We start from the raw sequence: 55,066 nt of genomic DNA on the forward strand, positions 1-55,066 counted from the left end.
GCAATCCTTGCAGGAGTCGTAAATTTTTTACCCCACCCCAACCCTCCCCTTATCAAGGGGAGGGAGTAAGAAATTCATAAATGACTTAGGATGGCTATAGCAATCCTTGCAGGAGTCGTAAATTTTTTACCCCACCCCAACCCTCCCCTTATCAAGGGGAGGGAGTAAGAAATTCACAAATGATGCGAGGATTGCTATATGCAATTCAAGTCTAATGAGTCAGCAGTCATTACTCATTCGTCATTAAGTAGGTCATCCCAAAAAAACAATACCTCAGAAACCCGGTTTCTGCGTATATTTATCGTGAGTCGTCGCAAAATCTTCTAGAAACCGGGTTTCTCGCCCCCTGCGTAAGCCACGATCGAGAGATTTTTAAAGCGGATTGGGTAACACTTAACAATTAAAGTCCTTACTGCCAAAAAAACAGCAAGGACTTTAATGATTTATTCCTGAGTTTTAAGGACGAACATCCTTAACTACACACGTTAAATACTTGCCATCACTTCACGCGCTGCAGCCAAAGTTCGATCGATATCTTCGTCAGTATGAGCCAAAGAAGTAAATCCCGCCTCAAACTGCGAAGGAGCAAGATAAATCCCGTGCTCCAACATTCCCCGGTGAAAGCGGCTGAACTTCGTCAAATCCGACTTCTTCGCATCCTCATAATTGTGAACCGGGCCAGCCGCAAAAAACAAGCCAAACATCCCGCTAATTTGCCCGCCCCAAACCGCGTGTCCCGCTTCCTTAGCAATTTTTAGCAATCCGTCAGACAGTTTTTTAGTAATCTTATCCAACTGTTCGTAAGTGCCGGGTTTTTGTAGCAATTCCAAAGTCTTAATCCCAGCAGTCATCGCCAAAGGATTTCCCGAAAGCGTACCCGCTTGATACATCGGCCCAGCAGGAGCCACCATCCCCATAATATCCCGCCTTCCCCCGTAAGCACCCACCGGCAAACCGCCACCGATAACTTTACCCAAAGTAGTCAAATCCGGCGTGACACCGAATCTTTCCTGAGCTCCGCCGTAGGCGATGCGGAAACCAGTCATTACTTCATCAAAAACCAACAAAGCACCGTTATCTTTAGTAATTTCCCGCAAACCTTCGAGAAAACCTGCATCCGGGGTAATAAAACCGGCATTCCCCACCACTGGTTCCAGAATTACGCCTGCTATCTCGCCGGGATTTTCGGCAAATAAAGCTTTGACTGCTTCTAAGTCATTGTAGGGAGCGTTGAGGGTATTGGCAGTAGTGGATTTCGGGACGCCCGGAGAGTCGGGAAGGCCCAGAGTTGCGACGCCGGAACCGGCTTTTACCAAAAACATATCGGCGTGCCCGTGATAGCAGCCTTCAAATTTAATCAGTTTATCGCGTCCGGTGAAAGCTCGCATCAGCCGCAAAACGGCCATACAGGCTTCGGTACCAGAGTTGACAAATCGCACCATTTCAATGCTGGGAACGGCATCGATGACCATTTCGGCGAGTACGTTTTCCAACAGGGATGGTGCGCCGAAACTCGTACCTTTTTCTAAAGATTCGTGGAGGGCTTTGATGACTTCCGGGTGGGCGTGGCCACAGATGGCTGGGCCCCAAGTGCCTACATAGTCAATGTATTGGTTTTCGTCAACATCCCAAATGTAGGCTCCTTTCACCCTGTCAAAGACGATGGGCTGTCCGCCTACGGATTTGAAGGCGCGGACGGGGGAACTGACGCCACCGGGCATCAACTTCTGGGCTGCAGCGAAAATTTCTTCTGATTTGGTCGTTTTCAAGGTTGTGGAAACCAATGTTTTCTCCTTAGTGAACGTCTGTTGTTGGTAGAATAATTTTAGAGCCAGTTCAGCATAAAGGTTATGTCTATTCAAGGAAACTATTCTAGTAGATTTTAGGGTACAAACCAATGAGTAGCAATACTAGCTTAGGTTTTTTAGGCTTTGTCGCACTAGCCCCGTGAAGCGAAGCTATCCCGTAGGGAATCGCCCTAAAATGTAATTTTTTGTAAAATAGTTCTTGACAATTTACCCATCCCTTGCTCAATCTTCTCTCTTCCTCTGCGTCCTCTGCGTTCTCTGCGGTTAATAAAAAAAACAATCTCCCACAGGAAAGCGTTAATCTATATTACAAAGTTGAAATAAAATTATGTCTACTACTGATTTATCGAGTTTGAGCCGATCGATCCCAATTGAAAAGATTCGTTACGACGATCGCGGTTTAGTGCCTGCGATCGTCCAAGATTATTTGGACGGTACGGTGTTAATGATGGCCTGGATGAATCGGGAGTCGCTGCAAAAAACGCTCTCTACCGGGCAAACTTGGTTCTGGAGTCGTTCTCGTTCCGAATTGTGGCCCAAAGGCGCGACTTCGGGACACGTTCAAAATGTCAAAGGGCTGCGTTACGACTGCGATAGCGATGCTTTGCTGGTGACAGTCGAACAAGTCGGAGATATTGCTTGTCACACCGGAGAAAGAAGTTGTTTTCACCAAGTTGACGGGGAAATTTCACCGCCGCCAGGGGATATGTTATCTCAATTATTTGCGGTAATTTGCGATCGGCGCGACAATCCTAACGAAAGTTCTTATACTTGCAAATTGTTCGAGGGCGGCGACAACAAGATTCTCAAAAAAATTGGCGAAGAGTCGGCGGAAGTTGTGATGGCTTGCAAAGATGACGATAAAGAGGGGATTGCTGGGGAAGTTGCGGATTTATTTTATCACGCTTTGGTTGCTTTGGCTCACCATCAAGTTGATTTGAGAGCAGTGTACCGCAAATTGGGCGATCGACGAAAATAATCGGTAATTAGGAATAGGGAATTGGTATAGCCTTTTTCACAAAGATGAGGTAAGCTGTTGTGCATTTAAATAGAATGTCAAAAAACACTCTAATTCTTGTGGGGTGGGCGTCTCGCCCGCCCTGAATATGCAATTTAAATGCGTGACAGCTTATTCACGAATTAATTAACACTTCCTCAATCCCCCAATCTCTACTTGTACCTCATATTTTCTCAAACTTCTCTAGGTAAGGGCGGGTTCACCAACAATATTTGCCACTCACAGACAAGAGAAATAAACCCGCCCCGCCCCATGCAGAGGCTATATTTTTCCGACTCTAGAAAGTAAAAGTTGTGCGGAGGACTCCCACTCCTACTGTGTCATTATCCTTAGTTCCTTCAGGATTGAACAGCACAAAAGCACCCGGTGTAATGCTGATATTGTCGTTAACTTTGAAACGATAATAAGCTTCCAAATGATAAGGAGTTGCCTTATTTGCCTGAAAACGAGCACCGCCACTTACTGAATCGCGATCCAAAGGCTGTCCAAACAGAATACCTGCATTATTGCCCTGTGCGAACAAATCTCGGAAATGGAAACCTACCATCCAACTGTTGAAAGTTGTAGAAGCATTGCTTCTTTCAGCATCAGCAATTATCCAACCTCCATAGGTAGAAACAGCAATTTTCGGAGAAAGCCGCCAAGTTGCAGTACCGCCAAACGAATTCATCCTCACGCCACCGCTAACAGGTTCTCTATCTCTTCCCAAAATTGAACCCAAATCTGCATCAGACAATCCTGTGGCAAGAATATTCAATTGGTGGCGGCTGTAAGCGTAATTCAAACCAATGTCAATACTGCTGGTTGGTTTAATAGTTAACTGCGCCGCAGCAACGGTACTACCATTAAATAAACCCGCCCCCAACGGAGTAGCTGGAAAGCCTAAATCGTTGGGCAAAGCAGCATTTACACTGCCGTACAACGCAGTGAGATTTACTTTTTTGGAAACGTTCCAAATAAACCCACCTGCCGATGCCAAGCCACTGCCTGAAGTGCCGCCGGATACGCGCACTACAGGGTTGTAACCTCCAAACCTAGAAATAGATTCTTGCCCTTCTCCCGCAAATGGAGTAATTGCTTGAAAAGCGTCGGAAGTTTCGGCTTTCGGGCCGGCAAATAAAGTGATGCTGTTAGAAACTGGAAAGACGTAAAGCAGCTTGTAAAGTTCAACAGCATTGGCGTCTATGCTAGATAGAGTCTGAGGGTTAATTCCGGGAAATTGCGGTTCAAAACTCAGTTTTGCTTGACTGTCGGACAAACCGCTAAATGCCCCTGTTGACAAACCTAGATTAGGCCCGAAGCTGCGAATGTTGTAAGCTTGCAAGCCAGTTATCAGCGTATCTTTGCCTGTAAAACTGGTCAGCAGATTCAATCGCAGTCGGTAGTTTAAGACTGTTTCAGTCTCCCTGCGATTGTTTTTGGTAGTGTCGGCAACGCTAAAAATCGCTTCGCCGCTGAGTTTAGTTGTTGTCGAAAATTGATTGGCTTCTAGTTCGGAGGTACGGGCTTCCAAAGCATCGACTCGGCCGCGCAAAGTGGCTAATTCTGCTGCAAATTCTTCTTGCAATCTTTGCAGTTTGCTTAAGTCTTCCTTGGTTGCTAAGTTGGTTGTACCTGATTTAATTAGCTCAGTAACTTTATCCAAGCAAGCGTTTAAACCGGCGGCAAATTCGTAGCGAGTCATTGCCCGATTGCCTCGGAATGTGCCGTCAGGATATCCCGCTATGCAGCCGTATCTTTCTACTAGAGATTGCAGGGCTTGAAAGGCCCAGTCCGTCGGGCGCACGTCGGAGAGTTGAGATACAGATGTTACTTGTTGTAGTTCGCTGGATTCTGAAGTTTCGCTGTTGGTTGCTGCGGGTTCTAAGGAACTGCTGTTTTCGATTTCAGCTAACTTTTCGGAAGTAGAAGTTTCTGTTGGTACTGGCGCAGATATGCCTGTTTGGGCAATAGCTGGTGCGGCTGGGTTTTGGGCAGGAATAGCAGATGTTTCTGCTGTAAGTGTTTCTGGTTCTGGGTTTGCTGGTTTTTCAGCTAAATTTAAGGAGTTTTCCTGCGGATTTTCTGCGATCGATGCTGCTGTTTGCGATCGATCGCCTTTAGCGCTGTCTTCGGGGATATTCGCGAGTTCGTTGGCTGTTGAGACTGGGCGATCGCCCCTGTTTTCAACTTCCACCGCATCGGCGGGTTTTATTTCATCTATTCCCGGAATTTTGACCGGATTGTCAACACTACTTGTATTCAGGCTGATTTCTGTCTCTAATTCTTTCAATCCTTCAGTACCTAATGTCTGTTTCTCAGGGACGAGAGGCATCGCTGCCAATGGTAGAGAACCGACAAGTAGATACAATAAACCTATTCCGCCAGCACTAAATAGTAGATGTGGTTTCATTACAACTCCTCAAAAAATATATTGTAAAATTGCTCTTACGTTTCGAGAATTATAAATCTATTTGGCATCCACAACCACAAAGTTTTTAATTAATAATTATTATATCTTTTATAAAAAAAAGTAGAATTATATATCACAAAACAAGTATTTAGGCAACTATTTTTTTAACATTCGATCGAGCCTCAGTAAAAAAAGAATAATATATTATTACATAACAGGTATTTAGGCAACTATTTTTTTAACATTCGATCGAGCTTTTGCAAAATAAAAATAGCCGCACCCACACTCAAAGCCAAACCCAACCAAAAATTATCCGCCGCCCATTTACCTCTATCCAAAGCCAAACCGCCCAGCGGCGGCCCGATTAAATAGCCGATCGCCCAACACTGAGAACTAACCGCCAAATACACGCCCCGCAAAGACTCCGGCGCTAAGTCCACCACCAAAGCAGAAGCAAAAGGCGTATAAGCAACAGTCGCCACCGACAAAAAGCTCAAGCCTAAAACAGCTAAAAATAGATTGCCAGTGGCAGCCATTCCCGTCAAGCCGATCGCGATAAATCCCATTCCCCACAGCAGCGCAGAAATCATCAAAGCTTTTGGATGGGAAAACGGCCTCAAAGCTTTAACAACCGGCAGTTGCAAAGCCACAGTTAAAAACGTGCTAAAAGCAAACAAAACGGTAATTGTACCTGTTGAAAAGCCTGTTCTCGTCCCCACAGCGACAAACTTGCTAAAGTACAGCGGCATTGTGGTTTGGATTTGGGAAATATATAATGTGAACAGGGTATTTACTAAAGCATAAACTAGAAGACTGCGATCGCTCAGCGCCACCATCCAGCCATTTTCCCGATTTTTTTTGCCTCTATCCGCTGAATTAACTGGTTTGTAGGTTTCGGCGATCGCGATCGCAACTACTGCAAACAGCACTAAAAACGAGATACCATCAATAATAAAGAGCGATCGATAATTCCCCGTTACTGCAATCAACAAACCGCCCAAAATAATCCCAACTTGCAAACCCAAATTATCAGCCAGCCGCGTCAAAGCAAAAGCCTCCTGTCGCTGTTCGCCCTCAGTTAAATCCGCCACCATCGTCTCCGTTGGAGGCCAATACAAACCCACACCCAAACCCATCAGTAAATTGCCCGCAATTAAGCCAGCGAAATCATTAGTCGCCGCCAGTACAAAAGAAGCCGCCGCCGCTATTATTGTCGCCAGCAATAAAGTTCGGCGCCTTCCCCAAAATTTGGAATCGCAAAAAGAACCGCCCAAAATTCTGCCGAATATTCCCGAAACTGAACCGCTACCCAAACCAATCCCAACAGCAGTAGCAGATAAACCCACGCGATCGACAAAAAATATCGGCGCGTAAAATAAAGTAAAACCGGTGCCGCTTTGGGAGAGGAATCTGCCAGCGGCAAGAATCCAGACTTGAGGGGGGAGACGGGGCAACCAAGAGGATAATTGAAATTTAGGCATATATTATTTATAATAGTCGGCGGTTGAAACCGCGTCTAAACTAATGAACAGTCGGCGGTTGAAACCGCCTCTACACAAACGAAGTCCGCCTTCGCGGACTCAAGAATTAAGCAGGTATTAAAGCAGGATTTGGTATTATGGAGTCAAACCCAAACTTAACCTTACTTGTTCGCGAACTTCGCGACAAAAATTTAATGCTTCGCGCGCTGTATCTTTATCAGCCGAAGCCCCCGGATAGCGATAGGCAACGGAGAAAGCAGTTAACGCTAAAAGTTTTGTGCGAAGCTTATCCCACCCAGGCTCAACGGGCAACAGCAAATCTAACCAAACAGTCAAATTATGCGTTCTGCTGAAAGCAATTACTGCTTCCTGCAAACGCGCTTTTAGATATTTCTCGGCACACTGTTGAGCGTGACAACACGCCGCATCATAATTCGGAGATTTTCGCGCTCGCAATTCCCGCAAAGCTGTAGTAAAATCGCCCTCAGCTTTATCAACCCATTCAAGTGTGAGCGGATTCATAAATCACCTTTCCTTTCTCGATGATTTCCCGCAAAAATAAATCATTCCAAGCTAGACGTTGTTCAATTTCCGAAGGAGTTCGCACTAACAAATCTACAGCAAAGTTTGGCTGAGTTTGATTTAATATTTCCCAAGTTTTACGAAGATTATTACCATCCGAAGATAAAACTACCAACATATCAACGTCCGAATCTTCTGTGGGATTTCCATAGGCGTAAGAGCCGAACAAAATTATTTTTTGCGGTTTGAATTTATTGGCTATTGCCCGACTCAATTCCATGATTGTGTTCATTTCAATCATTTGCTAACATTTTTAATATTTTTCAATTCAACTGTAATAATAACACATGAAATTTCTGGAGTCTCTCCCTCCAATGAGTAATTATCAAGAGATTTTTGACGATCGCCATAAATTTTAAACTGTTGCTGTTGGCTCGCCCGTTGGCGTTAGCGAAGCGATCCGAAAAAAAGCCATCGAAGACGAACACCCGCAAGCTTAACAATTCTTCTCAGTTAGTTACACAAAAGTTACCATTAATTTAAAAATACTTAACACGCTTTTAGGAAAAAGTTAGTTAAACTCTAGAAAAGGCAGAAGAAAATTTTAGAGGGTCTAATTATATGACAGCTATTACAACATCAAGAGTGGAATCAATCAAACCGCGCTGGCAAGCAATTGTCATGGTTGCCCTAATTTTCTGGCTCAGCGTTAGCCTGATTTTGGATCTAGTAATTATGCCCAGTCTCTACGTATCTGGCATGACGACATCTCCCGAGTTTGCAACGGCCGGGAATTTAATGTTCTGGGGATTCAACCGCGTGGAGTTAATCTGTTCCGGCGTGGTGGCAACGGGTTTGATGGTTTTGAGCAATTTAGTCGGTGACTTCGGCAAGCGCAGCCGCACAGCAATCTTATTATCATTGGTACTTCTGGCGATCGCCCTGATTGACACCTACGCCCTGACACCACAAATGAGCGCCTTGGGAATGCACCTAAATCTGTTCGATTCCGCAGCAGAAGTACCCGCCGGCATGAATCTACTGCACCAAGGCTATTTTGCATTGGAAGCGCTGAAGTTGGCTGTCGCCGGTACACTGCTGGGCTGGTGCTACCAAAACCAAGTTTAATCGACAGAAGGCTAAGAGGTTGAGTTGAGAAAAAAAACTCAACCACCAGCGGCGGGGGGCGTGAATTCACGCCCCCCGCTAATTTTTTAAATTTTAACGCGATCGTAAACTAGGCTTGAAATGCACCTGCGTTGTATCTGCGGTTTCCCTATCAATCAAACATTTATCCAATAATATCAAATCTGTTAGCATCGGAATTGTAAAATCCAGTCAACAGTCAAAAATCACTAACGGTGCAACCGGAATTAATAGAATTCATCTCCGTTAATCTGTGTTTATCTGCCCTCATCTGCGGTTAAAAAAAGAAAATTTCTTCACTGCAGATGACAATGGATTGACGCTGATTCACGCAGAGGTCGAGAAGAGAGATATGGAATGATAATTAAATAACTTACAATGCGTGAGGGTTCTTGTGGGATGGGCGTCCCGCCCGTCCAGAAAGGGCGGGCTAAGAGTGCCCAACCCCTACTCCCCACTTTCAAGAGTGTAAATTATTTAATTCGCAATCCTATGAATAATTCCGATGCTAACAAATTTGAGATAACTATATTTGCAAGTTTTCTCACCAGCCCAAAAACGGATACTTGCGAACGACTCCTGTTGTGGAGAGAGCAAAATTTTAGACTCTTGTTCAAACTCCCAGATTCATCTGTAGAGTAAATCTAAAATCTAAAATCTAAAATCTAAAATCGACTGACTGCCCGCCCTACTCGGAGGCTTCCGGTAAATCTGCTTTTGGCCACAGCAAGCGCAAGCCCATCACTGCAAATCCGATCGCCGCTAGCCCCTTTACCAGTCGTTCCGGCAACACCTCTGCCGTGCCCAAGCCAATACCCACGCCGATTAAACTCGCCAGCAGCAGCGCCGACGCCGTACCGAAAAATACAGCCCGCGGCGAGTTACAACTACTGCCCAGGGCGATCGCAGCTAATTGACTTTTGTCTCCCAATTCTGACAAAAACACTGTAATAAAACTGATGCCCAAAAGTTGCCAGTCCATGTTTTTTTAGTTTTTAGTTAGGTATTGTAGAAATCTAGCACTTACCAACAAGGCAGACAGTTAACCCAGCACTTCCCACAGCAGAACCGCCGAAATCGCCAGTAAAATCACTCCGGCTGCTCTCTCCAAAGTTCTCGGAGCAATCCGACTAGCCAGCCACCTTCCCAGCAACACCCCCAGCAAACTGGTTGCTATCAAAGCCGAACCCGCACCCGCAAACACGATCCAAGGATTTCGAGATTCAGCCGTCATCAGCAAAATCGCGAGCTGAGTTTTGTCTCCAATTTCAGCTAAAAAAATAGTTGCAAAAGTCGAAGCAAAAATAGCCCAGTGCTTTGGCTTCAGTTTCTTTTGTTCCTGACAAATATCGGGATTTACAGTCACTGAGAGTTCAGCGGGCTCCGGGGTTAAAGCAGCACAAATCTCAGTAACCTCTTTTATTTGTAGTTGTACCTGTTGTGGCAAATCATAATTGAGGTTTACTGAGTCAGAAGCAGACAAGCTTGGCGGAACAGAATCAAGTTTCACGGGCAATGAGTGCTAAACGCTATTTATTTTTGAATTGTACTTTTGATTCTAACTTTCTCTGTGCCTGCTTTTACCAAACCAGGGTCAATCGATTTTAGATTTTAGATTTTAGATTTTAGATTAAAGAATTGAAGCATTGACTTGCGCGAGATAAATACGTTCGGCAAGTTTTATCGGATACAGGTTTTTTATTTCTCCAGGGATGAATCACGTGGCGGGTATCCTAGATGCTTTCGGTCATCTTTTTCCCCGGAGATTTCAGCCACTGATTCCTGGAACCACTCACCGCACCCAAAAAGGGATACAAGCCCCCAGATTTATCTGTCGAGTCAATCTAAAATCTAAAATCTAAAATCTAAAATCTAAAATTGATTGACTGACGCCTACCAGCCCCCAGATTTATCTGTCGAGTCAATCTAAAATCTAAAATCTAAAATCTAAAATTGATTGACTGACTGGTTCATGTGCCGTAAGTTCGATCGCCCGCATCTCCCAAACCAGGTACAATAAAGCCCTGTTCGTTGACTATTTCGTCGATCGTGGCCGTATAAATAGTCAAACTTGGGTACTCTGTACTCAGCCTCTTCAAAGCCGGAGGAGCAGCCACCACAGAGATAATCCGAATCAAGCTCGGATCAATTCCCCGTGCAGTCAATTCCTGCATAGTCGCTATAATCGTCCCGCCAGTCGCCAGCATCGGCTCGCTAATTATCACCCGCGTTTCCGGGTTAAACTGCGCCGGCAATTTGTTCAAATAACAAGTTGGTTGTAGCGTCTCCTCATTTCTTGCCATGCCGAGGTGGTAAACCGACGCCAGCGGTACAACCGTCTGAATTCCTTCAAGCAGTGCCAAACCCGCCCGCAAAATCGGTACCACAACTAACGGAGCTTCCGGGTTGATAAAAGTCGCCGGACATTCCGCCAAAGGCGTCTGCACTGTGGTTTCCACTGTCGGCAGCCATTCTCGAATCGCCTCGTAAGCCAGCCACCTTCCCAATTCTGTCATCGCAGAACGAAAAAGTACCGAGGGGGTGGCGGCGTCGCGGGCAACAGCCAGCCAGTGTTTAATTAATGGATGCGGAGGAACGTAAACGCGCAGTTGCAGGGACATTAGGAAATTGGGGAGATTGCTAGGTTTGAGGGATTTTATGCGGTGCGATCGATCTTCTTCGAGGGCTTCGCCAACCGGCGATCGATCGCTCTGTGCAACTTATCACATCCTTGAGGGCGCATACAAGCCAGAGATTGAGTTAGAACCCATTCGCCGATCGACCTCCATCAGCTTATTGAAATATTTTTCCAATAGTATTGACATTAATTAGCAACAAGGCTATAGTAATTTTTAGTGTTCTCCTCTCAAAGGATCGGCAGACGGGGGCAGTCGGCAATGGTAGACTGTTCCCGCATTTTTTTGGGAAGCAGGGGCATTGAGCGTTGGGCATCGGCCAAACAGGGCATCGGCCAAACAGGGCATCGGCCAAACAGGGCATCGGGCATTGCCGAACTTCAGTCTTCTTGACATCCGTTACATCCGCTACATAATCCGTTGCCGAACTTCTTGCTTCTGGAGCGATCGACTGTAAAATCATAGAAATATTAAGATTTTTAACCGAATGTCAGCTCCTACCCAATCCCAGTTATTTTCTCCCAACTCCCGCCCTACAGAGCAAGAGTTTGATGTGATTGTCATCGGTTCCGGCATTGGCGGACTCGTGACTGCCACCCAGCTAGTCGCTAAGAAAGCCAAAGTTTTAGTGCTCGAAAGCTATACAATTCCGGGGGGTAGTGCTGGATATTTCGATCGAGAAGGCTACAGATTCGATGTCGGCGCCTCCATGATATTTGGTTTCGGACAGCGTGGCACCACCAACCTCCTCACCCGCGCCCTGAAAGCAGTCAACGTCACCTTAGAAACCATTCCCGACCCCGTACAGCTTCACTATCACTTACCCAGCGGCTTGGAACTTGAAGTTCCCCAAGCTTATGACAAATACTTGCAAGAATTAACTGACAGGTTCCCTCACGAACGCGAAGGAATCCACAAATTTTACGGCGAATGCTGGAGCGTCTTCAACTGCCTCAACGGGATGGAATTGCTATCCCTAGAAGAACCCGGATATCTCGTCCGAGTCTTTTTTCAGAATCCTTTAGCCTGTTTGGGATTAGTAAAATATCTGCCTCAAAATACTGGCGACATTGCGCGGCGCTACATAAAAGACCCTACTTTGCTGAAATTTATCGACATGGAATGCTACTACTGGTCTGTAGTACCCGCAGACTTGACGCCGATGATTAATGCCGGAATGGTATTTTCCGACAGACATTACGGTGGCATCAATTATCCCAAAGGCGGAGTCGGTCAAATCGCCCAAAAATTAGTCGAAGGATTAGAAAAATGCGGCGGAAAAATTCAATACAAAGCTAAGGCGAAAAAAATTATAACAGAAAACGGCCGCGCTGTCGGAGTCGAGCTAGCAACCGGCGAAGTTTACCGCGCCAAGCGCATAGTTTCTAACGCCACGCGGTGGGATACTTTTGAGAAATTGCTGCCCGCAGAAGAGATGCCCGCTAGCGAAAAGAAATGGCAGCAGCGCTATCAAAAAGCCCCCAGTTTCTTGAGTTTGCATTTGGGAGTGGAAGCAAGCGTAATCCCTGCGGGTAGTGCCTGTCACCACATTTTGTTAGAAGATTGGGACAAAATGGAAGCGGCGGAGGGAACTGTTTTGGTGTCCATTCCGACGGTGCTCGACCCGGATTTAGCTCCTGCAGGATATCACATCGTTCACGCTTTTACTTCGAGTTGGATGGAAGAGTGGGAAGGACTTTCACCGCAGGAATATGAGGATAAAAAGGAAGAGGCCGCAGGGAGAATTATTGAAAGATTAGAAAAGATTTTTCCCGGTTTAGATGCCGGTTTGGATTATATGGAAGTGGGGACAGCGCGTTCTCACCGTCGCTTTTTGGGGCGCGAAGACGGAACTTACGGGCCGATTCCGCGACAGAAGCTAATGGGTTTGCTGGGAATGCCGTTTAATCGAACTTCTATGCCTGGTTTGTATTGTGTGGGTGACAGTACGTTTCCCGGACAGGGTTTAAATGCGGTGGCGTTTTCTGGGTTTGCTTGCGCGCACCGAATAGCGGTTGATTTGGGTTTTTAGTGGTAATGGTAGGGTGCGTCAATCGATTTTAGATTTTAGATTTTAGATTTTAGATTGACTTGCGCGAGATAAATGCGGGGGGCTCTTCTGATTTTCGATTTTTGATTTTGGATTGATTCCACGGATAAATCACGTGGCGGGTACCACCTTTGAAATTCGTGGTCAGATTGTTCGCTTGAAATACGAGAGAAAATGTGAGGGTCCGGGGCAGCCTACAAAAAGACTAAAAACCCGGTTTCTGGGTAGAAACCGGGTTTTTAAACTGAAAATTGGCGTTATCCATTCTTTTAAGGAGTTTACTGGTCGTAGCTGCCGCCGACGCCGATTTGGGTATTGTAGATTTTGGCCTCAGTGATGGTCATATCTTCCATTGATGCGCCGGATACGTCAGCGGTGTTAATGATGGCGGCGGTTAGATTTGCCCGATCGAGGTCTGCGTCATTTAAACTGGCATTAGTCAGGAAAACTTGGGTTAAATTAGCACCCGTCAAGTTAGCACCCGTCAAGTCTGCGCCTTCGAGGTTGGCACTAGATAGGTTGGCGCCTCGTAAATTTGCTTCTCTCAAATCAGCACCAATTAAATGAGCTCCCGTTAAATCTGCTCCTGACAAGTCGCACTGAAAACATTGCCCGGTTGACAATAACTGTTGGACGTGAGCGGGATTTTCAGCGCGAGCCGGGCCTGCCAACAGTAGGGGAGTAATTAAAAAAGTAGCGGCTAATAGATTGCGTTTCATAATCCCTTTTCCTCACAGACTCTGTATTCAAGTTCTTGTCTTGATATCTACAATCTTACCACGGTTGTTTTCGCAAGTTGCGATCTAATTCACACATTGGCTGTGATATCGATTGCCCTCAACAACGCATACATGGTCTCGACCAGCTTGCAAAACATAATTTCGCAAAACTTAACACTGCCGAACTTAATTCAGTGCCTTTTTGTAGTAACCTTTTCTAGGTTAACCCGGATAGCCAACCGATGCGTCTTTCTGAAGATGGAGATGATTCGCAATGCTATGGATGATTTTAGCTGCGATCTTATCGCAAAAAGTTGACAAAAAATACCTGGTTTTTAATAAAAGTGTCACGAGACAGAAAATTTAATTTAAAATAAAGATAAGCTTATAACTTTATAGGTAGAGGAAAAGCAGTCACAGGCCCGATCCCCGGCCCAAGCTCGGCTGCATTTTTAACAATAAATTTTAATTAGGTCTCAGCAGCGCCGTAAAAATCCACCTAGTGCTTGGAAATCAGCACCTTTTTGGAATGTCGCAGAATCAACGCGATCGCAAAACTCAATTAAATATGCTCAAAAACGATTCCTCCAAGTATCTGCCAACCTTAGCTCAAGTAATAGACCGCTACCCCTTGACAGTTGCGCCCGATACCCCACTAGCAGAAGTAATTACCCTGATGGGCCAACGGCGCCCAAGTTGCTCTCTAAACGCAGCCATTCCACCAACCGATATCTATCAGCAACTAACAGAAATCGCAAATCCCCCCACATCAAGCTCGTGCAGAGACGCGACAGGTATCTGCGTCTTTGTCGTGGAAAAATCACTCTTAAAATTATCCTCGCCCTCTGCTCCACATTCTCAATTGCAAGGAATCTTCACCGAAAGGGATCTTGTCGATTTGATTGCTTCGGGCAAAAACTTAAAAGGTGTCACCATCGCAGAAGTGATGAGGCAGCCGGCAGCAACTCTGACAAAATCCGAGACTCAAGACATTTTCAGCGCCATAATTCTCCTGGGGCAACGAAGAATTAAGCACTTGCCAATATTGGATAGTGAAGGTCAACTCTTAGGAGTAATTACGCCGGAAAGCATTCGCCAAGCTATGCTGAAACCGGCAAATATCTTAAAAATGCGCCGCGTGAAAGAAGTAATGACCGCACAAGTCATTCAAGCACCTCGCTCCGCGTCAGTTAGGAGTTTAGCTGAGTTGATGGCCCAGCACCGCGTTAGCTGCGTAGTAATTACAGAATCAACAGAATTATCGATGGATTTACCGTTCCCAATTCCAGTAGGTATAGTCACAGAACGAGATATTGTCGAATTTCAAGCTTTAGATATAGATTTGTCGCAAACGATCGCCCAAACTGTGATGAGTACCCCCTTATTTAGTCTCAAGCAAGAAGACTCGCTGTGGGTAGCTCATCAGGAAATGCACCAGCGCTTAGTCCGCAGGTTGGTAGTAACGGGGGAACAGGGAGAACTCCTGGGAATAGTTACTCAAACCAACATACTGCGCGTACTTGACCCGATGGAAATGTCCGGGGCGATAGATATTCTGCACGATTCAGTGGCAGAAAGGACTAGGGAATTGGAAAAAGCGATCGCATCCCTTAGCCTGACTAACGCCAGATTAGAAAGCGAAATTGCTACCCGCGTTAGGGCCGAGGCCAGACTCCACCTTTTAGAATCTGCTGTAGTGAACGCTAACGACGCAATCGTGATTATGGATGCCGGAGACAGCGATATCTCCGACCCCACCATCATCTATGCCAACGAAGCTTTTACCCAAATGACGGGCTACCTACCCGAAGAAATCATCGGACAAACCCCCAGTTGCTTGCGCGGCCCCGAAAGCGACCCCACCCAAGTCGATAAAATTCGCCGTGCTTTCTCTCGCCGAGAACCCCTACGCCTAGAATTGATCAACTACCGCAAAGACGGTTCAACTTATTGGGTGGAACTCAACAGCGTACCCATTGCCGACACCTCCGGGAACGTGACCCACTGGGTGTCGGTGCAGCGGGATATTAGCGATCGCAAGCGCATGGAACAAGCATTTTTTGAAGAAAAAGAACTCGCTCATGTTACTCTACAATCGATCGGCGATGCCGTAATCGCTACTGACGCCGACGGCTGCATTTCCACCCTGAATCCCGTTGCCGAAACACTTACGGGTTGGTCTACATTGGAAGCTAAAGGTTTGCCCCTCGCCAGCGTGCTGAGAATAGTTGACGAAACTACCAGGCTGCCGATCGAAAATATCGCCGAAATTGCTTTGTCCGAAGGTCGGATTGTTGACCAAGGGCGCAACAATTTGCTGATTGCCCACAACAACACCGAATTTGCGATCGACCACTGCGTCGCCCCCATCCACGCTAGCAGCGGCGAAATTGTCGGGGCCGTCGTTGTGTTCCGAGATGTCACCCAAGTGCGAACTCAAGCGCGGCAACTCACTTGGCAGGCAACTCATGACCCCCTGACGCAATTAGTCAACCGCCGGGAATTTGAGTACCAGCTAGAGCACGCCCTACACGGCGCTCAAGGTTACGGGCAAGAACACGTCATGCTTTACCTGGATCTCGATCGCTTCAAAATAGTTAACGACACCTCCGGTCATGCTGCTGGGGACGAACTGCTGCGCCAAGTCAGCCAGCTATTTAAAAGCAATATCCACAAAACCGATATTTTGGCGCGTCTCGGCGGCGATGAATTTGCCGTACTCCTGTATCATCGTCCCGTCGAACGAGGATTGAATATTGCTGAAACGCTGCTGCGAAGCATTCAGGGATTCCGCTTTGCGTGGCAGGACAAAACTTTTTCGATCGGCGTCAGTATCGGTTTGGTAGCAATCAATCCCAAAACAGTCTCGACATCTGCGATTTTGAGCGCGGCCGATATGGCCTGCTACGCTGCTAAAAATAAAGGTCGCAACCGGGTACAGGTTTATCAAGCAGGCGATCGAGAATTAATCAAACAGCACGGCGAAACCGAGTGGGTGGTGCAAATTAATCAAGCATTAGAAGAGAATCGCTTTTGCTTGTACTCTCAGCCGATCGTACCTTTGCTCAATTCTCCAACCACCGGAACCCACTGCGAAATCCTCCTGCGCCTCCGGTTGGAAACTGGTGAGTTGGTGTCGCCGATGGCGTTTATTCCGGCGGCAGAACGCTACAACTTGATGCACGCGATCGACCGCTGGGTAATTCGTACTTTATTTAGCAATTTATCTAAAATTTTCACGGCCAATTTATTAGTCCAAGACCCTGGAGTAGGCAGCGATAAAATAGTTACCTTCCCTGCTTGCTCTCTTTTGTCTAATCCGCAATCCTTATTTGGCAAATATCCCACCATTTATTCAATCAACCTTTCTGGGGACAGCCTCAACGAAGAAAAGTTTATCGAGTTTATTCAAGAACAGTTTTCCATCCATCAAATACCGCCGCAAATAATTTGTTTTGAAATTACCGAAACCGTGGCGATCGGTAATCTCAGCAAGGCAGCCAGCTTGATTTGGAAACTCAAGGAACTAGGCTGCCAGTTTGCCTTGGACGACTTCGGCAGTGGGATGTCTTCCTTTGCTTACCTGAAAAGCTTGCCGGTTGATTATCTCAAAATAGACGGCAATTTTATTAAGAATATTGTCGATAATCCTATTGATGTTGCAATGGTGGAAGCTATTACCAAAATCGCTCACGTCATGGGAATTAAAACTATTGCCGAGTATGTTGAAAATCAAAAAATTATGGATAAACTAAATGAACTTGGGGTAGATTACGCTCAAGGTTATCATTTGGGCAAGCCTCAACCTTGTAACTTCACATCTCCGATTTTAGAGGAATTATTGGGGGAGTTTCCTGTTAATTCTTTGGCTTTTGAGGCTAAGCTGGTTTCTTGAAGAGGGACCTTGGGCAACCAGCAAGCAATGGGATTTAACGGATTTAAGGGAGGGATGTTGAGGGAACAAGAAAAAGGGATCGGAATGATTTAACCGCAGAGACCGCAGAGGGCGCAGAGGAAGAGAAGAGAGAGATGAATAATTCTGATACTAACGCATTTTATAGACCAATCCTTGCAGGACTCGTGATTTGTTTACCCCATCCCAACGGAAGCATCTCATATTTGTAAAAATACTTCTTCTGGCTCCTTCCTTCTTCTGGCTCCTTCCTCCTTCCTCTTTCCTTCTTCCTCTTTCCTTCTTCCTCTTTCCTTCTGCCTCCTGCCTCAAAACTCCTGCCTCAAAACTCCAATTTCTAGCGGAGGCTGCTTTCATTGAGATGCTCCCCATCCCAACCCTCCCCGAACCCCCTGGGAGTCCGTAAGAAATTCACAAATGATGCGAGGATTGCTCTATCAGATTAATTTTCCCCATTCCCCCTTTTCCATTACCCATTACCTTCTACAGTAGTTTCCGCTGCTTCAATGTACTGACTGTCTAAGAGAAAAGCACCTTTTTCAAAGCGAATTCCCCAATAATTGCCGGGACGGCGATCGATCACAACGCCTTCAGCGCCGATCGCAATTAAATTCGCAGGCCGCAGCATCGGCATCGGTTCGGCAGTTTTGACGTAAGGTGGCATAGCCACAACTCGGACTTTTTGACCGATTGTAAATTCTTTTTCCATGAATTCTATTCCCTAAAAAACACGCTCATCAATGAATTTTAACAATAAATGTTTCTGTTTGATGGATTGATGAGGGATGATAATAAAATGGAGAAGTATGAAGCGTAATTAAGGGAATAATCGGCCAAATTATTGATATTTTAGGCTGCCATCTTCGTTATATTCAAGTTCATAATATTTTCCCCCTAACCCTAAGTCATAAACACATCGTTGGTAGTTTTTGGCTCCCATATCGAAAGGGTTAGTCCTGTTCAATCTTGCCCATTCAGCTATCTTTAGCTGGTTAGTTACCCCTGAAGCATCGGCTACTGTTTTGACAATCCAATCAAACATTTTTTTCCTCTAAGCTGTATCTCACTCTACCTCTCTATATTAGCTATATATTCACCTATAGGCAATCAAACATTTTTTTCCTCTAAGCTGTATCTCACCCCTAACTTGGACGATCGCCCGTAACACCCCTGACCGATCGCGCTACAATTGTCTATTGGGATGAAAACGGCCGATCTAAAAGTAGGGGATAGTTGTTATGGCTACAAGTCGTCGCATTGAGCGCGTAGCTTCAATGATTAAGCGGGAAGTCAGCCTGATGTTGCTCAACGGCATTAAGGACGATCGGGTAGGTGCCGGTATGGTTAGCGTTACCGATGTAATTGTTTCGGGAGACCTTCAGCATACAAAAATCTTTGTCAGCATTTACGGTACTGATGAGGCAAAGGCCGAGACTATGGAAGGTTTGAAATCGGCAACTAGCTATGTCCGCAACCAGTTAGGCCAACGGGTGCAACTGCGCCGGACACCGGAAGTAGTATTTCTCGAAGACCGTTCCCTGGAACGCGGCGATAAAATGTTGATACTGCTGAATCAGCTTTCTGCCGATCGCAAACCGGATCTTCTAGATGGGGAGGAAGAATTCGCCGACGATGAAATTCCCGATTGAAGCGAGAAGGAAGAAGGAAGAGGGAAGAAGGAAGAGGGGAAGAGAAGGAGATAGGGAAAATTCCCAATGCCCAATGCCCGATTCCCAATGCCCAATGCCCGATGCCCGATGCCCAAATCTAAAATCTAAAATCTAAAATCTAAAATCGAATGATTGACAATCTTTCCTTGCCCGAACTGGTGGCCCAGATGTTCGTGGTGCGCGCTTCTGGCTGCTTGTTCGACCACCAAATTCGCTATCGGGAATGGGAACCAACTGCTAGCAAACTCCGCTATTATCTGGAAAATTTGGGCGTCGGTGGGGTGATTTTGGTGGGGGGAAGTGCTGCGGAGTTGGCACTTCGATCGCACCAATTGCAGTCTTGGGCTAAGTTTCCGCTGTTGCTGGCGGCGGATATTGAGGAAGGTGTCGGCCAGCGGTTCGCGGGGGCAACTTGGTTCGGGCCGCCGATGGCGATTGCCGAAGTGGCGCGGCACGATGCAGGTAAAGCCGATCGATATGCTGAACAAATGGGCGCTGTCACTGCGATCGAAGCTAGGGCGATCGGTCTAAATTGGATTCTCGCACCAGTGGTTGATGTTAACAACAATCCCGACAATCCTGTGATTAACGTCCGCGCTTTTGGCGAGACACCGGAAATTGTCGGGAAATTAGCCGCTGCTTTTATTCGCGGCGCAGGCCAACACCCGCTTTTGACTACAGCTAAGCATTTTCCCGGTCACGGCGACACGGCGGTTGATTCTCACTTGGAATTGCCGGTTTTGCCACATTCGCCAGCGAGATTAGCCCTGGTTGAGTTGCCTCCTTTTGTTGAGGCGATGGCTGCTGGGGTCGATGCTGTGATGAGTGCTCACTTGCTGATTCCGGCTTGGGATGCCGAGTTTCCTGCTACTCTTTCTCGCAAAATTTTGATCGGGAAGCTGCGAGAAGAGTTGGGATTTGAAGGTTTGATTGTGACGGATGCTTTGGTGATGGGTGCGATCGCCAATAAGTACGGCGCTAATGAAGCTGCTGTTTTGGCTGCTGAGGCTGGTGCTGATGTTTTGCTGATGCCGCTTGACCCGGAAGGGGCGATTCTGGCTGTCTCCGAAGCTGTCACTCAAGGGCGGATTTGCCTATCACAAATCAAGGAATCTGTCAAGCGAATTTGGAAAGCGAAAATAAAGGTGGGTTTGCCGATTTCTGACCCCCCCCAACCCCCAGGGCTGTTTCATTCTCACCAAAAACATGAATTTTGTAGGGGTAGTGCCCCCGTGCCTACCCCCGACCTAGAGGATTCGATCGGCAGATCAGACCAAGAGGGCCGGCACGGGGGCACGGCCCCTACCGAGAATGAAACAGCCCTGCCCCAACCCCCCCTTGCTAAGGGGGGGAGCAAGAATTTAGAATCGATCGAGTCGATCGACTTAAGTTTGCTGGCAACTCCTGATGCCAGGGCAACTGCTGCCGATATTTTGCGAGATTCTTTGAAATTTGGCGGCAATCTACCTTTGCAGGTTGCAAAACCAGCAGAAAACCAGGTTTTGCGGAATTTGATTGTTGTAGATGATGTTTTGGGGTGCGAGTTTTTGGGCAACCACACTCCGGCGATCGCCCTTCCCGAACAGTTTGGTTACGAATTGCAACTGATTGACGATCGCACAGGGGCGATCGCTGATAATACAGGTGCAGAGCATTTTTATCCGACACTCCTGCAAATTTTCATTCGCGGCAATTGCTTCCGAGGCAGTGCTGGTTTGACCCAAGCAGCTCAAGATTGGTTTAAGAAATTATTAAAAACGGGAGAACTGCAAGCTGTGTTAATTTACGGCAGTCCCTACGTTTTAGAGCAATTTTTGCCACACTTGCCTCCGAGTATTCCTTATGTATTTTGTTTTGGGCAGATGCCGGCAGCGCAATCTCTCGTTCTAGAAGTGCTATTCGGCATTGACGCCACTGGTAAGGCTTGAGTTGCCGCACTTCTGAATCTTTCCTTTGTTGCTTGCTGCGTTAGGAGTTAAATTCATCAACCCGGTTTCTCGCGAGAAATTCTGCCTTTGGTGGCGAAGTATCCAGAAACCGGGAATTGGACGGCGGTTCCTAAGTTCTGAATACAGCTTTCCAGCAGATCCGCCTGCTTGTGGGAAAAATGTGCTGCTTCTCCACATCCTAAGACAGATCTCATCACTTAGTGATAATTCGTATAATTTATTTTTATTTGCGACAGTGAATTGTATAGCTGTATACGGACAAAATTTAACTTCCATATTCGTAAGTTTGGACTATATTATTACCAGGGCCATAAAATTTTTTAGTAAAACATTGAGGGCGCATTATGATTCACTCCACTATTCCCCAAATCCAATACTCTTTAGATGTGATCCAAGATGAAGCGCGTCACCTCGTCCACGAGGGCGTACTCAGCCGCCAACAGCCTATCTACACGCTGTGCCAATTCATCCCGCCCCGGGAATGGGCTTGTGTAGAGTGCGAATTAGAAAAATGCGACTTCTTGCTGCGCGATCGCATCGCCGACCTGATCGGTTCTGAAAAATGGGACAATGACTAAAGTTTTGTTCTGTTAAATTAAGTTGGCAAGTAAACTCCGGCTGTGTTAAAGACTCTTGATTCTTTAATACTGGGAATTTTCGGCGCGCAAATTTTCCAACTCTGCCCTTAGCGCTGCCATCTGTGCAGTTAATTCTTGAATCTCTAGCTTTACGTTAGGCTGTACAACCGACTCGGGAGGAGCATCAGTCGCTGCATCTGATTGCTTGGGCGAGACAGATTCACTGTCTGCATTCTCCCGATCGCCCGGTTGAGAAAAAATAGTATCTACAAAATTCCGGGCTTCTCGCTCGGTCATTTCTCCTTTTTCCAGCAGATCATCGGCTAGCTGGCCAAAATCTGACTTCAGTTTGTCAAGATTTTCTTCTCGCTTCAGAGGATCTTGCAATGTCTCAATTAAAAAGGAAGTTGCACCTAAAGTTAGGTGAAATCCTGTTTGCAGCATTTGAGGCAGGTTGTCGGGATTCATCTAAAAATGCCGCTAGAATAGAACGTTTTTCTGAGTTTTTGGTTCGCTAGTTGCTCCCAAGTCGGGGCGTAAAGCCGCTTCTTACCGGGAAGATGCTGGCGTTGTGCGTCGCGATCGCCCCGATTCAGGAAAGATCAGCTTGGTGGGGGGACGTTTTGCCGTTGTGCCAATACTAATCGTATCATTACTTCGGAAATTGATAAATGTCAACTGTAAATTTTTGTAACTACGAATCGAGACTTTCCCACAGGAAGGCTCAGTCTATTTTAGATTTTAGATTTTAGATTTTAGATTGAAGAGGACTTAGGCACTGCGACTAAAAAAACCCCGGTGGCTGATTCAATACGGTTCAGATAAGACTGATCCCCCCTAGCCAAGAGGGCGGGCACTCTTGGCACCGCCCCTACGAAGGGGGGGACAAGAAGTTGTTCAAAGTCCCCCAACAATCAGGGGGATTTAGGGGGATATCGCCCGGAATTAACAGTGTTAACCCAAGCGTATTGCGGTGGCTGATTACCCGTGCGTAAGTCCTGTTCAAGCCCGTTAAGGATAAAGCGCTTCACCGGTGGAAGGGTCAAATATAAATAGTCGCTCGAAGTCAAGCTGTACCGTCAGCCGATCGCCCGATCGCAAGCGAACACTCGCAGGTATTTGTAACTGTACAGTAGTTTCAGCGCTTAGCAAAGGCAAACTCGCCCGAATTAAAGTTTCTCGCCCCAGAGGTTCCACTACTTTTACCTCTACATCAAGGGGGACTTTTTCTAAAGCCCAAACATCGGTTTTCAAATCATCATTTTCTACTGTTTTTGGCGTCAATATTTCTATATTTTCTGGACGGATGCCCAAATCAAATCCTTGTCCTTCTCTCGCCTGCAATTTTTTCTGAATCGAGGGCGGACAGGCTAAAGCTTGCTCTCCTATTTGAAAGGATTCGTTAGTATAAATGGCCGGCAAAATGTTCATGGCGGGATTGCCTAAAAATGTGGCAACCATGCGGTTAGCTGGTTTCGCATAAATGCTTTGCGGTTCTCCAATTTGTTGAATTTTTCCCCCATTTAAGACTACAATCTTATCAGCTAAAGTCATCGCTTCCACTTGGTCGTGGGTGACGTAAATTGTGGTAATTCCCAGCCGTTGATGCAGTTGTTTGAGCTCTGCTCTAGTGTCATCTCGCAGTTGAGCATCGAGGTTAGAAAGCGGTTCATCTAAAAGGAATACTTTCGGTTCGCGGGCGATCGCCCTTCCGAGTGCTACCCGCTGCTGCTGTCCACCTGATAGCTGTTTGGGCTTGCGCTTGAGGAGGTGGTCGATCGAGAGCGATCGGGCTACTGTTTCGACTCGTTCTTGAATTTTAGTCGGGTCAACATTCCGCATCCGCAATCCAAATGCCAAGTTTTCTGCGACAGTCATGTGCGGATAAAGCGCGTAATTTTGAAACACCATTGCTACATCCCGCTGTCTCGCCGGAATGTTGTTAACTAAATTATCTCCGATGTAAAGATTACCGGAAGTGGCGGTTTCTAAACCTGCAATTGTCCGCATAATTGTCGATTTCCCGCAGCCGGAGGGCCCGACTAATACCCAAAATTCCCCGTCCGGGATTTTGAAGCTGATGTTTTCGATCGCGGTGACGTTTTGGTAGCGTCGGGTAATATTTTCTAAGCGAACATTTGCCATTTTGTGACTGTAATTGGTAATTGATAATTAGTGATGTTTACCTTCAGTCTTCAAGGTTCAGAAAACTGTTCCAATTCTAAAACTGTGCGGTCTAATTCTTCAACTATAGGCGTTAACTCAGCTTTGCGGAATGCTTCTACTAAAGAACGATAATAGCTGGTAAAAGTATAGTCATTTATTGCATGACATGGGAGGCGCTAAGCCCCTCCCCTTTCACTTTTACTTTGAGCGGATTAACCCGCGCAAGGCTCGAACTACGCAGCTCTCTATCCCATCGCTGAAAGCATTTGGGATTGCTTTTCTGAGGATATTGTAAGACCCGTTGACATCAGAGTTAATTAATTGACCCACTGCTGTCTTGTACAAACCTCTCTTGATTCGCTTACCGCTAAATGCGACATCATCAGCGCCAGTATACCCGTACACAGGAATCGGATCTAGATTCAAGAAACTTGACTTAGATGTGTAAGATTCTTCTTGCACAATTACCTTGATTCCAACCAATCGAGCTTTGTATTCCAACATCTCAATTAATCGAGCGTGAGGAATACTGACAAAGTTTTGATTGGTTTGCTTGCCTAAGTTAATCTCATTTTTCCATTGTGCATTATTGCCAATTACTAGCGCTCCAACTTGCTGGGCAACCAAAATATCGACTATTAACCGACTGGTATGATGTAAGTAATTATCGATTTTTTGGTGGCGACAGCGAGTTAAGCGTTGAATACGGGGTGAAGTTTTACGAACTCTTTTTAACTGAGATTGCAACTCGGCTTTGCGCTTGTTGTAGAACTGGTTAATCGATTTTAACGGTCGCCCGTTAATCAGGAGAGGGACAAAACCCGGCTGATTTGAAGTTAACGCCACTAAATTATTCAGTCCTAAATCTATACTAGCTACGAATTTGTCGTCGCTGACGGTGGACTCCGGTTCATCATAAATTACCTCAATTACATAAGAATCGCATTTGGGAACCAGTCTAACTTGGCAAATTTGAGCGGGATTTACTTTGGTCTTTATCAAGATTTTCGTACCCGACAGCTTGATAATTCCTTTCTTCAATTGCTTGCTGCTAATCGCCTGAATCGTATAGATAAGAATATTACGACCCTTGGTCTTATCCTTATATTTCGGTAGCTTGGGACGACCATTGAATGTAGAGGAATCAAATTTGTAAGCTTTGACTGCTTCAAAAAACGATTTCCAATTCTTGTCCAATACCATCAAGATTTGTTGACTAACCTTGGCGGGCAAAGCCTTGTATGTTTGATGAGATTTCATCAAACGGTTTATCTCGTTGTAGTTGATGTAACCCCATCCATAAGTGAAGCTCTGACGAATGACGTAGTTGGCGGCATTGTAGAGATTCTTGGATTTAAAAGCTAATTCATCAATTTGGGCGAAACGATGCTCTGTAGATTTAATGATGTGCCTCTCTGCTAGTTGCATTTAAGCTTTCCATCCTTTAATTTACCTGTCTTTTACTCGACAACCGTGATAATATAATATTACTATTGTTTATAGTTGCTTACGAACTTAATGAAGTTTTACAATACCAGAGAGAACCCTCTTTGCCGCCTTTGAAGCGTTCCCAAACAGTATCTCCTAATTGACGGGAATCTTTCAGGATCGATCGAGCATTATAAAGTTTATCAGCAGCCGAGACTAATCTGACCGAGGCAGAAGCTGTAGAAATGCGATCGATATAAGCTTGTTTTCGCTGACGCCAAGGCGGTTTCGGCGTCTCGTCACTGTCTGTACAGCCGTCTACAATCGCTGTAACCGAAAGCATCCAGGATACCCGCCACGTGATTCATCCGTCCAGAAATAAAAAACCTGTATCTGATGAAACTTGCCCCCCGAATTTATCGGTGGGGTCAATTCTTCAATCTAAAATCTAAAATCTAAAATCTAAAATCGATTGACGGTATCGCCAAAGCGGCGGCGGATGGCTTCGCGGGTGGTGGCGCAGCCTTGATCTTCGATCGCATCATGAAGCAAACCTGCGATCGTCTCATCTTCATTTGCCCCATATTCTAAAGCTATACTAGCAGTGCCCAACAAATGGGCAATGTAGGGAACGCCGGAACCTTTGCGAACTTGGGTAGCGTGCAATTCGGCCGCATAGGTGAGGGCTTCTGAAAAACGGTTTGAGAGAATCATGAAAGTCACCTTTCTGAATTGCTATGATATATAAATTGTCCGGCTAAGTTGAAAAGACAAAATCTACCAAGTTCAATAAGATCGTAAAGATGCGATCGAGAGCGATCGCTTGTAAACTTATAATCGTTAAACAGAGGTTGCGACCATGACAGCTACTATAATTATACCAAAAAGTGCCGACCAAAACTCAGAGCCAGAATTACCGCCAAAATCAGAAAATATAGCAGAAATTCCGCCAGAATCTGAGCCTAAGAAAGTCATATCTCTTGAAGATTTTTTAGTCAGACCTGCTGATAGAATGGAATGGGTTGACGGCAACTTAGTGGAGAAAACAGGAATGACATTCAAGCATGGTCTCGCTCAATCTAAATTATCTACATCCTGGAGAAATTACAAAAATTCCAGCGGACAGGGAGGAGAAGTTCTTACAGAAGTCCTTTGCCGGACTAGCAAGCAGGGTCGCCGTCCCGATGTTGCTTACATTACTCCTGAACTGCTGCCACAATCAGGCAATTTTACAGCATTTTCCCAAAGTTTTCCTTTGATAGCGGAAGTTGCTTCCCCCGAAGATAGCGGCGAAGAGTTATTTGCAAAAGCTCAAGAATATTTGGAATCGGGATGTTTAGAGGTTTGGTTGCTATTTCCTGAAGCTAGATTAATATTTGTCAATGCAGGGGAACGCTGGCTGTTGTTTAATGCCGATGAAGTTGTTAATACTCAAAGGGTACTTGCAGGTTTTAGCGTAGCCGTCAGTGAATTGTTGGCTTGAGGTATTTGTTAAACTAATTTATTAAAGCCATAAAAAGAGAAACTCACGGTGAGAAACTTTAGCTTAAGACTGGGTTTAATGAGAATGTGGGAACGATCAAATCGAGTTTAAGCTCGACCTACAGGTAACTTTAAAGTATTGATACAATTAACATCTGATTAGGGGACTGCGGCATAGACTGAAAAGGGCTGGATATAAAGGGTAAGCAGATTCATCCCACGACTAAAAGCCCTGGGCTTTCTTTGGGATTTTCTGTAAACGGTAGTCTTCGATGGGAATTGGGTTGAGAGATTGTTGGTGGAGTGCGTGCGATCGCCTTTAAATTTGAGCCAGAACGATCGCCCGATTTACTAAAAATCACAGTCGGCTAACAGATCGCCCGCCGATCGCAGCCTCCGGGCCAGTCCACCAATCAACGGAACATCAACCAACAAGGGCGATTGTTGCACTTCCGTGAACAATAGAAAACCACTGGCAACTTGCTAATACGACTGTTTGTTGGAAGTACAAGATTAATTGTTAGCGTCGGTGTCTAGCCAGGAATTTAAGCGCATTGAAAGCTTTACCAAGGTGGATTGAATATCAAGCTAGCAATTCCTCAAAGTCTATTTTCTAGAGAAGCTACTACCATGTCTCTGCCAAACTCATCCCTGAATCTATTTAAACTTAAGCGCAAACTTTCCCTGCGATCGCTCTTGATTGTCCCGTTTGTACTACAAATCTTCGTAGCAGTTGGATTAACGGGATATATTTCTCTAAGAAATGGACAGAAGGCAGTCAATGAAGTTGCCAGTCAGTTACGACAAGAGATGAGCTATCGCCTCAACCTGCAAGTTCTAAACTATTTGGAAAAACCTTATATTGCTGGACAAGTGATCGTAGCTGCGGCCCAAGAGGGTCAGCTTGATTTAACAGATTTCACCAAACTGGAACGAACTTTGTGGCGGTTAGTCAGCCAAAATACCCTCGAAGACGTGCAAATTGGTTTAGAGGATGGCACGAATATTGCCCTAGATACAACAATCAATGACGGCATCGTTTCTCGCCTCAGTGACAAATCGCGTCTACCTCAACGCCGATTCTACAAACTTGACGATCGAGGTCAACGAGTCGCACTGCTCAAAACTCAGGCAGAGTTTGACCCTCGGACTCGACCCTGGTATCAAGTTGTACAGAAAGCTGGAAAATCAGCCTGGACATCTGTGCCATACGTCAGCAGTTCATATAAATCGGCTACGCTGGCTCTATCCCAGCCGATTTACAATCGCGATGGAACGTTACTAGGCGTGGAAAAAAGCACATTTCGGCTGGACAAGATTCATCGTTTTCTGAGCGAGTTGAAGGTGGGTCAAACGGGACAAACGTTTATCGTAGATCGATCGGGCAATCTGATTGCCAGTTCAACGATCAGTCAGCCTTACATTATGGATCTTAAAAAAGAGGAGTTGCAACAAATTCCTGCCGTCAAGTCTGAAAGTTCTGTAATTCGTGCCACAGCGCAAGCTATCCTCGATCGATTTGGCAACTTCAACGCTATTGCACAGAATCAACAGCTTGATTTTATGCTGGCAAACCAACGGCAGTTCGTGCAGGTTTCCGCCATTCGAGACGAACGAGGTATCGATTGGTTCAGCGTCGTTGTAGTGCCTGAATCAGATTTCATGGCACAAATCAATGCCAATACTCGCACCACAATTTTGCTGTGTCTAGGGGCTTTGGTGGTGACGACTATACTGGGTCTTTTTACTTCGCGTTGGATTACCAAACCGATTTTGCAGCTACAAAAAGCCAGTCAGGCAATTAGTTCGGGACAGTTGGATCAAACACTTCAGGTGCAAGGCATTAGTGAATTAGAATCGCTGGCAGATTCCTTTAATCAGATGGCGGGCCAACTCAAAACCTCCTTTATCGAACTGGAAAGCCGTGTCGAGGAACGCACTGCAGAACTGAAAGAAGCAAAACTTGTAGCCGATGGCGCAAACCAAGCAAAAAGCGAATTTCTCGCCAACATGAGCCACGAACTCCGCACTCCCCTCAACGGTATTTTGGGCTATGCTCAAATCCTCAACCGCAGCAGCGCATTGCCAGGGAAAGAACGTCATGGGGTAGAAATCATTCACCAGTGTGGTTCTCATTTGCTGACGCTGATTAACGATGTGTTGGACTTGTCCAAAATTGAAGCCGGTAAATTAGAACTCGCACCTCAAGCGATTCACTTTCCCTCATTCCTCCAAGGTGTCGCTGAAATCTGCCGCATTCGTGCCGACCAAAAAAACATTGACTTCGTTTACGAGCCCGATCCACATTTGCCAGAAGGGATTTTTGCCGATGAAAAACGGCTGCGTCAGGTGTTACTCAATTTAGTGGGAAATGCGATTAAATTCACCGACAAAGGTTCTGTCACGCTCAAGGTTGGCGTAGTTGAGAATCCTCCCAATCCATCCACTCGCTCTTTCAAATTTCAAGTTGAGGATACGGGCGTAGGAATTGCGCCCAATCATTTGGAGAAAATTTTTCAGGCTTTTGAACAAGTCGGCGATCGCCAGCGCCAAGCCGAGGGCACCGGTTTAGGACTGGCAATTAGCCAAAGAATTGTCCAACTTATGAACGGACAAATCCAAGTTAACAGCCAACCCGGAGTCGGGAGTGAGTTCTTTTTTGAGGTGGAACTGGCGATCGCCACCGATGGGGTACAGCAAAACTCCTTCACAACAGGAAAACAAATTATTGGTTACGAAGGACAACGACGCAGCATACTTGTGGTGGACGATCGTTGGGAAAACCGAGCCGTTCTGGTCAACTTGTTAGAGCCACTAGGATTCCAAGTTAGTGAGGCAGAAAATGGACAAGCAGGATTGGAAAAAATACGACAGTCTCAACCTGACTTAGTGATTACAGACTTGGCAATGCCAGTCATGGATGGCTTTGAACTCCTCAAACAAATTCGCAGTGCAAAGGATTTGGAACACCAGAAGATCGTAGTCTCTTCTGCAACAGTGACACAAGCCTATCGACAGATGAGTTTAGATGCAGGGGGAAATGATTTCCTGGCCAAGCCAGTGGAAGTTAGTGAATTATTTAACCTCTTAGCCACTCATTTGGAATTAAAATGGAAATATGAAATGACAGGCTCCAACGAGTCTGAACCATCCACTCCAACCACTGCATTAGAGAACCCAGAAGGGATGATTATTCCTTCCCATGTAGAGTTAAATACCTTACTAGAATTGGCACAGCAAGGCAACTTAAAACGGCTACGATCGCACACAGAGCATATTGCTCACTCTAACCCTCGCTACGCTGATTTTGCCTCACAAATTCTTCAATTAGCCAAGCAGTTTAAAGCCGAAGAGATTGAAGATTTGCTACAACAACACCTCACAGAGAAGAAAGCCGATGTCTAGTCCTGAATTAATTCTGGTGGTGGATGATACCCCTGCCAACTTAGAAGTGGTTTGTGAAACCTTAAGTGATGCTGGGTACGAAGTAACAACCGCAATCAACGGCGATCGCGCTCTTAAGAGAGTCCAAGCTTATCCTCCCGATCTGATCTTGCTCGATGTTCAAATGCCAGGAATTGACGGCTTTGAAACCTGCAAACGTCTGAAGGCAGATCCCAAAACAGCCAGTATTCCCATCATTTTTATGACCGCTCTCTCCGATGCCGATAGTAAGGTGAAAGGATTTGTCTTGGGTGCTGTGGACTACATCACCAAACCCTTTCAAGAACAGGAGGTGCTAGCACGGGTAAAAACTCATTTGCAGCTACGGCAGTTAACTAAAAATCTCGAACAGCGTGTAGCTGAGAAAACCGCTGATTTAGAAGCAGCACTCACACAACTGCAACAGTCTCAGCTTCATTTAGTCCACACGGAAAAAATGTCTGCTTTGGGCAATTTAGTGGCGGGTGTCGCGCACGAGATTAATAATCCGCTTGGCTTTATTGCTGGCAATCTGAAACCCGCTCAGGATTGTATTAAAGACCTCTTTCAAGTTATCGATCTCTACCAAAAAGAACTCCCTTATCCAAGTGCCACGCTACAGGCATTCCTGGAGGAAATAGACTTGGAATACTTACAAGAGGATTTACCCAAGTTAATTGATTCGATGCAAGAAGGAGTCGATCGCATTCACACAATCAGCACCAGTTTAAGAACTTTCTCGCGTTCTGATTGCGATCGCCCCATTCCTTACAATATCCACGACGGGCTTGACAGCACAATCTTGATTCTCAAGCATCGCCTCAAAGCCAACGAATGTCGCCCGGAAATTGCAGTCATCACAGACTATGGCGATCTGCCATCGGTAGAATGCTTTGCCGGACAGTTGAATCAGGTATTTATGAATGTGCTGGCAAATGCGATCGATGCCCTTGAGGAATCAAATAAAGGACGCAGTTTTGCTCAGATCAAAGCCAACCCCAACCAGATTACTGTCAAAACCCAATTGTCGGAATCTCAGGCACTGATCCGAATTCAGGATAATGGGATTGGCATTACGGATGCGGTGAAGCCAAAAATTTTTGAGCATCTGTTTACCACCAAAGGCGTGGGGCAAGGAACAGGGCTGGGATTGGCGATCGCTCATCAAATCGTAGTCCAGAAACACTCTGGAACTCTAGAAGTCAACTCAACTTTAGGTGAAGGTACAGAGTTTGTGATTTCAATTCCGGTGAGGGCGATCGCTGTAAAAGACATTCAGGCAAGGATCTGCGTTGACGCAGTATAACAAATCGTTGCAGCGGCAGCAGAAACCTGATTAATCGCCTCTTCAAACCCTCCAAACTATTGATATAGTAGTACGCGGTGCAAAAAACGGTAAACCATGACAGCCACAAATCTCATCAATAAATTTGAGTACAAACCCCTATACAAACCAAATCAGTTAATTTGTGGAACGGGGCAAACAGCCATTGTCAGCGGCTGGACAGTAAAAAGTGCGATCCTTTCCAAGGGCTGCGCTAACGGCAAAAAATTACAACCCAACGAGTTTGCTGTCATCGGACAACTATACTCTCCTACTCGCGGCATCAACTTCTTAATTAGAAATTTGCTGTGCAATCCCCACGTCCGCTTTTTAGTAATTCTCAACGCTACCAAAGAAGACCGCAACTCCGGTGCCGCAGCGTGCCTAATCGACTTTTTTCGCAACGGCTTTGAAGCGGGAAAAAGCGATACTGGTAGAGATTGCTGGCTAATTAAATCTTCAATATTTGGCTACATTGATATTGAAATAGCAGCCGAAGCCTTAGAACTATTGCGTCATTCAATAGAATGGAAAGAAGCCCAAAATATAGCAGAAACAGTGACCTTTGTCAAGTCTTTTGCCCAAAAAGAATCTGTGGAACCTTGGGGAGAACCCGTAACATTTCCGCTAGTCGAAATCGTTCCGACTGTACTCCCCGGTCAGAAATACGGACACAGAATCGAAGGCAAAACTATCGCCGAAACTTGGGTAAAAATCATCCACCGAATTAAGACCACCGGCACCTTGCGGCCGACTGGTTACGACGGACAGTGGCAAGAATTAATCGACTTAATGGCAGTGATTACAGATGAACCTGCGGAGTTCTATTTTCCTGAACCGAATTACTTACCAATAGACCGTGATTTTATCGAACAGTACAAACCGCAAATGCTGGAAGATGCCCCCTATAACGAAGGCATTAAATATACTTACGCACAGCGGATGCGGTCGTGGTTTGGACGCGATCAAATTGAAGAAGTTATTGCCAAACTCATTAAGGAAATTGACGCGGCAAGTGCTGTAATTAGTTTGTGGGATGCAGGCGGAAATATTAACAGAAGACCTGATGGTTCCTCCGACCACCAGCACAGCGGCAGTCCTTGTTTAAATCACATTTGGGTGCGAGTTGTGGATGAGGAAATATCGCTAACTGCAACTCTCCGCAGTAACGATATGTTTGCGGCTTGGCCGGCCAATGCAATGGGTTTGCGGGCTTTGCAGCAGCACATTCGAGATGAAATTGCGAGGCGTTCCGATTATAATTTGACAATGGGCCCGTTGGTAACGCTGAGTCAATCGGCTCACTTGTATGATGATACCTTTGAAAATGCCGATCGACTTATTCAAACCCAATATGCTAAAATCTGCGAAGATAGAGACTTTTTCGATGCAGCAGGCAATTTTTTAGTTGAAGTAGCCGACAATCAAATAGTTGTCACGCAAACCACTCCCGGCAGCGGCGAAGTTGTCACCTGTTATTCTGGAACAAACCCTCTCAAGTTAGTGCGAGAAATTTGTGCGGCTTCCCCTGCCATCAAAGGCGAGCATATTGGTTATTTGGGAATAGAATTGCAAAAGGCGGCCGAGTGTCTGAAAACGAGCAAGCAATACATCCAGGATAGACGATGAATTTAGAAGAAGAAAGACCGACTTGGGACGAATACTTCTTAATGTTGGCAAAATTGGCCGCTACTCGATCGACTTGTCTGGCTTTTCCTGTAGGCGCGGTGATAACTAAAAACAGGCAAGTTTTAGCAACCGGTTACAACGGTTCGCCGTCAGGTTCGGCACACTGTACAACTCAAGGCTTCTGCTATCCTGGTTTGAGTAGTTGCGACGCCAGCAAAACTTTGCCCTCAAGGGCGGTTCACGCGGAAGCAAATGCGATCGCCAAAGCTGCTAAACACGGTATATCTACTGCTGGGGCTAGTATTTACGTCACCTTAGAACCCTGCATCTATTGTTTGAAATTAGTCATTGCGGCTGGAATTCGAGAAGTGTTTTACGAAACGAGTTTTAACAGCGGAGAAAAAGCTGCTTTGAGAGATACTTTTATCAGTGAAGGTATTGTTGAGTTAAAACAAATTCTGCTATCTGAAGATACAGCCAAAAAAGCCGCTTTGTTTTTGTTGCATCCTACATCTGTGGCCAAAAATTTAGTATAGGATCAATCCTCCACGTGGTTGTCGCAGCCACAGGAAATAAATGTGCTGTGTTCCTATAAATGATATTTATTTGGTGGTAATTTGTTGGGATACGGCAGTGCCGTATCCTAAATCCCGCGTGATACACAGGATATTATGTCCGGTCCCTAATACGGTAGGGGCGGGTTCACCAAAAATATCTGCCAATAATTGACAATCTCAAAAACCCGCCCTTTTAATCGCTCGATCAGACATGATATGATATTTATTTTACCCTTTGCAAAGACACAGCACTGCCGTGTCCTTACAAAAAATAGAGATGGCAATTAACCAAAAAACGGCATTAGAAATTGTGAATACCGTGTAGTTGAATCAATCAAACTCATTCACAGCTTGCAAATAGTCGATCGCCGCATCTATCCTCGAAGAATACTTAAAAGCAAACTGATCGAACCAATATCCCTCATCGGAATTCTTATCCAACTTTTTCAGCCAAACCTGAGCTTGCCTAACTTTCTGTCTGTGCGTTTGTACCTCCAACTGCCCCGCGACTTTTTCTGCTGGCTGCGGTTGCTGTGAAGCGACTGCCTGAGCTTGATTTTGCGCTTCGTGCTCAGCCTTAAGCGGTTGCTGTGAAGCCACTTCCTGAGCTTGATTTTGCGCTTCGTACTCAGCCTTAATTTGAGCTAAATCCTTATCCAAAGAACCAGCATACAAATTTATATCTGATGTTTTAAATGTTTGATTTGACGGCACTGCAGCTTGTGGCACAGGCGCTTGTGCTGGCACCGGCGCCTGAGTTTTCAACTCAGCATTTTTTTGAGATGCTTGATACTCTGCCTTAAGTTCACCTAACAGGCGATCGATAGATTCCATAACTTAAACCCCCTAAAAAATGCTGCTGGGCAAACTAGCCCAAATATAATCGCGTGAACTTCGCCCGCCTCCTCAATCAGTTATTGCATTCAACAATACCTCCGTCAGGGTCATTCCTTCAATATCATCCATCGTGACAGTATCAACGATATCGAATTTAGCCCCGGCGCTTTGCAGTTCGTCATCCAATATCTTGAGAAACTTAGTAGCTTCCGGCGCATTTCCTACTTGAATAAAAGAAATTGCCAACTCTTCATCTCGATCGAGCTTCCGCGAAGCCTCTATAATCGTTTTCATCACTTCTTTGCGATCGTCCGGTTCCCCGTCCGTCACCACTAATAATGTTTCCCCATTTTGCTTGGTCTTACCGGATGCTTTGCGCTGAAAATAACTGTTCAGGGCGTCTTGCAGAACAGCAGCTAAATTCGTAGTCCCCGAAGGTTCGTTTTCTTGGAAAATTTGCACGACTTTAGCTGATGTTACGTTGTCGTAGCGCTTGAAGCGACCGGAAAACACATAAACTGTTATGCCATCAGGATCGAGTTCTTCGCATTTATTCGCCAATGCGATCGTCGATTCTTGCATGAGCGCCCACCGACTTTTACCGCCCATCTGGTCTTTGGTGTACATACTGCCGCTTTTGTCAATGATGATGGTATAATCGCGGTTCTGAAGCATAAGATTTTTCCTGTTAATTAAGTTTTTCCCAAAAATAGCAAAACCAGCGAGCAGAAGCTGTTGAGCTTTAGTTGCTCGCTGCGTTTTTTAGTTGATTTGCGATCGCAAATACCGGAATTTAAGCTGCAACTAAAGCATCTTTAAGTGGCTTCCAGCTAAAAGCTCGATCGCCCCCCATCTCAACTGCTATTTTAACTCGCGGTTCTAACGTCGGCAAAACAGTCAAATACTCAATCTCCTGACTCGACAAAATCTGCCCTTCAATAATCCACAGCACCAGTCCTTTTGCTTTCGGCGGCAAATTGTCTAATTGAGTTTTCAACATCGGCGGCACGTAGTACGTATAACCCACAGCCCCTTCATTGCCAGTAGTTTTCTTGCCCAAATGCGGCGGCCGCACCCCGTGAACCCCGGTCAAATACATCGCCAAATCACCCAAACCCCGCGCCGAAATCGTGTACCCACCGTAGCCCGCAGCCCTCAGCCTGCGGAGGTAGCGCCCCTCAAATCCTCCCTCTAAAGGAACGTACAGGGCCAGCGACCCCGACTTTTCCAAATCCCGAATCAGATCAGATCCCGTCGTAATCAGTCCCATAAATTTGTGTTTCCTGCTGTATCAAAATTGGGTCGATCGCTGCTTGCGAGCTGGAAATATTATAAATCCTAAAGTTGAGCCGAAAAATTCTCATCCCGGCCTTGACAAACGGCAAACACTTCATGTACTATTGTGAATTGTCGCCGTAAAGGATACTGAGTAGTTTGCTGCTCAAGTCCTGGCGCAAACAAGCAAGACCGAGACAAAACTCGGAGATAGAGTCGGTAAAAAGCCGCGAATCTCAACCCTTGCAAGACTTCCACAAGCTCGCTCCCAAATTTAAAACTCAAATTTTAAACACCGAGGAAGGCTGTTGGTTGATAACAGTTAATTGCAGGAACACTGAAATAAATGTTTCTGCACAAGAGCAAGCGGATTGACGTAAATTTCGCAATCCGAAACCTCTTGCGTAAATAAAAGGAAGAAAATCCGTGTCTGTAGGCATTCTTGGCACTAAACTAGGCATGACTCAAGTGTTTGACGCCGAAGGGAGAGCCATCCCCGTCACCGTCATACAAGCAGGGCCTTGTACAGTAACTCAAATCAAAACAAAACAAACTGACGGCTACGGTGCCGTTCAAGTTGGATACAACGAAGTTAAACCAAAGGCTCTCAACAAGCCAGAACTAGGACACCTTGCCAAGTCGGGGGCGAATCCATTGCGCCACTTGCAGGAATACCGATTGGAAGACACCAGTTCCTTTGAATTAGGTCAACAACTAAAAGCAGATACCTTTACACCGGGACAAATAGTAGATGTCATCGGTACAAGCATCGGTAAAGGTTTTGCAGGTTTTCAAAAGCGCCACAACTTTAAACGAGGCCCCATGTCTCACGGTTCCAAGAACCACCGCGAGCCGGGATCGATCGGGCCTGGAACTACTCCTGGTCGCGTTTATCCTGGGAAAAGAATGGCAGGACGTATGGGCAACGTTCAAGTCACCGTCCGCAAACTAACAATTGTCCGGGTGGATACAGAGCAGAATTTGCTGCTAATTAAGGGAGCAGTTCCCGGCAAAGCTGGCGCCTTAGTCAATGTTGTGCCTGAGAAAAAAGTAGGACGTTAGTCAGTAGTCATTAGTCAGTAGTCAGCAGTCAGTAGATAGTGGTTGGTCGTTAGTAGCAAGCAATAACTAAGAACTAAAAGCTGAAAACTAAGAACCCAAAACTAAGACCTGAGAACAGACGACAGACAACAGACAACAGACAACAGACAACTAACAACAGACAACTAACAACAGACAAAGGACAAAAGATATGGTTAATTGTGTAGTGCGAAATTGGCAAGGCGAAGAAGTTGGGGAAACAACTTTAGAACTGCGCGTAGCCAAAGAAGAAAATGCGTCTCACATCGTTCACAGAGCATTGACGCGGCAACTGAATAACGCCCGTCAAGGAAATGCTTGCACCAAAACTCGATCGGAAGTCAGAGGCGGTGGCCGCAAACCCTGGCGTCAAAAAGGCACCGGCCGAGCCAGAGCAGGTTCGATCCGTTCTCCGCTGTGGCGGGGCGGCGGTGTCATCTTCGGGCCAAAACCGAGAGACTTTGAAGTCAAAATGAACAAAAAGGAACGCCGTCTCGCTTTGCGGACAGCATTCCAAAGTCGCACCGAAGACATCATTGTGGTTGAAGAATTTGCAGAGCAATTTCCGAGACCGAAAAGCAAAGAATTGCTGAGTGCGATCGCCCGCTGGGGCATCGAACCCGATACAAAAGTTCTGTTAATCTTGCCAGAACCGCAACCAAACGTCTACTTATCAGGACGCAACATCGAATTAGTAAACGTCATCTTGGCAACCTCCCTGAATGTTTACGACGTTCTCGCGGCTGACAAAATTATCGTCACATCTACAGCCATAGCTAAAATTCAGGAGATTTACGGTGAGTAAAATCGACCCCCGCGACTACGCAGATTTGATCCAGCGTCCGATTCTCACCGAGAAAGCTACCCGAATGATGGAATTAAATCAATTCACATTCGACGTAGCCCCCAAAGCGACGAAGCCTCAAATCAAAGCTGCAATCGAAGAACTATTTAAGGTCAAAGTCATCGGCGTCAACACCCAAAACCCGCCGCGCAAAAAGCGTCGAGTTGGCAAATTCGTCGGCTTTAAACCTTGTTACAAGCGAGCAACCGTAACTCTGACCGACGGAGACTCGATCCGCAAACTCCTATTCCCAGAAGTCTAGACGATTTTGGATTTTAGATTTTAGATTTTAGATTTTAAATTGCGGTTAACTGGTGAAAATTCTCGAACCAGAAAACTCGTAAGTTAACCAAAGATCGCCAATCTTCAACCTAAAATCTAAAATCGATAAACGTCAAATCCAAAATCCAAAATCCAAAATCTAAAATAGATCGATTATGGGCATCCGTTCTTACCGACCTTATACCTCCAGCACCCGAGAACAAACCGTCTCGGACTTTGCTGAAATTACCAGATCAGAGCCAGAAAAGTCTCTAACCAGCAATAAGCACACCAAACAAGGCCGCAACAACCGAGGCGTCATCACCTGTCGCCACCGGGGAGGCGGTCACAAACGGCTGTATAGAGACATCGACTTCCGCCGCGACAAACACAGCATTCCCGCTACCGTCAAGGCGATCGAATACGACCCCAATCGCAACGCCCGCATCGCCCTCCTGTTCTACAAAGACGGCGAAAAACGGTACATCCTGCACCCGCTCAACTTAAACGTCGGTACAGTAATTGTCTCAGGCCCAGACGCGCCGATCGAAATCGGTAACGCCCTCCCCCTGAAGAACATTCCCCTTGGTACCAGCATCCACAACGTCGAGCTAGTACCCGGAAAAGGCGGACAAATCGTTCGCTCCGCCGGCTCCAGCGCTCAGCTAATGGCAAAAGAAGGTAGCTACGTCACCCTCAAACTGCCATCCGGCGAACAGCGCAAAGTCCGCGCCGACTGCTACGCCACCATCGGTCAAGTCGGCAACACCGACGCCAGAAACATCAGCTTGGGTAAAGCAGGTCGCACCCGCTGGAAAGGTCGCAGACCCACCGTTCGCGGTAGCGTCATGAACCCGGTAGACCACCCGCACGGCGGTGGCGAAGGCAGAGCTCCCATCGGACGTCCGGGGCCTGTCACTCCTTGGGGTAAACCAGCATTGGGTGCAAAAACTCGACGCAAAAACAAGCGCAGCGACGCTTTAATCGTCCGGCGCCGCCGCAAAGCTTCCAAGCGCGGCAAGGGCGGCAGACAAAGCTAGTCATCAGTCAGCAGTCTTCAGTGCTTAGTTATTAACTGCTAACTAATGACTGAGGACTGATGACCAATGACTGCTTAATTCTGACTAATGACTCCTGAATTACTAAAAAAATCATGTCTCGATCGCTAAAAAAAGGCCCGTTTGTCGCAGATCATCTGATGACAAAAATCGAAAAACTCAACGCCGCCGGCCAAAAACAAGTAATTAAAACTTGGTCGCGTTCTTCCACAATCCTGCCCCAAATGGTAGGTCACACGATCGCCGTTCACAACGGCAGACAGCACGTACCCGTCTACCTCACCGACCAAATGGTAGGTCACAAACTCGGAGAATTTTCCCCCACTCGCACCTTTAGAGGTCACGCGAAAAGTGGTGATAAAAAGGCGAAAAGATAGCCGAATTAGGTGACAGGTAATAGGTAGTCGGAAAAAAAATTACCAATTACCAATTACCTTTTGCCCAATTACCAATTACCAATTACCGAAATCGAAATGGCTATAGATACCACATCCGAAATTAAGGCGATCGCCCGTTACATCAGAACATCCCCCTTCAAAGTGCGCCGAGTCCTCGACCAAATTCGCGGCAAAAGCTATCAAGAAGCGCTGATTTTACTCGAATTCATGCCCTACCGCGCCTGCGAACCAATCGTCAAAGTTTTGCGATCGGCAGTAGCCAACGCCGAACACAACGCAGGATTGGATAAATCCAAGCTAGTAGTGTCTCAAGCTTACGCAGACCAAGGCCCAGTCCTCAAACGCTTTAGACCCCGCGCTCAAGGTCGCGCCTACCAAATTCGGAAGCCAACCTGTCACATTACCGTAGTAGTAGCTCCGCTCGTAGAAAACTAAACCAGGGAAAAACGTAAGAGGTAATAAACAGCTTAAAGTTGAAAAAAATGGGTAATCACCAATTACCAATTACCAATTACCAATTACCAATTACCAATTAACTCATCAACTATTATGGGCCAAAAAATACATCCAATTGGTTTTCGCCTCGGCATTACCCAAGAGCACCGCTCTCGCTGGTTTGCCGATCCCAAAAACTATCCAGAACTCTTGCAAGAAGACTATAAAATTCGCAAGTACGTTCGTAAAACCCTCAGCAATGCTGGGATTTCCTCGGTCAAAATTGAGCGGAAAGCCGATCAAATCGACCTAGAAGTCTTCACCGCCCGACCAGGCGTTGTCGTAGGCCGCGGCGGAGCAGGCATCGAAACCTTGCGCGTCGGTTTGCAGCAGCAACTCGGTAGCAACCGCCAAATCCGCATCAACGTCGTCGAAGTTCAGCGAGTAGACGCCGATGCCACACTGATCGCAGAATACATCGCTCAGCAACTAGAACGGCGCGTATCCTTCCGCCGAGTAGTCCGCCAAGCAATCACCCGCGCCCAAAAAGTCGGCATCCAAGGCATCAAAATTCAAGTCAGCGGACGCCTCAACGGCGCAGAAATCGCCCGTACCGAATGGACGCGCGAAGGAAGAGTCCCCTTGCACACGCTGCGGGCCGACATCGACTACTCCTACTGCACTGCTCAAACCATCTACGGTATTCTGGGCATTAAAGTTTGGGTTTTCAAAGGCGAAATTATTCCCGGACAGGAACAAGAGGCTGCACCAAATGCAGCAGTGCCCCGTACCAAACAAAAGCGCCGCCGCCAGAACTTTGAAGATCGATCGAACGAAGGCTAGCTAATTGTTAACTGTTAGTTGTCACTTGTTAATTGTCAGTTGTTCCAAACCAATTAGCAATTAGCAATCACCAATTACCAATTACCAATTACCAATTACCCAACTCCCTTTCGCCATGTTAAGCCCTAAAAGAACCAAATTCCGCAAACAACAGCGCGGGCGAATGAGCGGTGTTGCCACCCGCGGCAACACAGTTAGCTTTGGCGACTTCGCGCTCCAAGCAGTCGAGCCCGCCTGGATTACTTCCCGCCAAATAGAAGCCGGACGGCGCGCCATGACCCGTTATATCCGCCGGGGCGGCAAAATCTGGATTCGCATTTTTCCCGACAAACCAGTCACCCAGCGCGCAGCAGAAACCCGGATGGGTTCTGGTAAAGGCTCACCAGAGTTTTGGGTTGCCGTGGTCAAACCGGGCCGGGTAATGTTTGAAATTGGCGGCGTAAGTGAAGAAACTGCCCGCGAAGCAATGCGTTTGGCATCTTTCAAATTACCAATTAAAACCAAGTTCATCACTCGCGAAGAAGACCAGTCATAGCGAAGAGCGAAGGTAGAATGAGGTCTGTATTAATCAGCATTTTAAACGGCTACAGCAATTTAAAATCTGGCTTTCATAACTTTTCTTTCCTTCGACCTTCAGCCAAGCGAGACACTTCTGTCTTCTGTCATACCGCTCGCTAACGAGAAAGCACACAATTATGTCTTTGACCAAGATTAAAGAAGCTAGAGAATTAAGCGATGCCGCAGTAGCAGAGCAAATTTTAGCCGTCAAGCGCCAACTAATGGAATTGCGGCTCCAGCAAGCTACCGGCCGCATGGAAAAGCCTCACCTGTTCAAGCACGCCAAACACCGCCTAGCTCAATTGATGACAGTTGAACGCGAGCGCCAAATCGTTGCTGAGAAAGAAGCAGCAGCAAAATCAGCCGCAGCTAAACAGGTAGCACAGCCTGCTGCAACCGCAGCAGTCAGCCAAGAGTCAGAAGCAGCCGAGCCGACGATCGCACAGTAGCTAAAAACAAGTCAACTGCACAACAAAAATAGGTAGCTATGGCAATTAAAGAACGAGTTGGCGTAGTAGTCAGCGACAAGATGGATAAAACCGTCGTGGTAGCAATCGAAAACCGCTCCTCCCACACCAAATACGGCAAAATCGTAGTCCGCACCAAGCGCTACAAAGCTCATGACGAAGAAAATCAGTGCAAATCGGGCGATCGCGTTCGCATCACTGAAACTAGACCACTGAGCAAAACCAAACGTTGGACGGTTGCTGAGATTTTCGGGACAAAAAACGGCTAACAGTTAATTGCGATCTCGCGATCGCCCGATGATCGGTACTTGATTAATCAATTAGCCGTCAACAGTCAACAGTTAACAGTCAACAGTTAACAGTCAACAGTTAACAGTCAACAATCACCATGATTCAACCCCAGACATACCTCAATGTCGCCGACAATAGCGGAGCCCGCAAACTGATGTGCATCCGCGTATTGGGAGGCGGCAACCGTCGCTACGGCGGAGTCGGCGATGTTATCATTGCCGTCGTCAAAGACGCCATCCCCAATATGGCCGTCAAAAAATCAGATGTCGTTCGGGCCGTCGTTGTCAGAACCCGCAAAGGTTTGCGCCGCGACAGTGGCATGAGCATTCGTTTTGACGATAACGCCGCCGTTATTATCAACGTAGACGGCAACCCCAAAGGCACGCGAGTCTTCGGTCCCGTCGCCCGCGAACTGCGCGACAAAAACTTTACTAAAATCGTTTCCTTAGCCCCGGAGGTACTTTAAAATGTACGGAAAAAAGGGTAAACCAACTAGCGAGCCGCAGCGCTACAGAATGCACGTCAAAGCAGGCGACACCGTGCAAATAATTACTGGCAAAGAGAAAGGAAAAGTCGGAGAAATCTTAAAGACATATCCTAAAGTCAGCAAAGTAATTGTTAAAGGTGTAAACATCAGAACCAAGCACGTCAAGCCCCAGCAAGAGGGAGAGTCCGGGAAAATACTCACGTTTGAGGCTCCCATTCACAGCTCCAATGTCATGCACTATTCCGAAAAAGAAAAAATAGCTAGCCGCGTTTGCTATACATTTAGCGAAGATGGCCGGAAACTGCGACAGCTCAAAAAAACTGGAGAAATCATCGATAATTAGTCATTAGTCATTAGTCATTAGTCATTAGTCATTAGTCATTAGACAAATGCTTTCCTGACAACAGTCAACGGACAACAGTCAACGGACAACTGACAACGGACAACTGACAACGGACAACTGACAACAGTCAACTGACAACTAATAATTCCCTGACCAAGCCCAGGGACAGTTAACGAAACACAAAAACTATGCCGGACAAACTCAAGGTTCTTTATCAAGGAAAAATCGTTCCCACACTGATGGATCAGTTTAAATATACTAATATCCATCAGGTCCCCAAACTCGTCAAAGTCACAGTGAACCGCGGTTTGGGAGAAGCATCTCAAAACGCTAAGGCACTGGATTCGTCGATCAACGAAATTGGCATCATCACCGGTCAAAAACCAGTGGTGACGCGGGCGAAAAAAGCGATCGCAGGCTTCAAAATCCGCAAAGGAGTACCCGTCGGCGTTATGGTGACGCTGCGCGGCGATCGGATGTACGATTTTCTCGATCGGCTGATCAACCTCGCACTCCCCCGAATCCGCGACTTCCGCGGCATCAGCCCCAAAAGCTTCGACGGACGCGGCAACTACAGCTTGGGTCTGAGAGAACAGCTAATTTTTCCAGAAATAGAATATGACCGCATCGATCAAATTCGAGGCATGGACATTTCAATTATCACCACAGCAAACACCGACGAAGAAGGACGCGCCTTGCTTAAAGAAATGGGAATGCCGTTCCGGGACAACTAAGCACTAGAGTAAGAAGCAAAAGATGGCAGCTAACGATACCATAGCAGATATGTTGACGCGCATTCGCAATTCTTGCATGGCGCGCCACCAAACAACGCAAATTCCAGCTACAAAAATGACCCGCAGCATCGCCCAAGTCCTCAAAAGTGAAGGCTTCATCGGCGAATTTGAAGAAGCAGAAGCAGAAGGGGTCAAGCGACATTTAGTGCTTTCTCTAAAGTACAAAGGTAAAACTCGCAAGCCCATTATCACGGCACTTAAGCGAGTCAGCAAACCAGGACTGCGCGTTTACTCGAACCGTAAAGAATTGCCCAGAGTGTTAGGCGGAATTGGCATAGCCATTATTTCTACCTCCAGCGGCATTATGACCGATCGAGAAGCTCGACGCCAAGGTTTGGGCGGTGAAGTGCTTTGTTATGTTTGGTAGTCATTAGTCATTAGTCAGCAGTCATTAGTTATTAGTTATTAGTTATTAGTTATTGGTTAGTGGTTAGTAGCAAATAATGACAACTAACAACTAACAACTGACAACTGGCAACTAACAGCTAACAACTGACAACTGGCAACTAACAATTGACAACTGACGACTAATTAACTAAAAACAAAGGACAAAAAACTATGTCGCGAATTGGCAAGCGTCCGATTAGCATCCCCACGAAAGTCACCGTCACCCTAGACGGTCAAAAAGTAGCCGTCAAAGGCCCTAAAGGTGAACTTTCCCGAGTTATCCCAGCCGAAATCCTCATGGGAATTGAAGGCGAGACTTTACTCGTTACCCGCCGAGACGAATCTCGCGTCGCCAGACAACTGCACGGCTTGTGCCGCACCCTAGTCGCCAACATGGTCGAAGGTGTATCCCAAGGTTTTCAGCGGCGTCTCGAAATTATCGGCACAGGTTATCGGGCACAGGTTCAAGGACGGAACCTGATTTTAAACGTCGGTTACAGCAAACCCGTGGAAATGCCCCCTCCAGAAGGCATCACAATGGCAGTTGAAGGCAACACCAACGTCATTGTCTCCGGCATTGACAAAGAACTCGTAGGCAATACAGCAGCCCGCATCCGCGCGGTGCGTCCACCCGAAGTCTACAAGGGCAAAGGCATTCGCTACAGCGGCGAAGTTGTCCGGCGCAAAGCTGGTAAAACAGGCAAAACAGGTAAGAAGTAACAATGAAGCTTACTCGCAAAGAATCAGTCCAGCGCAGACACCGCCGCGTTCGGCGCAAGGTGTTCGGCACCTCCGAACGTCCCAGACTAGCGGTATTTCGCTCAGATCAGCACATCTACGCTCAAGTAATCGACGACACCGCCCAGCACACTTTGGCCGCCGCGTCAACCCTCGATCCCGAATTGAAGTCAACTCTCAGTTCTGGCGGCAACTGCTCCGCGAGCGTGCAAGTCGGTCAGTTGATTGCCAAACGCTGTTCCAGCGCTGGCATAGTCAAAGTCGTATTCGATCGGGGGGGCAACCTCTATCACGGTCGTGTCAAAGCCCTCGCAGAAGCAGCTCGCGAAGCCGGGTTAGACTTTTAGGAAGAAGGAAGAAGGAAGAAGGAAGAAGGAAGAAGGAAAAAAGAATATACAACAAAATTCTTAATTCCTAATTGTTAATTTCTCATTTCCAACTACCAGTTACTAATCCCCAATTCCCAAAGAACAAAACTATGGCAGAACAAAAAGAACAGCGCAACAAGAAAAAAAGCAGCAGCAACAACAAAGGGCGCGAAAAAGAATCCGAATGGCAAGAACGGGTTGTTCAGATTCGGCGCGTTACCAAAGTAGTCAAAGGTGGTAAAAAACTCAGCTTCCGCGCCATAGTCATTATCGGCAACGAACGCGGTCAAGTTGGAGTAGGAGTCGGCAAAGCTAGCGACGTAATCGGTGCCGTTAAAAAAGGCGTCGCTGACGGCAAAAAGCACCTAATTGAAGTCCCCCTCACCAAATCTAACTCCATCCCTCACCCCATCAACGGTGACGGTGGCGGAGCTAAAGTGATGATGCGGCCGGCCGCTCCAGGAACCGGGGTAATTGCAGGGGGAGCAGTGCGAACTGTTCTCGAACTCGCAGGAGTCCGCAATATCTTAGCCAAACAGCTAGGTTCTGGAAATCCCTTAAACAACGCCCGAGCCGCAGTCAATGCCCTCTCCACCCTCCGCACCTTGTCCGAAGTTGCTCAAGAGCGCGGAATTCCAGTAGAAAATCTCTACGGTTAGGGCACGCGAGAACGGGAAACTGTAAGTTTTGAGTGTTAAGTGCTTGCGGTGAAAATAAAAAAATCCGCAACTCAAAACTCACGCACTCAAAACTACTGCGTACCCCCTCTCTAAATACCAATTACCAATTACCAATTACTAAAACTATGAGATTGCAAGACGCCCGACCCAAAGCAGGCTCCCAAAAGCGCCCCCGACGCTTGGGCAGAGGTATTTCTGCCGGTCAAGGCGCGAGCTCCGGCAAAGGGATGCGCGGTCAAAAATCTAGAGCCGGTAGCGGCACTAGACCCGGTTTTGAAGGAGGTCAAAATCCTCTCTACCGCCGTCTCCCCAAGTTGAAAAGCTTCCCTCTAGTGAACCGGAAAGAGTACACTACCATTAATGTAAGTAAATTAGCATCGCTGCCAGCAAACACCGAAGTTACTCTCACCTCTTTGATCCAAGCCAAAATTGTCACCACAGACGATGGGCCGCTGAAAATCTTAGGAGATGGTGAACTGAATGTACCTTTGCAAGTGCGTGCCTCGGCTTTTACCGCAGGTGCTCGCACCAAAATTGAAGCTGCAGGCGGAAGTTGCGAATTAGTTGCGTGAAGATTTGAGGTTTGAGAGTCTGTCCAAATCTCAAATCCTCAAGCTTGCTATCAGAAAATGATTTAGTCGAAAATCCCAAATCTAAAATCCAAAATCGTAACTATGGACGTTAGTAGAGAAAAAGCGCCAACTGCACAAGAGACGTTCATGCAGATGGCTCAAGCTGCTGGTTTACGAGGCCGCATCCTCGTAACCCTTGGCTTACTGATTTTAGTACGCCTGGGTGTCCACTTGCCAGTCCCCGGCATCGATCGAGTCGCCTTTGCCCAAAACGTCCAAAATAGCCCTTTAATTGGCTTTCTGGACTTGTTCTCAGGAGGCGGCTTGTCAGCTTTGGGGATTTTCGCTCTGGGGATTTTGCCCTACATTAATGCTTCAATTATTGTGCAACTTCTAACGGCGGCTCTGCCAAGCTTAGAAGAATTGCAGAAAAATGAAGGAGAAGCCGGGCGGCGCAAGATTTCTCAAATTACTCGCTACGTTTCATTGGGCTGGGCAATTCTGCAAAGTATTGGCATTGCGATTTGGGTCAGCCCTTTTGCTCAATCTCCATCGCCTTTATTCATAGCACAAACTGCTTTGGCTCTGACAGCCGGCTCAATGTTTGTGATGTGGATATCGGAAGTGGTGACGGAGCGAGGTATCGGGAACGGAGCGTCGCTGCTGATTTTTATCAATATTGTGTCGGTATTGCCGCGCTCTTTGGGACAAACTTTTGAATTGGCTCAAAGTGGGGACACGCAAGTTGTCGGCCGTGTAGTCGTTCTGCTGCTGGTCTTTTTGGTGACGATTGTCGGGATTGTTTTTGTTCAGGAAGGTACTCGCCGCATTCCGATTATTTCGGCCCGCCGCCAAGTCGGCCGCAAAGTTTATCGGGAGAGCCGGAGTTATCTGCCCCTGCGCTTGAATCAAGGCGGAGTGATGCCGATTATTTTTGCATCTTCGGTGTTGATTGTGCCTTCTTTCCTCGCTCAGTCTCTCAATAACCCGTTTTTGGTTCAAGTTGCTAATGTTTTGAGTCCGAACGGGCCGGCGCCTTGGGCTTACGCGCTGTTTTATCTGACTTTGATTCTGTTCTTCAGCTATTTCTACGCTTCGTTGATTGTCAACCCCGTAGATATGTCTCAGAACTTGAAGAAAATGGGCGCCAGCATTCCTGGAATTCGTCCGGGTCAGAAAACGAGTGATTATGTGGAGAAGGTTTTGAACCGTTTGACTTTCTTGGGAGCGATTTTTCTCGGTCTGGTGGCCATTGTACCAACTGCTGTAGAAAGCGCGATCGGCGTGCAAACTTTTAGAGGTTTTGGCGCAACTTCCCTACTGATTCTAGTAGGTGTGGCGATCGAAACTGCTAAGCAAATTCAAACTTACGTCATCTCCCAACGATATGAAGGAATGGTGAAGTAATCGCAATGCAATTGATTTTTATGGGGCCTCCAGGGGCCGGAAAGGGAACTCAGGCTCAGCTCTTAGCCGCTCTCTGGAAAATACCCCACATTTCTACAGGTGACATCCTGCGCGCCTGCGTAGTTGCCAAAACCGACTTGGGTCAAAAGGCACAATCCTACATGGATCGGGGAGAGTTGGTTCCTGACGAGGTATTGATGGATATCGTGCAAGAACGTATGAATCAGCCAGATGCTCGTGCTGGCTGGATTCTAGACGGCTTTCCCCGCACAGTCGCGCAGGCAGCTTTTTTTGACAAACTGCTCTGCGATGTTGAAGGAAGTACGTCTGGAAAGGACTGCGCTCTGAGAGCTGTCAATTTGGACGTTCCTGACAATGTTTTGGTGGCTCGCCTGCTGTCGCGGGGGCGTCAGGATGACAATGAGGAGACGATCCGCCGCCGATTGCAAGTTTATCGCGAGCAAACTGAGCCTTTGATTGATTTTTACAGCGGCCGCCAACAGTTAGTTGCGGTTGATGGCGATCGAGCAATGGAATTAGTCACCGCAGAACTGCAACAAGCTCTCTCGCGCGACTCTTGAACCCTCTCAATACAGCTTGTTACTCACCAGCTTTTGCTAAGATATGTTAACTAGGAGCTTTTTGTGCTATCAGGTTTTGTGAGGGTTGCTAGAGACCGGATTGAACTCGATACTAATTGCCACAACTTTACTCAAGTAAAGCTAAAGCGAGCGGTTGGTTGAGTCAAAAAGTCGATCGAGGCGCCCTAATTATTGCCCCCCTTCCCGTTTGACTCCTACCAGTAAATAGGCTTTGAGGCAAACAGCGGGACACTCCTAGTTAATCAAATGTAGAGTTGAGGTAAATACCAAATTGTCTAAGCAAGATTTAATTGAAATGGAAGGGACAGTGACGGAATCCCTGCCCAATGCGATGTTTCGCGTTGACCTAGATAATGGGTTTAACGTGCTGGCTCACATTTCCGGCAAGATCCGCCGCAACTACATCAAAATTCTGCCTGGCGATCGCGTCAAAGTCGAATTGACTCCCTATGACTTGACCAAAGGCAGGATTACTTATCGCCTCCGGAAAAAATAGGCTTAGATAAAACTTTCTAAAAACTAATTCTAAGTTTAATTTAGAGAGAATTTGGTAAAAAGCTTCAAATTTATGCTATAATGCTACGTTTGTAGTGTTGCCGAGAAGGGCGTCAACAACCCACCGGTGTACCGGGTTAAGTCATTGCTACGCCGTAAAAGTATCGCTCGCCAACATTTGTGTTTTGTGCAGGCGAACTTTACCCAGCAATGGGAGTGGGTGCAAGCGGGCTCCTTCATGAAACAACCCGCACTTTATACAATTTAATCGAGGAGAGGTCTACACCTTGCCCAGCCTCTCCTCCCACCGCTCTACGGGCAGTCCCAGCGTGCCTGCTCTCCGGTAGAGCGGGGTTCTCCAGGCAGGAAGAAAGATGAAAGTTCGAGCATCTGTCAAAAAAATTTGTGAGAAATGTCGCGTCATCCGCCGTCGCGGTCGAGTGATGGTGATATGCACTAACCCGAAACACAAACAACGCCAAGGTTAGAAAAAAAGAAGATTGGGCGCTGCACCCAGGTGCATCCTAATTGAACATTGTAGCCAAACAGGAAAACTAGGGAGACAAAAAGTGTGGCACGGATTGCCGGGGTAGACCTTCCACGCGATAAGCGCGTCGAAATAGGTCTGACATACATTTACGGAATAGGCTTGTCGCGGGCCCAAAAAATTATCGCTGCAACAGGCGTAAATCCTGACACTCGCGTCAAGGATTTAACAGAGGCCGACGTGACAGCTCTGCGGGCTCATGTAGAAACAACATACCAAATCGAAGGAGACCTCCGGCGCTGGGAGTCAATGAACATCAAGCGCCTGATGGACATCGGAACTTATCGCGGTCGGCGTCACCGTTTGGGTCTGCCGGTGCGGGGACAACGAACCCGTACCAACGCCAGAACCCGTCGTGGCGTCCGCCGAACAGTTGCGGGCAAGAAAAAGGCTCCTTCCAAGAAGTAACATCTTTTTGGGAAAAATACGCTGGGGGCTGCTGGCTCCTAGCGCTTCGGGACATTAGTTGAGAGAAACGTTAAAGAGACTAATATGGCGCGACCACAAACAGGCAAGAAATCTGGTGCAAAAAAGCAGAAACGGAATGTACCCAATGGGGTAGGCTACATCCAGTCTACCTTTAACAACACGATTGTAACTATTACCGACCTCAACGGGGAAGTCATATCCTGGGCATCGGCAGGTTCCAGCGGTTTTAAAGGAGCTAAGAAGGGAACTCCCTTTGCGGCTCAAACAGCAGCAGAAAGTGCGGCCCGCAGAGCCAATGACCAAGGGATGCGCCAAATAGAAGTAATGGTGAGCGGACCCGGAGCAGGTCGAGAAACTGCTATTCGGGCGCTGCAAGGGGCGGGACTGGAAATTACCCTGATTAGAGATGTTACCCCAATTCCTCACAACGGCTGTCGCCCTCCCAAGCGGCGTAGAGTCTAAAACGATTTGAGATTTTAGATTTTAGATTTTGGATAATGGCTAACTGCTTAAAGTCAAAAACTAATGGTTCTAACTGTTGCCCCGTCCATCCAAAATCCGAAATCCATTCAGGGGTATGCTCTGCAATCTAAAATCAAAAATCAAAAATCCACAGTGGAAAAGGGAGGTCACTCCGTGGCGCAGTTTCAAATTGAATGTATAGAGTCTAACACTGACAAAGACCGGAGTCAGTACGGAAAATTCGTCCTGGAACCGCTCGATCGCGGTCAGGGAACAACTGTTGGGAATGCGCTTCGGCGAGTTCTGCTGTCAAATTTGGAAGGAACAGCAGTAACTTCAGTCCGAATCGCGGGCGTCAATCACGAGTTTGCCACGATCGAAGGGGTACGTGAGGATGTTCTAGAAATTCTCCTGAACATGAAAGAGGTCGTCCTCAAAACTCATTCTCAGCAGCCGCAAATCGGCAGGTTGCGGATTGAGGGGCCTGTAACAGTAACGGCCGATCGATTCGATTTGCCCTCAGAGGTGGAATTGATCGATCGCTCCCAATACATTGCAACTCTCTCCCCCGGCTCAGTTCTGGAAATGGAATTCAGAATTGAAAAAGGCATCGGATACCGAGCAGTAGACCGCAGTCGCGATGATGGGTCGGCTTTGGATTTTCTCCAAATTGACGCCATCTTTATGCCGATTCGCAGAGTCAACTACAGCGTTGAAGATGCTAGGGTAGGGGGCACGGTCGAGAAAGACCGGCTGATTATGGAAATCTGGACTGATGGCAGTGTGACTCCTCAAGAAGCTTTGAGTCAATCTGCCCACATCCTGGTAGATTTATTTGCACCTCTCAAAGACATCACCCAAGATTCTCTCAAACCAGAGTATCCAGGTGAAGCCGATCCTACTAGCCAAATTCCGATCGAAGAATTGCAGTTGTCCGTCCGGGCTTACAACTGTCTCAAGCGGGCTCAGATCAACTCAGTCGCAGACTTATTGGATTATACCCAAGAAGACTTGCTCGAGATCAAGAACTTCGGGCAGAAGTCCGCAGAAGAAGTGATTGAAGCTTTACAAAAACGCTTGGGCATTACCTTGCCACAGGAAAAATCAGCTAAAAGTTAATCAACGGGTAACGGGTAAAAAAGTTCTGAATTTTAAGTAGGTGAGTTTTTAAGTTAAAGAATTCACCCCCCTAGATCGCGGACTATCCCGGCGCCCAATTACCAATTACCAATTACCAACTGCCATGCGTCACCGCTGTCGCGTCCCCCAACTCAACAAACCGGCTGACCAGCGCCGCGCCCTACTGCGCTCGCTGACCACCGAATTAATCCGCCACGGTAAAATCACTACCACTCTCGCCCGCGCCAAAGCGCTGCGGCCAGAGGCGGACAGAATGATTACCCTCGCAAAAGATGGCTCATTGGCCGCTCGCCGGCAAGCTATGGGCTTTATCTACGACAAACAGTTAGTACACGCCTTGTTTGAAGCAGCCCAAGAACGGTACGGCTCGCGCAACGGGGGCTACACCCGCGTAGTACGAACAGTCCCCCGTCAAGGAGACAATTCCGAAATGGCGATCGTTGAACTGGTTTAATTCAATTTTGGGTTGGAGATTTGTGATTTATGACTGACAATCCAAAATCCCCAATCGAAAATCCCCAATCGATACAGCGCGTTGCTCTAGTAATCCAATACCTCGGCACTAACTTTCACGGTTGGCAGCGACAGCCGAACCAGCGTACAGTACAAGAAGAAATTGAAACAGCAATATCGACTGTTCTGGAACGCCCGGTAACGCTGCACGCTGCTGGGAGAACCGATGCGGGAGTTCACGCCGCTGCTCAAGTAGCGCATTTTGATGCCCACGGCCCAATTCCGGCTCACCGCTGGGCAAGCGTTCTCAACTCTCGACTGGCAAAAGATATTTTAATTCGAGCTTCGGCAAAGGTGGAACCTACCTGGCACGCTCGGTTCTCAGCCAGTTGGCGGCGCTATCGCTACACCCTTTATACAGACCCGACCCCTAATTTGTTTGTGCGTCCTTTTGCTTGGCACTGCTATCACGCCCCTGTGGATGAATCTTTGATTCAGACAGCTTTGACACCGCTCATCGGGCGTCATCACCTGGCTGCTTTCCACCGCGCGGGATCTGCCCGCCCCCATTCCTGGGTGGACGTGCAAGCGGCCGAGTGTCAGCGTTCTGGGCCTCTTATCTATATTGAGGTTCAGGCAAGCGGGTTTCTGTACGGGATGATGCGGCTGCTGGTGGGATTGCTGGTGCAGGTGGGTCGCGGGGAAAGGCCGATCGACAATTTCACAGATATCTGGGTCAACGAACGCCGAGAAATGGTAAAATATGCCGCTCCCGCTCAAGGTTTGTGCCTGCTGCGGGTTGGCTATTGTGAATTTCCCTTTCCCCCAGAGGTCTGGTACGACACGCAGCCCAAATTAGTTATTGGTTATTAGTTATTAGTTATTAGTTATTGGTTATTAGTTATTGGCAACAAATAACAATTAACAAATAACAATTAACAAATAACAATTAACAAATAACAATTAACAAATAACAACTAACAACAAACAATGAACAAAACTTACGTCCCTACTCAAGACTCCCTAGAGCACAAGTGGTACGTGGTCGATGCCGCCGACCAGCGGCTGGGCCGTCTGGCAACTGAAGTTGCCATGTACCTCCGGGGGAAACACAAACCGACTTACACTCCTTCTATGGATACCGGCGACTTCGTAATTGTCATCAATGCGGACAAAATCGCTGTTACTGGCAAAAAACGCACCCAGAAAATCTACCGCCGCCATTCTGGAAGACCGGGCGGCATGAAAACAGAAACTTTTGCCAAATTGCAAGCACGTTTGCCCGAAAGAATTGTCGAAGAAGCTATACGAGGAATGCTGCCTCACACTTCTCTGGGCAGACAACTGTTTACTAAACTCAAGGTGTACGCTGGCCCCAACCACCCGCACCAAGCTCAAAAACCAGAAGAATTAATTGTTCACACGATTCCGGGAGGAAATGAGTAATGCAAGCAACAGATACATCCGGTCGCGCTGTGTACTGGGGTACCGGCCGCCGCAAGTGTTCCGTAGCGCGGGTGCGCTTGGTTCCAGGCACTGGCATACTGACAGTCAATGGTAAAGAGGGGGATTTGTACCTGCAATTCAACCCTACTTATTTGGCTCTCGCTAAGGCCCCTCTGGAAACTTTGGGTCTGGAAAATGAGTACGATATTTTGGTAAAAGTCGAAGGCGGTGGCTTGACAGGTCAGGCTGACTCGATTCGCTTGGGTGTCGCTAGAGCTCTTTGTCAATTAGACCCGGACAACCGCAAGCCTCTGAAGACTGAGGGCTATTTGACTCGCGACCCGCGGGCAAAAGAACGGAAAAAGTACGGTTTGCGGAAAGCTCGCAAGGCTCCTCAATACTCCAAGCGGTAATCGAGGTTCGGCAGCGGATTGTGTAACGGATGTAACGGATGTAACGGATAGAAGGAAGAAGGAAGAAGGCAAAATTATCCAGATTGTATCTTCCTTTTTTTTCAAGTCTATTTCCGATTCCTGCTTCCTGGTTCCAACAGATATAAGGCAAAATTCGTGCTGTTGTTGGTGTACAAGTCCTGCGGCAGCTAAAATGGTTGTAAAGTCAAAAATTAGAGAGTAAAAAACAATGGCAAAAGAAGGCATTCACCCTGAGTGGTATCCCGAATCTCAGGTTTATTGCAACGGCGAACTTGTGATGACTGTGGGTTCAACTAGACCAAAGCTTCAAGTTGATGTCTGGTCGGGAAATCATCCTTTCTATACTGGCACTCAGAAGATTATTGATACTGAAGGTCGTGTGGAGCGCTTTATGCGGAAATACGGCATGACTGAGGTAGAAATGCCGAAGGCAGATGCTTCATCTGGACCGCTGAAAATGGAAGATCCCAAAGCAGATGCTTCTAAGGCTGCTGGTAAAGGCAAAAAGAAGAAGTAGCCGGATTGTCATTTGTCCGCAGTTTGTTGAGAGTAGTTCTTTCTACTGGCAACTTACTGCCCTCGGATTTTAGATTTTAGATTGAAGACTTCGCTATGCAGGCAGTTGAGTTCTATCGCGTAGAGTTCGATCGACATTCTATCCTAACTGCTCTTGAGTTCTAAAATCTAAAATCTAAAATCTAAAATCGATCCGCCCTCGGATTGGAGAGTTTAGATTGAAGACTAGCTATGCAGGCAGTAGAGTTCTATCGAGATTCTATCCCAACTGTTCTTCAAATCTAAAATCTAAAATCTAAAATCTAAAATCTAAAATCGATTGACAAAGGACAACTGACAATGGCTGAATCTTATTTGCTGGATAAATTGAAGTCGGTAGAGCAAACTTTTAATGAGTTGACTCGCCGCATGGCTGACCCGGATGTCGCTAGGGACAATCAAGAGTTTCAACGGGTAGCGAAAGCTCGATCGTCCTTGGAGGAAGTGGTCGATACTTTTGCTTTGTGGAAAACCACTCAGGAAGATTTG

At 46.8% G+C, this 55,066-nt stretch carries 65 protein-coding genes and 2 pseudogenes (1 of these 67 running past the window's edge); 46 read left to right on the forward strand and 21 right to left on the reverse strand.

Translation table 11 applies throughout. The features are described 5' to 3' along the window. Positions 1–485: 485 nt before the first annotated feature. Positions 486–1,784 (reverse strand): glutamate-1-semialdehyde 2,1-aminomutase, encoded by a 1,299-nt coding sequence (gene hemL, locus QUA16_RS02975; RefSeq protein ID WP_333059735.1) that lies wholly within the window; start codon positions 1,782–1,784, stop codon positions 486–488. A gap of 352 nt (positions 1,785–2,136) precedes the next feature. Between hemL and hisIE the strand changes: the two genes are divergently transcribed. Next, positions 2,137–2,787 (forward strand): bifunctional phosphoribosyl-AMP cyclohydrolase/phosphoribosyl-ATP diphosphatase HisIE, encoded by a 651-nt coding sequence (hisIE, locus tag QUA16_RS02980; protein WP_333101841.1) that lies wholly within the window; start codon positions 2,137–2,139, stop codon positions 2,785–2,787. 316 nt (positions 2,788–3,103) lie between these two features. Here the strand turns inward: hisIE and QUA16_RS02985 are convergent, their stop codons facing one another. The 4 genes from QUA16_RS02985 to QUA16_RS03000 all read right to left on the reverse strand — a co-directional run bounded on the left by QUA16_RS02985 (position 3,104) and on the right by QUA16_RS03000 (position 7,513). Further along, positions 3,104–5,218, reverse strand: coding sequence for an iron uptake porin (locus QUA16_RS02985; protein WP_333101839.1), 2,115 nt, complete (start codon positions 5,216–5,218; stop codon positions 3,104–3,106). 230 nt (positions 5,219–5,448) lie between these two features. Further along, a complete protein-coding gene (locus QUA16_RS02990) occupies positions 5,449–6,699 on the reverse strand; it encodes an MFS transporter (protein WP_333101838.1) in 1,251 nt (416 codons plus the stop codon). 135 nt (positions 6,700–6,834) lie between these two features. Next, positions 6,835–7,221: a HEPN domain-containing protein gene (locus tag QUA16_RS02995; protein WP_333101837.1), complete on the reverse strand. Its 387-nt coding sequence runs from the start codon at positions 7,219–7,221 to the stop codon at positions 6,835–6,837. Continuing rightward, positions 7,202–7,513 carry a nucleotidyltransferase domain-containing protein gene (locus QUA16_RS03000; protein WP_333101836.1) on the reverse strand — a complete coding sequence of 104 codons (312 nt, stop codon included), beginning with the start codon at positions 7,511–7,513 and terminating at the stop codon, positions 7,202–7,204. The genes QUA16_RS02995 and QUA16_RS03000 overlap by 20 nt, the downstream gene beginning before the upstream one ends. A 329-nt stretch (positions 7,514–7,842) precedes the next feature. On the opposite strand from QUA16_RS03000, the gene QUA16_RS03005 reads away from it, so the two are divergent. Beyond that, complete coding sequence (locus QUA16_RS03005) at positions 7,843–8,349, forward strand: hypothetical protein (RefSeq protein WP_333101834.1); 507 nt, start codon at positions 7,843–7,845, stop codon at positions 8,347–8,349. Positions 8,350–9,055: 706 nt separating this feature from the next. On the opposite strand, the gene QUA16_RS03010 is transcribed toward QUA16_RS03005, so the two are convergent. From QUA16_RS03010 to upp, 3 genes are all read right to left on the reverse strand, one after another. Beyond that, the gene (locus QUA16_RS03010; RefSeq protein ID WP_333101833.1) at positions 9,056–9,349 is read right to left on the reverse strand and encodes a TMEM165/GDT1 family protein; all 294 of its coding nucleotides are present in this window, start codon (positions 9,347–9,349) and stop codon (positions 9,056–9,058) included. A 60-nt stretch (positions 9,350–9,409) separates the two neighbouring features. Then, positions 9,410–9,877, reverse strand: a complete 468-nt coding sequence (locus tag QUA16_RS03015) for a TMEM165/GDT1 family protein (protein ID WP_333035444.1) — start codon at positions 9,875–9,877, stop codon at positions 9,410–9,412. A 460-nt stretch (positions 9,878–10,337) separates the two neighbouring features. After that, positions 10,338–10,988, reverse strand: coding sequence for a uracil phosphoribosyltransferase (upp, locus tag QUA16_RS03020; RefSeq protein WP_333101831.1), 651 nt, complete (start codon positions 10,986–10,988; stop codon positions 10,338–10,340). Between the two features lie 7 nt (positions 10,989–10,995). Between upp and QUA16_RS03025 the strand changes: the two genes are divergently transcribed. The 3 genes from QUA16_RS03025 (at position 10,996) to crtH (ending at position 13,035) form a co-directional block, all read left to right on the forward strand. Then, positions 10,996–11,199, forward strand: a complete 204-nt coding sequence (locus QUA16_RS03025) for a hypothetical protein (protein WP_333101829.1) — start codon at positions 10,996–10,998, stop codon at positions 11,197–11,199. Between the two features lie 65 nt (positions 11,200–11,264). Further along, the gene (locus QUA16_RS03030; RefSeq protein WP_333101827.1) at positions 11,265–11,396 is read left to right on the forward strand and encodes a hypothetical protein; all 132 of its coding nucleotides are present in this window, start codon (positions 11,265–11,267) and stop codon (positions 11,394–11,396) included. A 94-nt stretch (positions 11,397–11,490) separates the two neighbouring features. Further along, the gene (gene crtH, locus QUA16_RS03035; protein WP_333101826.1) at positions 11,491–13,035 is read left to right on the forward strand and encodes a carotenoid isomerase; all 1,545 of its coding nucleotides are present in this window, start codon (positions 11,491–11,493) and stop codon (positions 13,033–13,035) included. A 296-nt stretch (positions 13,036–13,331) separates the two neighbouring features. Here crtH and QUA16_RS03040 read toward each other — a convergent pair whose 3' ends face one another. Next, positions 13,332–13,772, reverse strand: coding sequence for a pentapeptide repeat-containing protein (locus tag QUA16_RS03040; protein WP_333101824.1), 441 nt, complete (start codon positions 13,770–13,772; stop codon positions 13,332–13,334). Positions 13,773–14,301: 529 nt separating this feature from the next. Between QUA16_RS03040 and QUA16_RS03045 the strand changes: the two genes are divergently transcribed. Then, a complete protein-coding gene (locus QUA16_RS03045; RefSeq protein WP_333101823.1) occupies positions 14,302–17,667 on the forward strand; it encodes an EAL domain-containing protein in 3,366 nt (1,121 codons plus the stop codon). Positions 17,668–17,817: 150 nt separating this feature from the next. Here the strand turns inward: QUA16_RS03045 and QUA16_RS03050 are convergent, their stop codons facing one another. The 3 genes from QUA16_RS03050 to QUA16_RS03060 form a co-directional block, all read right to left on the reverse strand. Then, entirely contained in the window at positions 17,818–18,042 is a 225-nt protein-coding gene (locus tag QUA16_RS03050; protein ID WP_333101822.1) for a hypothetical protein, read from the reverse strand. 112 nt (positions 18,043–18,154) lie between these two features. Then, positions 18,155–18,394, reverse strand: coding sequence for a regulatory protein SipA (gene sipA / locus QUA16_RS03055; RefSeq protein ID WP_333101820.1), 240 nt, complete (start codon positions 18,392–18,394; stop codon positions 18,155–18,157). Positions 18,395–18,523: 129 nt separating this feature from the next. Continuing rightward, positions 18,524–18,727 carry a hypothetical protein gene (locus QUA16_RS03060; RefSeq protein WP_190732557.1) on the reverse strand — a complete coding sequence of 68 codons (204 nt, stop codon included), beginning with the start codon at positions 18,725–18,727 and terminating at the stop codon, positions 18,524–18,526. A 196-nt stretch (positions 18,728–18,923) separates the two neighbouring features. On the opposite strand from QUA16_RS03060, the gene rbfA reads away from it, so the two are divergent. The 3 genes from rbfA to QUA16_RS03075 are packed head-to-tail and all read left to right on the forward strand — an operon-like array spanning position 18,924 to position 21,283. Next, entirely contained in the window at positions 18,924–19,334 is a 411-nt protein-coding gene (gene rbfA / locus QUA16_RS03065; RefSeq protein ID WP_333101819.1) for a 30S ribosome-binding factor RbfA, read from the forward strand. Beyond that, positions 19,331–19,456 carry a hypothetical protein gene (locus QUA16_RS03070; RefSeq protein ID WP_333101818.1) on the forward strand — a complete coding sequence of 42 codons (126 nt, stop codon included), beginning with the start codon at positions 19,331–19,333 and terminating at the stop codon, positions 19,454–19,456. Before rbfA ends, QUA16_RS03070 begins: the two co-directional genes overlap by 4 nt. Positions 19,457–19,483: 27 nt before the next feature. Further along, entirely contained in the window at positions 19,484–21,283 is a 1,800-nt protein-coding gene (locus QUA16_RS03075; RefSeq protein ID WP_333101817.1) for a glycoside hydrolase family 3 N-terminal domain-containing protein, read from the forward strand. A 56-nt stretch (positions 21,284–21,339) separates the two neighbouring features. Here QUA16_RS03075 and QUA16_RS03080 read toward each other — a convergent pair whose 3' ends face one another. Further along, on the reverse strand, positions 21,340–21,498 hold the full coding sequence (locus QUA16_RS03080) for a hypothetical protein (RefSeq protein WP_333181012.1): 159 nt from the start codon (positions 21,496–21,498) through the stop codon (positions 21,340–21,342). A gap of 150 nt (positions 21,499–21,648) precedes the next feature. Here QUA16_RS03080 and QUA16_RS03085 point away from each other — a divergent pair, with 150 nt between their 5' ends. Beyond that, positions 21,649–21,882, forward strand: coding sequence for a DUF4327 family protein (locus QUA16_RS03085; protein ID WP_333057778.1), 234 nt, complete (start codon positions 21,649–21,651; stop codon positions 21,880–21,882). Positions 21,883–21,945: 63 nt separating this feature from the next. On the opposite strand, the gene QUA16_RS03090 is transcribed toward QUA16_RS03085, so the two are convergent. The 5 genes and pseudogenes from QUA16_RS03090 to QUA16_RS03110 form a co-directional block, all read right to left on the reverse strand. Then, positions 21,946–22,350: a hypothetical protein gene (locus QUA16_RS03090; protein WP_333101815.1), complete on the reverse strand. Its 405-nt coding sequence runs from the start codon at positions 22,348–22,350 to the stop codon at positions 21,946–21,948. A 543-nt stretch (positions 22,351–22,893) separates the two neighbouring features. Beyond that, positions 22,894–24,027 (reverse strand): ABC transporter ATP-binding protein, encoded by a 1,134-nt coding sequence (locus QUA16_RS03095; protein ID WP_333101814.1) that lies wholly within the window; start codon positions 24,025–24,027, stop codon positions 22,894–22,896. A 175-nt stretch (positions 24,028–24,202) separates the two neighbouring features. Next, positions 24,203–25,476: pseudogene (locus QUA16_RS03100) on the reverse strand (RNA-guided endonuclease InsQ/TnpB family protein). 79 nt (positions 25,477–25,555) lie between these two features. Then, positions 25,556–25,819 carry a hypothetical protein gene (locus QUA16_RS03105; protein WP_445252141.1) on the reverse strand — a complete coding sequence of 88 codons (264 nt, stop codon included), beginning with the start codon at positions 25,817–25,819 and terminating at the stop codon, positions 25,556–25,558. 134 nt (positions 25,820–25,953) lie between these two features. Beyond that, positions 25,954–26,190 (reverse strand): annotated as a pseudogene (locus QUA16_RS03110) (HD domain-containing protein); the annotation flags it as partial. 145 nt (positions 26,191–26,335) lie between these two features. Between QUA16_RS03110 and QUA16_RS03115 the strand changes: the two are divergent. The 5 genes from QUA16_RS03115 to QUA16_RS03135 all read left to right on the forward strand — a co-directional run bounded on the left by QUA16_RS03115 (position 26,336) and on the right by QUA16_RS03135 (position 33,870). Further along, positions 26,336–26,959: a Uma2 family endonuclease gene (locus QUA16_RS03115; protein ID WP_333101813.1), complete on the forward strand. Its 624-nt coding sequence runs from the start codon at positions 26,336–26,338 to the stop codon at positions 26,957–26,959. 629 nt (positions 26,960–27,588) lie between these two features. Beyond that, the gene (locus QUA16_RS03120) at positions 27,589–30,363 is read left to right on the forward strand and encodes an ATP-binding protein (protein ID WP_333181014.1); all 2,775 of its coding nucleotides are present in this window, start codon (positions 27,589–27,591) and stop codon (positions 30,361–30,363) included. After that, positions 30,356–31,687 (forward strand): response regulator, encoded by a 1,332-nt coding sequence (locus QUA16_RS03125; protein ID WP_333101811.1) that lies wholly within the window; start codon positions 30,356–30,358, stop codon positions 31,685–31,687. The genes QUA16_RS03120 and QUA16_RS03125 overlap by 8 nt, the downstream gene beginning before the upstream one ends. Before the next feature lie 96 nt (positions 31,688–31,783). Beyond that, positions 31,784–33,334 carry a thymidylate synthase gene (locus QUA16_RS03130; RefSeq protein WP_333101810.1) on the forward strand — a complete coding sequence of 517 codons (1,551 nt, stop codon included), beginning with the start codon at positions 31,784–31,786 and terminating at the stop codon, positions 33,332–33,334. Further along, positions 33,331–33,870: a dCMP deaminase family protein gene (locus QUA16_RS03135; RefSeq protein ID WP_333101809.1), complete on the forward strand. Its 540-nt coding sequence runs from the start codon at positions 33,331–33,333 to the stop codon at positions 33,868–33,870. The genes QUA16_RS03130 and QUA16_RS03135 overlap by 4 nt, the downstream gene beginning before the upstream one ends. Before the next feature lie 351 nt (positions 33,871–34,221). Here QUA16_RS03135 and QUA16_RS03140 read toward each other — a convergent pair whose 3' ends face one another. From QUA16_RS03140 to QUA16_RS03150, 3 genes are all read right to left on the reverse strand, one after another. Further along, the gene (locus QUA16_RS03140) at positions 34,222–34,725 is read right to left on the reverse strand and encodes a salt stress protein, Slr1339 family (protein ID WP_333101808.1); all 504 of its coding nucleotides are present in this window, start codon (positions 34,723–34,725) and stop codon (positions 34,222–34,224) included. A gap of 72 nt (positions 34,726–34,797) precedes the next feature. Then, complete coding sequence (locus tag QUA16_RS03145; protein ID WP_333101807.1) at positions 34,798–35,403, reverse strand: VWA domain-containing protein; 606 nt, start codon at positions 35,401–35,403, stop codon at positions 34,798–34,800. A 118-nt stretch (positions 35,404–35,521) separates the two neighbouring features. Then, positions 35,522–35,998, reverse strand: coding sequence for an NAD(P)H-quinone oxidoreductase subunit N (locus QUA16_RS03150; RefSeq protein ID WP_333059805.1), 477 nt, complete (start codon positions 35,996–35,998; stop codon positions 35,522–35,524). Positions 35,999–36,429: 431 nt separating this feature from the next. On the opposite strand from QUA16_RS03150, the gene rplC reads away from it, so the two are divergent. The 31 genes from rplC to prfA all read left to right on the forward strand — a co-directional run. Then, positions 36,430–37,065, forward strand: a complete 636-nt coding sequence (gene rplC / locus QUA16_RS03155; RefSeq protein WP_333039608.1) for a 50S ribosomal protein L3 — start codon at positions 36,430–36,432, stop codon at positions 37,063–37,065. A gap of 190 nt (positions 37,066–37,255) precedes the next feature. Then, complete coding sequence (rplD, locus tag QUA16_RS03160) at positions 37,256–37,888, forward strand: 50S ribosomal protein L4 (RefSeq protein WP_190657994.1); 633 nt, start codon at positions 37,256–37,258, stop codon at positions 37,886–37,888. Beyond that, entirely contained in the window at positions 37,881–38,189 is a 309-nt protein-coding gene (locus QUA16_RS03165) for a 50S ribosomal protein L23 (protein ID WP_006634999.1), read from the forward strand. Before rplD ends, QUA16_RS03165 begins: the two co-directional genes overlap by 8 nt. A gap of 175 nt (positions 38,190–38,364) precedes the next feature. Continuing rightward, on the forward strand, positions 38,365–39,228 hold the full coding sequence (rplB, locus tag QUA16_RS03170; RefSeq protein ID WP_333057787.1) for a 50S ribosomal protein L2: 864 nt from the start codon (positions 38,365–38,367) through the stop codon (positions 39,226–39,228). Positions 39,229–39,341: 113 nt separating this feature from the next. After that, positions 39,342–39,623 carry a 30S ribosomal protein S19 gene (rpsS, locus tag QUA16_RS03175; protein ID WP_041623488.1) on the forward strand — a complete coding sequence of 94 codons (282 nt, stop codon included), beginning with the start codon at positions 39,342–39,344 and terminating at the stop codon, positions 39,621–39,623. Positions 39,624–39,719: 96 nt separating this feature from the next. Further along, entirely contained in the window at positions 39,720–40,079 is a 360-nt protein-coding gene (rplV, locus tag QUA16_RS03180) for a 50S ribosomal protein L22 (protein ID WP_190657986.1), read from the forward strand. Positions 40,080–40,193: 114 nt separating this feature from the next. Continuing rightward, positions 40,194–40,922, forward strand: a complete 729-nt coding sequence (rpsC, locus tag QUA16_RS03185) for a 30S ribosomal protein S3 (RefSeq protein WP_006634995.1) — start codon at positions 40,194–40,196, stop codon at positions 40,920–40,922. A gap of 115 nt (positions 40,923–41,037) precedes the next feature. Continuing rightward, complete coding sequence (gene rplP / locus QUA16_RS03190; RefSeq protein WP_333057788.1) at positions 41,038–41,457, forward strand: 50S ribosomal protein L16; 420 nt, start codon at positions 41,038–41,040, stop codon at positions 41,455–41,457. Between the two features lie 160 nt (positions 41,458–41,617). Further along, a complete protein-coding gene (gene rpmC / locus QUA16_RS03195) occupies positions 41,618–41,929 on the forward strand; it encodes a 50S ribosomal protein L29 (RefSeq protein WP_333101806.1) in 312 nt (103 codons plus the stop codon). A gap of 38 nt (positions 41,930–41,967) precedes the next feature. Next, positions 41,968–42,216, forward strand: a complete 249-nt coding sequence (gene rpsQ / locus QUA16_RS03200) for a 30S ribosomal protein S17 (protein WP_006634992.1) — start codon at positions 41,968–41,970, stop codon at positions 42,214–42,216. 119 nt (positions 42,217–42,335) lie between these two features. Beyond that, on the forward strand, positions 42,336–42,704 hold the full coding sequence (gene rplN / locus QUA16_RS03205; protein WP_333101805.1) for a 50S ribosomal protein L14: 369 nt from the start codon (positions 42,336–42,338) through the stop codon (positions 42,702–42,704). A gap of 1 nt (position 42,705) precedes the next feature. Then, the gene (rplX, locus tag QUA16_RS03210; protein ID WP_333057790.1) at positions 42,706–43,068 is read left to right on the forward strand and encodes a 50S ribosomal protein L24; all 363 of its coding nucleotides are present in this window, start codon (positions 42,706–42,708) and stop codon (positions 43,066–43,068) included. Positions 43,069–43,256: 188 nt separating this feature from the next. Further along, a complete protein-coding gene (gene rplE, locus QUA16_RS03215; protein ID WP_006634989.1) occupies positions 43,257–43,802 on the forward strand; it encodes a 50S ribosomal protein L5 in 546 nt (181 codons plus the stop codon). Positions 43,803–43,824: 22 nt separating this feature from the next. After that, positions 43,825–44,229 carry a 30S ribosomal protein S8 gene (gene rpsH / locus QUA16_RS03220; RefSeq protein WP_190657976.1) on the forward strand — a complete coding sequence of 135 codons (405 nt, stop codon included), beginning with the start codon at positions 43,825–43,827 and terminating at the stop codon, positions 44,227–44,229. 191 nt (positions 44,230–44,420) lie between these two features. Next, complete coding sequence (gene rplF, locus QUA16_RS03225; protein WP_333039622.1) at positions 44,421–44,969, forward strand: 50S ribosomal protein L6; 549 nt, start codon at positions 44,421–44,423, stop codon at positions 44,967–44,969. Between the two features lie 2 nt (positions 44,970–44,971). Then, on the forward strand, positions 44,972–45,334 hold the full coding sequence (rplR, locus tag QUA16_RS03230; RefSeq protein WP_333101803.1) for a 50S ribosomal protein L18: 363 nt from the start codon (positions 44,972–44,974) through the stop codon (positions 45,332–45,334). Between the two features lie 131 nt (positions 45,335–45,465). Then, on the forward strand, positions 45,466–46,014 hold the full coding sequence (gene rpsE / locus QUA16_RS03235) for a 30S ribosomal protein S5 (protein WP_190745441.1): 549 nt from the start codon (positions 45,466–45,468) through the stop codon (positions 46,012–46,014). Between the two features lie 146 nt (positions 46,015–46,160). Then, positions 46,161–46,607, forward strand: coding sequence for a 50S ribosomal protein L15 (gene rplO / locus QUA16_RS03240; protein WP_006634984.1), 447 nt, complete (start codon positions 46,161–46,163; stop codon positions 46,605–46,607). 102 nt (positions 46,608–46,709) lie between these two features. After that, entirely contained in the window at positions 46,710–48,014 is a 1,305-nt protein-coding gene (gene secY, locus QUA16_RS03245; protein ID WP_333101802.1) for a preprotein translocase subunit SecY, read from the forward strand. 5 nt (positions 48,015–48,019) lie between these two features. Continuing rightward, positions 48,020–48,595 (forward strand): adenylate kinase, encoded by a 576-nt coding sequence (locus tag QUA16_RS03250; protein ID WP_333101801.1) that lies wholly within the window; start codon positions 48,020–48,022, stop codon positions 48,593–48,595. Positions 48,596–48,887: 292 nt separating this feature from the next. After that, a complete protein-coding gene (gene infA / locus QUA16_RS03255) occupies positions 48,888–49,112 on the forward strand; it encodes a translation initiation factor IF-1 (protein ID WP_006276978.1) in 225 nt (74 codons plus the stop codon). Between the two features lie 373 nt (positions 49,113–49,485). Continuing rightward, positions 49,486–49,599: a 50S ribosomal protein L36 gene (gene rpmJ / locus QUA16_RS03260; RefSeq protein ID WP_015178722.1), complete on the forward strand. Its 114-nt coding sequence runs from the start codon at positions 49,486–49,488 to the stop codon at positions 49,597–49,599. Positions 49,600–49,682: 83 nt separating this feature from the next. After that, the gene (rpsM, locus tag QUA16_RS03265; RefSeq protein ID WP_006634981.1) at positions 49,683–50,066 is read left to right on the forward strand and encodes a 30S ribosomal protein S13; all 384 of its coding nucleotides are present in this window, start codon (positions 49,683–49,685) and stop codon (positions 50,064–50,066) included. 84 nt (positions 50,067–50,150) lie between these two features. Next, a complete protein-coding gene (gene rpsK / locus QUA16_RS03270; RefSeq protein ID WP_332978136.1) occupies positions 50,151–50,549 on the forward strand; it encodes a 30S ribosomal protein S11 in 399 nt (132 codons plus the stop codon). Between the two features lie 174 nt (positions 50,550–50,723). After that, positions 50,724–51,668, forward strand: a complete 945-nt coding sequence (locus QUA16_RS03275; RefSeq protein ID WP_332958426.1) for a DNA-directed RNA polymerase subunit alpha — start codon at positions 50,724–50,726, stop codon at positions 51,666–51,668. A 124-nt stretch (positions 51,669–51,792) separates the two neighbouring features. Next, complete coding sequence (gene rplQ, locus QUA16_RS03280) at positions 51,793–52,143, forward strand: 50S ribosomal protein L17 (RefSeq protein ID WP_190657966.1); 351 nt, start codon at positions 51,793–51,795, stop codon at positions 52,141–52,143. A 29-nt stretch (positions 52,144–52,172) separates the two neighbouring features. Continuing rightward, positions 52,173–53,015 carry a tRNA pseudouridine(38-40) synthase TruA gene (gene truA / locus QUA16_RS03285; RefSeq protein ID WP_333101800.1) on the forward strand — a complete coding sequence of 281 codons (843 nt, stop codon included), beginning with the start codon at positions 52,173–52,175 and terminating at the stop codon, positions 53,013–53,015. Between the two features lie 117 nt (positions 53,016–53,132). Then, a complete protein-coding gene (gene rplM, locus QUA16_RS03290) occupies positions 53,133–53,588 on the forward strand; it encodes a 50S ribosomal protein L13 (RefSeq protein ID WP_015178725.1) in 456 nt (151 codons plus the stop codon). Continuing rightward, positions 53,588–54,001, forward strand: a complete 414-nt coding sequence (gene rpsI, locus QUA16_RS03295; protein WP_194067224.1) for a 30S ribosomal protein S9 — start codon at positions 53,588–53,590, stop codon at positions 53,999–54,001. Before rplM ends, rpsI begins: the two co-directional genes overlap by 1 nt. A 229-nt stretch (positions 54,002–54,230) precedes the next feature. Beyond that, on the forward strand, positions 54,231–54,539 hold the full coding sequence (gene rpmE, locus QUA16_RS03300) for a 50S ribosomal protein L31 (RefSeq protein ID WP_333101798.1): 309 nt from the start codon (positions 54,231–54,233) through the stop codon (positions 54,537–54,539). 338 nt (positions 54,540–54,877) lie between these two features. Further along, positions 54,878–55,066, forward strand: partial view of a peptide chain release factor 1 gene (prfA, locus tag QUA16_RS03305; RefSeq protein ID WP_333101797.1) — the 5' portion only. It continues 906 nt past the right edge of the window; 189 of the gene's 1,095 nt are visible here — the first part of the coding sequence; the start codon lies at positions 54,878–54,880; its stop codon lies off the right edge, out of view.

The sequence above is a fragment of the Microcoleus sp. S13_C3 genome (genome assembly GCF_036700905.1).
Classification (GTDB): domain Bacteria; phylum Cyanobacteriota; class Cyanobacteriia; order Cyanobacteriales; family Microcoleaceae; genus Microcoleus.

Bases quoted from the DNA above. Each gene is read 5' to 3' on its own strand.
- QUA16_RS03120 (WP_333181014.1), top strand. From the start codon at position 27,589: ATGTCTCTGCCAAACTCATCCCTGAATCTATTTAAACTTAAGCGCAAA.
- rpsQ (WP_006634992.1), top strand. From the start codon at position 41,968: ATGGCAATTAAAGAACGAGTTGGCGTAGTAGTCAGCGACAAGATGGAT.
- rplF (WP_333039622.1), top strand. From the start codon at position 44,421: ATGTCGCGAATTGGCAAGCGTCCGATTAGCATCCCCACGAAAGTCACC.
- rplX (WP_333057790.1), top strand. From the start codon at position 42,706: ATGTACGGAAAAAAGGGTAAACCAACTAGCGAGCCGCAGCGCTACAGA.
- QUA16_RS03250 (WP_333101801.1), top strand. From the start codon at position 48,020: ATGCAATTGATTTTTATGGGGCCTCCAGGGGCCGGAAAGGGAACTCAG.
- rpmC (WP_333101806.1), top strand. From the start codon at position 41,618: ATGTCTTTGACCAAGATTAAAGAAGCTAGAGAATTAAGCGATGCCGCA.
- rplE (WP_006634989.1), top strand. From the start codon at position 43,257: ATGCCGGACAAACTCAAGGTTCTTTATCAAGGAAAAATCGTTCCCACA.
- QUA16_RS03030 (WP_333101827.1), top strand. From the start codon at position 11,265: ATGGTAGACTGTTCCCGCATTTTTTTGGGAAGCAGGGGCATTGAGCGT.
- rplO (WP_006634984.1), top strand. From the start codon at position 46,161: ATGAGATTGCAAGACGCCCGACCCAAAGCAGGCTCCCAAAAGCGCCCC.
- QUA16_RS03060 (WP_190732557.1), bottom strand. From the start codon at position 18,727: ATGTTTGATTGGATTGTCAAAACAGTAGCCGATGCTTCAGGGGTAACT.
- rpsH (WP_190657976.1), top strand. From the start codon at position 43,825: ATGGCAGCTAACGATACCATAGCAGATATGTTGACGCGCATTCGCAAT.
- rbfA (WP_333101819.1), top strand. From the start codon at position 18,924: ATGGCTACAAGTCGTCGCATTGAGCGCGTAGCTTCAATGATTAAGCGG.
- truA (WP_333101800.1), top strand. From the start codon at position 52,173: ATGACTGACAATCCAAAATCCCCAATCGAAAATCCCCAATCGATACAG.
- rplB (WP_333057787.1), top strand. From the start codon at position 38,365: ATGGGCATCCGTTCTTACCGACCTTATACCTCCAGCACCCGAGAACAA.
- QUA16_RS03125 (WP_333101811.1), top strand. From the start codon at position 30,356: ATGTCTAGTCCTGAATTAATTCTGGTGGTGGATGATACCCCTGCCAAC.
- QUA16_RS03085 (WP_333057778.1), top strand. From the start codon at position 21,649: ATGATTCACTCCACTATTCCCCAAATCCAATACTCTTTAGATGTGATC.
- rplP (WP_333057788.1), top strand. From the start codon at position 41,038: ATGTTAAGCCCTAAAAGAACCAAATTCCGCAAACAACAGCGCGGGCGA.
- QUA16_RS03105 (WP_445252141.1), bottom strand. From the start codon at position 25,819: ATGCTTTCGGTTACAGCGATTGTAGACGGCTGTACAGACAGTGACGAG.
- QUA16_RS03045 (WP_333101823.1), top strand. From the start codon at position 14,302: ATGTCGCAGAATCAACGCGATCGCAAAACTCAATTAAATATGCTCAAA.
- rplM (WP_015178725.1), top strand. From the start codon at position 53,133: ATGAACAAAACTTACGTCCCTACTCAAGACTCCCTAGAGCACAAGTGG.
- rpsI (WP_194067224.1), top strand. From the start codon at position 53,588: ATGCAAGCAACAGATACATCCGGTCGCGCTGTGTACTGGGGTACCGGC.
- QUA16_RS03005 (WP_333101834.1), top strand. From the start codon at position 7,843: ATGACAGCTATTACAACATCAAGAGTGGAATCAATCAAACCGCGCTGG.
- rplR (WP_333101803.1), top strand. From the start codon at position 44,972: ATGAAGCTTACTCGCAAAGAATCAGTCCAGCGCAGACACCGCCGCGTT.
- QUA16_RS03140 (WP_333101808.1), bottom strand. From the start codon at position 34,725: ATGGAATCTATCGATCGCCTGTTAGGTGAACTTAAGGCAGAGTATCAA.
- QUA16_RS03115 (WP_333101813.1), top strand. From the start codon at position 26,336: ATGACAGCTACTATAATTATACCAAAAAGTGCCGACCAAAACTCAGAG.
- rplN (WP_333101805.1), top strand. From the start codon at position 42,336: ATGATTCAACCCCAGACATACCTCAATGTCGCCGACAATAGCGGAGCC.
- rpmE (WP_333101798.1), top strand. From the start codon at position 54,231: ATGGCAAAAGAAGGCATTCACCCTGAGTGGTATCCCGAATCTCAGGTT.
- QUA16_RS03145 (WP_333101807.1), bottom strand. From the start codon at position 35,403: ATGCTTCAGAACCGCGATTATACCATCATCATTGACAAAAGCGGCAGT.
- QUA16_RS03150 (WP_333059805.1), bottom strand. From the start codon at position 35,998: ATGGGACTGATTACGACGGGATCTGATCTGATTCGGGATTTGGAAAAG.
- QUA16_RS02995 (WP_333101837.1), bottom strand. From the start codon at position 7,221: ATGAATCCGCTCACACTTGAATGGGTTGATAAAGCTGAGGGCGATTTT.
- crtH (WP_333101826.1), top strand. From the start codon at position 11,491: ATGTCAGCTCCTACCCAATCCCAGTTATTTTCTCCCAACTCCCGCCCT.
- upp (WP_333101831.1), bottom strand. From the start codon at position 10,988: ATGTCCCTGCAACTGCGCGTTTACGTTCCTCCGCATCCATTAATTAAA.
- QUA16_RS03135 (WP_333101809.1), top strand. From the start codon at position 33,331: ATGAATTTAGAAGAAGAAAGACCGACTTGGGACGAATACTTCTTAATG.
- secY (WP_333101802.1), top strand. From the start codon at position 46,710: ATGGACGTTAGTAGAGAAAAAGCGCCAACTGCACAAGAGACGTTCATG.
- QUA16_RS03090 (WP_333101815.1), bottom strand. From the start codon at position 22,350: ATGAATCCCGACAACCTGCCTCAAATGCTGCAAACAGGATTTCACCTA.
- rpsE (WP_190745441.1), top strand. From the start codon at position 45,466: ATGGCAGAACAAAAAGAACAGCGCAACAAGAAAAAAAGCAGCAGCAAC.
- rpsK (WP_332978136.1), top strand. From the start codon at position 50,151: ATGGCGCGACCACAAACAGGCAAGAAATCTGGTGCAAAAAAGCAGAAA.
- QUA16_RS03130 (WP_333101810.1), top strand. From the start codon at position 31,784: ATGACAGCCACAAATCTCATCAATAAATTTGAGTACAAACCCCTATAC.
- rpsC (WP_006634995.1), top strand. From the start codon at position 40,194: ATGGGCCAAAAAATACATCCAATTGGTTTTCGCCTCGGCATTACCCAA.
- QUA16_RS03075 (WP_333101817.1), top strand. From the start codon at position 19,484: ATGATTGACAATCTTTCCTTGCCCGAACTGGTGGCCCAGATGTTCGTG.
- rpmJ (WP_015178722.1), top strand. From the start codon at position 49,486: ATGAAAGTTCGAGCATCTGTCAAAAAAATTTGTGAGAAATGTCGCGTC.
- QUA16_RS03095 (WP_333101814.1), bottom strand. From the start codon at position 24,027: ATGGCAAATGTTCGCTTAGAAAATATTACCCGACGCTACCAAAACGTC.
- rpsS (WP_041623488.1), top strand. From the start codon at position 39,342: ATGTCTCGATCGCTAAAAAAAGGCCCGTTTGTCGCAGATCATCTGATG.
- QUA16_RS02985 (WP_333101839.1), bottom strand. From the start codon at position 5,218: ATGAAACCACATCTACTATTTAGTGCTGGCGGAATAGGTTTATTGTAT.
- QUA16_RS03010 (WP_333101833.1), bottom strand. From the start codon at position 9,349: ATGGACTGGCAACTTTTGGGCATCAGTTTTATTACAGTGTTTTTGTCA.
- QUA16_RS03080 (WP_333181012.1), bottom strand. From the start codon at position 21,498: ATGAGATCTGTCTTAGGATGTGGAGAAGCAGCACATTTTTCCCACAAG.
- rplV (WP_190657986.1), top strand. From the start codon at position 39,720: ATGGCTATAGATACCACATCCGAAATTAAGGCGATCGCCCGTTACATC.
- hisIE (WP_333101841.1), top strand. From the start codon at position 2,137: ATGTCTACTACTGATTTATCGAGTTTGAGCCGATCGATCCCAATTGAA.
- QUA16_RS03050 (WP_333101822.1), bottom strand. From the start codon at position 18,042: ATGAAAGCAGCCTCCGCTAGAAATTGGAGTTTTGAGGCAGGAGTTTTG.
- rplQ (WP_190657966.1), top strand. From the start codon at position 51,793: ATGCGTCACCGCTGTCGCGTCCCCCAACTCAACAAACCGGCTGACCAG.
- QUA16_RS02990 (WP_333101838.1), bottom strand. From the start codon at position 6,699: ATGCCTAAATTTCAATTATCCTCTTGGTTGCCCCGTCTCCCCCCTCAA.
- QUA16_RS03000 (WP_333101836.1), bottom strand. From the start codon at position 7,513: ATGAACACAATCATGGAATTGAGTCGGGCAATAGCCAATAAATTCAAA.
- sipA (WP_333101820.1), bottom strand. From the start codon at position 18,394: ATGGAAAAAGAATTTACAATCGGTCAAAAAGTCCGAGTTGTGGCTATG.
- rplD (WP_190657994.1), top strand. From the start codon at position 37,256: ATGGTTAATTGTGTAGTGCGAAATTGGCAAGGCGAAGAAGTTGGGGAA.
- QUA16_RS03040 (WP_333101824.1), bottom strand. From the start codon at position 13,772: ATGAAACGCAATCTATTAGCCGCTACTTTTTTAATTACTCCCCTACTG.